Raw genomic sequence first — 45246 nt, forward strand, 5'->3', positions numbered from 1 at the left:
GTGGGGAGTGGGGAATATGAGAATCTTAATCACCTACTCCCTACTCCCTACTCCCTACTCCCTATTTGGGAGTATTAAGAATATAGCGATCGCTACTTCTAACCATACCAAAAAACAATCTCGCGTCAGTCGTAAAGCATTTTGAATACAAGTTGCAGTGATGGGATAAATCGCATCTCCTAGCAGAGGTTTCTGTTTAGCTACCCCGCGATACCAATTTGTACCCCCCAGCTGCACACCCAAAATAGCAGCATAGACGCACTCACTCCAGCCAGAATTAGGACTAGGATCAGTAATTGCATCCCGACCACAAATTTGCCAAACGGATATCGGTTTACCCGATAACAGCGCCAGAGTTATTACCGTTAACCTACAAGGCAGCCAAGTCAAACAATCTTCCAACCGCGCACTGAACCATCCCAAATAAGTATAGGGTGCTTCCCGGTAGCCCACCATTGAATCAAGGGTACTGCTGGCTTTGTATGCTAAAGCTAAGGGAGTAGGCCCGACAACTGGCACAAAGACACCAACAATTGCATAAAAAAGCGGAGCCATTACCCCATCTGTGGCATTTTCTGCGACTGTTTCTAAAATGGCTCGTGAAATTTCTGGTTCTGAGAGATTTTGTGTATCTCGACCAACATAATTACTTAAAATCTTCCGAGCCTCTGCCAAATCTCCTGCTGTTAAAGGTTGTAAAACAGCCACCGCAGCTGCTCGCAAACTTCTGCCAGCAAAACAACTAGCCAAAAGAATGCTATCTATTGCAACTCCCAATAGCGGATGCACCCATCTAGCACTTTGAATTATCAAAAAGCCAACAACGCCGCTACCAATTATTAGGATAATGCCTAATACAATTCCAGCTAGACGTTGTGTTAGTGAATTTTGACACAATTGCAAAGAAAATTTGGTGAAGCGAGAAATTACCCACCCCATAAATTGCACAGGATGAGGCCAACCCCAAGGATCGCCAATTAAGTAATCTAAAAGTGCAGCAATGATTAAAACAACTACTGATGTCATTTGTCCTTTGTAAATAACCAATGACTAATGACTAAACCACAAAATTAGCTTCTTCCCCAAGGGAAGCTTGCCAGCTACGAGCATCGTAATAAAGGTCTGCCAAAGTAATACTGTACAAAGCTTCTTTGAGTTTTTGGTTGAGCCTCTGCCAGAGGGTAAATGTTACCCAATCTTCAGCTTGTGCAGGTGTTGGGGTGTGATGGGGTAAATGGGTAATTGTCTCGCCGACTGCTTCTAAAATTTGCCCTATAGATATTTGTGCAGGTTCTCTAGCCAATTGGTATCCGCCGATGCTACCACGAATTGAATTCACTAACCCAGCACGACGCATTTCTATTAGTAGTTTTTCGAGGTAAGGAGCTGGAATATCTTGGCGTTTGGCGATCGCTCTGACAGATACAGGCCCATGTTTTGGTTGTAAACTTAAATCTAGCAACGCCTTCACACTGTAGTGTCCTCTGGTAGTTAGTTTCATTCTGGTAAGCTTTGTTGTTTAGTCAAGAGTCAAAAAGTCAAGAGTCAAAACATTCACTTTTGAGCTTTAAGCCTTGACCTTTGACCTTTGACTCTTGACTAATGACCAGGGATCAGTTTTGCTTATCATTCTGTGACTCAGTTATCATCCAAAGCTTGTAGACAACATTTTGAGCCTTAGTTTAGAAAACTTAAAACAAATATAGTCTAGCAGTAATTCACAAATTATATATAGTTATCAGCATTGCCAGCATTCTCTAAAATAGATTGTCTTATCAATATTGGTAATTGCATAACAATTCTGCCTATGAGTGTAATATACTTGGCTATGTTGAGATAAAACTAAAGGATTATGTTCCTATTAGCTCAACCTCAGCTAAAATAAAATCGATTCAAACACTTCAAACATTCATTTTCGACCTAAGTTGATGCCTAAACTGAAAAAAATTGAACCCTTACTCGGTGATGAACTGCTCAAAAAAGTCAAAGAGCTAGAGGCCGAGAGCAAGGAAGACAAAGCCAAGAAGTGCGGCTACTATACCATTACCAAAAATGGTATAGAGCGCGTCAATATGATGAAGTTCTTAAATGCCCTAATTGATGCCGAAGGCATTCAGTTGGACAGTACACCCAGTGCTAATGGGCGTGGTGGACGCAGTGCTAGCTATAGAATTAGTGTGCAATCGAATGGTAACTTGCTTATAGGTTCAGCTTATACAAAACAGATGAATCTTAAACCAGGAGATGAGTTTATCATCACTTTAGGTAAAAAGCACATTCGTCTGAGACAGGTAGACCCAGAAGATCAAGAAAATGATGAAGCTATAGAAGCCACGGCTTAAGAAATGAGTCATTAGTCATTTATCCTTTGTTAAATAACTGGTGTCAGGGCGATCTACTTGTGATCGTCCCTACTGACTGGCTAATGACTAATTGCTAATAACTATATCTGTTGTGGGTAAGATTGGTAAATAGTGGCGCAGTGCTTTGCGCGTAACGGCTAAATTGCAGGTTAATGCTATTTGCTCTCTTTCTAGTAAACCTAAAATGCGATCGGGTTTGTCTCGTGCCACCACTGGTAATTGATGCAAACCTCTAAGAGTCATCCGGTCTAAAGCCTCACATAACAGTTCATCCTGCCATGCGTAAAGGATTTCAGTAGTACAAATGTCTATGAGGGTTTGACTGGATAAATTATCCTGAATTTCAGTTAGCGAATTTGGGTAAGTTTGCCGCATGGCAAGGGCGCGGTTAATATCTTCTAGAGAAAGGATACCAACTAATTGCTCTGCTTGATCAATTACTAAAGCACTTCGTGTGCGATCGCGAATCATTTCCACAGCTGCCTCTAACACCCCAAGGGTTGCAGGTAACTTTTTGGGACAAGGCTGCATAGCATCTTCTACCAAAATTTGCTGCAAAATTTCTGCTCGTTCATCTTTCAATTCCGAAAGACCAATTTGTTGTAGGTTATGGTTAGAGTTGAAAGTTGGTTTCATCATTTCCACGAGCCAAACACTTAAACCCACAGCTGCCATCAACGGTAAAACAATCCGATAGTCGCGGGTTAATTCAAACAGCATTAAAATAGCTGTTAACGGCGCTCTGACACTACCAGCCAATACTGCTGCCATTCCGACCATTGCGTAAGCTGGAGGAGCTGCCATCTGATCGCAAATTGTCGGAAATACCACAGCCAAAATTTTGGCGTAAGCTGAACCAAAAGAAGCACCCAAAAACATCGCTGGTGCAAACAAACCGCCGATAAAACCACTACCTGCACTAATTGCAGTCATTAGGAGTTTCATTACCAACAGCACAACCAATAGGTATAGTGGAAACTCCACATCCTGAAGCATTGCTTCTACAGTTTCATAACCGACGCCCAGAATTTGCGGGAAGTGCAAAGCAACTGCGCCAACAATAACACCGCCAATAATTGGATGAATTGGCTGAGGAATTCGTCCCAAAAAGTCCAAACCCGGAACTTTACCAGCAAAGCAAGCTTTGATCAAACGAATTGATTGAGTATAAGTCAAAGAAACTAAGCTGGCCCCTACACCCAAGCCAAGATAAAGAGGTAATTCCAAGGGACTGCGGGCTTGGTAAGCAGGTAAATCAAAAGCAGGTTGTGTCCCCAAACCAATTTGGGCAATCAATGCTGCTACCACCGCCGCTAGCAGTACCACACTCACAGCAGAAGTACCAAAGGCAAAGGATGTAGTTCCCATCACCACCTCTAGGGCAAAAAAGACTCCAGCGATGGGAGCATTAAACCCGGCGGCTAATCCAGCAGCAGCGCCAGCACCTAAAAGCAAACGTCGTCGTTCTTGAGATACATTTAATATTACAGACAACAACATCCCAAAATTGGCGCCAATTTCTACACTCGGCCCCTCTGGTCCCAAAGAAGCACCGCTACCCAAAGAAACAGCTGCGGCCAACATTTTCGTAACTGGTCGTAGTGGTCGCCTGATTTCTGTTCCCTGAGAGGCGGCGATGAGAGATGAAAGTTCCGGGCCAAAGTCTTGAGTGCGCCACCGCATCAAGCCAACAATTAATCCGCCAAGGGTGGGAACGCAAGCTAAAGTCCAAGCACCCCAGACACCGATATAACCCATCAAATTTTCCAGCATCAGCTGGTGAATCAGCTGGATCAAATAATGAAAGGTGACTACACCCATACCAGTGCCACCGCCAATTAGCATGGCTAAAAACAGCACAACTGTTTCTGGGGATGGTTGAAAACGGTTAATTATGTTGGTTAAGCGGGTGAAAGGTGTAGGAAAGGCAGGTTGTGACCTTACCTTCCTCAGTTGAGTAGGAGGCAAGAGAGTCATCGAGAGGCGGGGTAAATGTAAGAAAAAATTTAAGTTTTTATCTGTTACTTCTCATTGTGAGCCATTCTTTAGCAACCAGACAAGTAGACTTTATTTGTTTGATTTATAAAGCTTTAGCAAAAAATGTCACTGTGTAAAATTTTTGTGGACAGAATGGTTAAATGAGAGACAATTATTATCTAGGGGTCAACGATCGCTGCTGGGGTGCGAGTTAGTGCCACCGCCATTTATTTATAGAGACAACAGAGTTTCTGTAGGCTAGATGGACATATAGATAGGCAAGCATTAACGACGAGTCATCTTTGCCTAAATCTAGCTATACTCGTGTTGCGACCATTGAGCAATCCTTAATAGTAATACAATGTATGTATGATTTAGATTTGATGTCAGACCTTATTTTAAAGTCTCCCAAGTGTGATCTCAATTCAATATAGCTATTGTTATAGAGCGAGTAAATGGACTAGGCGGACGAGGTAAATGAATATACACACCTTTGATAATCATTATGTTACTTGCCCAATTTGCCAAAGAAATGCTACACCTAAACCAGTGAAGACATGCATTGGCTTGTTTACCTGTCCGTATTGCCAAGAACGGCTAGTAGTGTGTCAAAGCGGCAATTACGTCCGTGATCCGTTTACTTGGAGACAAATGATGATTTCTTCGTCCCTACGTCGTCAAAGCCGACCTTTAGCTAGGATTGTTAGGGATTTCGTTTTGCTCAAGCGTCCGATGATAGCTCTAGCTGTAGGAAGCGCCATTTTCTTTAGTGCGATCGCCCTGACCCAAGAAAGTACAAGCTTCGATCACCAAATCTTTCCTACAACAGAAAAAGTTAATGAAGCAAAGAACAAATCTCAATAAGTAGATAATTTGGTATAAATCAAATCTTACTTTGATTTTCAGTAATATTATAACGAAATACTCCTCTAAAACCGTGTCTTATTTGGGGCGAATAAGACACGGTTTTACATTATGTCAGCTAATACAGACTTAACCCCCAACCCCTTGTTTACAAGGTAAGGCGAGTAAGATTCAAATCCTCTCTCCTTTTAGGACACATTTACAACCGACTAGTATCTTTTGTGACTAACTTCCAGCCTTCAGCTTGGTCAACTAACTTCATTGAGTCTAGTTGGAGATTGTTGAAAGCAGATGTATGAAGCAGGAAATAGGGTTGCCCGTTGTAGTGCCAATAATATTGCAGTTCACCAGTCGAAGCGGGAATAATGGTGCGATCGCTATAATAATCCAACGAGGGACGAGAGTAGGGAAAAGATGTATAAATCTTCCTCGTAGCTGGATTTGCCCGCACGATCATGGCGGCGACTGGTTTAACTGGATAAGCTTCAGATAATTCCCAAACCCAGTAATTGGATTTCATCAACAGTAGCAGCGAAATATAACTTCCCCAAAACAAAATCTTCAGAAATTGCCCATCGCCCCGCTCTGCCAAAATAGCTGCTAAGGTCATAGTTAAAGCTACTGCTGCCAAAATCAGTTGTAAGTCTGTTTTCGGTGTTGTACCCCAACTGAAATAAATGCTACCAGTAGAAGCTACCACAGCAAGTATCGCCAAACCAGCCACCCAAGCACGGGGATAAGATGACACTAAAGGCGAATTTTCCGTCTCTGCTAACTGGATACCCAAGGCTAAGGCTAAACTAGGGTAAATTGGGAATACATACCAGGGAAGTTTGGTAATCATGAAAGAAATTACCAGCAGATAAACACCACTCCACGCCAGTACTACTTTTGCCCAGCTAAGGTTACGATTTTCCCAAGTTAAACGTACAGTTTGCGGTAAGAATAATAACCAAGGCCATGTGTACTTGAGAAGTTCAATAACATAGTACCAAGGTGGTTGAAAATTTACCTCTACAACTGACCCAATTCGGCTCAAGGATGGATTTACAAGCCCAATCTGGGCAAAAGTGTGACCATAGTGGATCAGTTGGGCACCATACCAACCAGCCACGGGGAGAATGCCAATTACAATTGCTATCCACAGATAGTAACAGGTAAGCAATCGTGGTGTATCCCAAAACAGAAATACGATCGCGATCGCACCTAATAATATGCCTAGCAGTCCTTGAGTGAGGCAAATCAACCCAAAACTAACACCAACACCAAGGCAATAACGTAAATCTCGACGCGATCGTAACACGCACAACATCATCACCATCAAAAAACTTACCACTGCTCCATCTAACATCGCTAAACGCCCATGACGTACTACGGGTAGCATTGTTAGGTAAATCAAGGCGCTATAAATAGCCGCCCAACGTTGGCGAAATATCTCTCGACCAATGCAATATAGTAAAGGTACAGAGGTCGCTGTTAAAATTGCTCCTGGTAGACGCGTTGTGCATTCATTTTCGCCTCCTAGAGAATAAGCCCAAGCAATTAGCCAATGCATCAAAGGCGGCTTGTTATGATATGCTTCGCCTCCTAGCGTTGGGTAAAGCCAGCGCATTGAACCTGCTGGAGCGTGCAGAATTTCACGGGCAACCTGTGCGACAGTGCCTTCATCCCAATCTCGCAGGGGCAATCCTCCCAGATTGATGCTAAATAGTAACACTGCTGCTAATAGCAACACTATTAGCCATACCCAATCAATCCATCTGCCAACGCTGCGATGCTGTTTTTCTAGATGACTCCAAATAAAGCTTCCTTCTTGCATATTCTATGGTAATCATTTTACTTGCTGGTTTGATTACATAGAGATCAGAGCGAATCTCCAATGTTGCCACCCAGTAACAACGTATGTTATTAACAATTGCTAGTTACCAAGATTAGCTCAACTTTCTCTAATTAGTACTAATTTTTTGAGAAATTTATTTTAGTTATTCAATAAATTTTTGTTTAGATAAATTATACAAATTAATCTGTGTAAAAATAGATTCATTATTTATTAAGTAGTTAGTAAATAAACCTACCTTGTATTACATTGCATTTAATTTTTTTGATACTCATATATCGGAAAACTACATATATTGGTAGTAATTAAAAAGTTAACTAAATTAAGAATCAAAAAAAAATAAGCAATTAATAATTAATTAAAATTAAAGAATTATTGAGTAAATTCTAGAATAGACATCTGGTAGCTTGGCGTAAGAAATGTATCTATAGTACTTATATTTGATTTTTGAGCGACTAAGCTGGTAAATCCTAATAAGCGAAAGTATTATTAAAAATCTCAGAGAGATATGAAGCTTATCATGTGTGCATTCTAGCCATTTATGTCTAACCGTCAGGACTCAACCAATTGCGATCGCTATCAGATTACCCGAACAACAAAAACGATTGTTAAAACAAATAACTCATGATGTACTAAATAAATGCGATCGTGTAAGTCTCCTCACTAGCAAAACCCTGGCAGAGCAAAGCAATAGACCTCTTGCAAAAGTCCTTCTTTTCGCTTTCTTCTTTGCGCCAGGTAAAAAATTATTTATGCAAGAGGTATAATGTTCATTTATCGTAAATAAAAGGGTTTATATCCCCATCTGAAAATGTCTTTAATTACGAATTATTTAACTTGCGACAGCGATCGCAAAATGCCCAACTTATTCCAATACGTTTCGGTTAAGGCAAGAGACGCGATAAATCGCCGTCTCTACAAAGGACTAATTATTGTAAAGATAGCCATAGGGTCTGTCATCAAAAAACCTTATCCGAACCGTAGTGCAACTCATTCGGCCGATATTTGCTCTACGCTAATGCCGCTACCTTCTCTAACAATCCCTGAAACAACCTCAATCCATCAGTATTCCCCAGCATCGCGTCAGACGCTCTTTCTGGGTGCGGCATCATCCCCAACACATTGCCCTGACGATCGCAAATCCCGGCAATGTTGTTCAGTGAACCGTTGGGATTCTCTCCTTGATAACGGAACAATACTTGCCCGTTATCCTCAATTTCTGCAAGAGTGGCTTCGTTAGCGTAGAATCGCCCTTCCCCGTGGGCAATGGGCAAAGTGATGATTTCACCAGTGCGATAAGCTTGCGTCCATGAGAAATTGGTACGCTCAACTTTTAAGGGAACGCGATCGCAAATAAAATGCAAATCCCGATTTCTGGTTAACACCCCTGGCAAAAGTCCAGCTTCAGTTAACACCTGAAATCCATTGCAAATACCGAGGACAAACTTACCCTTGCGGGCGTGTTCCACAACCTGCTGCATCACAGGCGAAAAACGCGCGATCGCACCGCAGCGCAAATAATCCCCATAACTAAAGCCGCCAGGGATGATAACGACATCCAAATCAGCAATATCTGTTTCTTGATGCCAAACCATGCGAGTTGGTTGTAAGAGCAAATCTCTAGTTACATAAGCAACATCGCGATCGCAATTAGAACCTGGAAAAACAACAACACCAAATTTTGTCATTTGTCATTTGTCATTAGTTAATGGGAGTAGGGAGTAGGGAATAGGAAAGAAGCAGGGAGCAGGGGAGAAGAGTTTTCCCCTCCGCCCAATGCTCCATGCCCAATCCCTAAAATACCCCCGTCTGTGTTTCGATCTCAATCAAATCAAAACGATAATTTTCAATCACGGGATTTGCTAGCATTTGGTCACAAATGTTAGCAAGGTCTTGACGCGCTTTTTTTTCCTCAGTCGTGGTGATGGTTAGCTCAATGTACTTACCAATCCGCACCTGGTCAACGTTATCGTATCCCAGTTGCTGAAGACCAGATTGTACAGCCACACCAGCAGGGTCTAAGACTGAAGGGCGAAGGGTCACGAAAATTTTGGCTAGATACTTGGTTTGCACGGGCTTTTGCTGAATGCTGCGATCGCTATACTATAACTTTCTGTTCCAACTGAGTGAAAATAAGATTACGAAGCGGTTAAAGTTAATTGATAAATTAGCCCATCTAACAGCTTCAACTACAGTGGTATATTTAAATAATTAGTCTATGAGAGCTATACGCACCCGCAGTCAAGAGCGTATTTTCAGTCTACTGCAAACCATCAAAAAAGGCATTTCTGCCCAGGATATCTACGTAGAACTACGTAATACTAATCAAAGTATGGGTTTAGCGACAGTTTACCGCTCTCTAGAAGCTTTAAAACTGGAAGGTATAGTACAAGTGCGGAATTTGGCTAACGGTGAAGCCCTGTATAGCCTAGCGCAGCAAGACAAACACCATCTTACTTGCTTGCAATGCGGTGTCTCAATTCCGATTAATGAATGCCCTGTTCATGACCTTGAAGACCAATTAGAATCCAGCCATAAGTTTAAAGTTTTTTATCACACCCTAGAGTTTTTTGGATTGTGCAGCCAATGTCAAGGAAATCAAGCTAATGGGATTGGTCAATAACAATTAATTCGTAATTCGTAATGACGCTCGCGGACTCGCTACCGCTACGCTAACGTAATTCGTGATGATGGTAGCGAGTCCGCGTACTCCTACGGGTAAACAAGCAAGCTACGCGCAGCTTCTCGTAGAGAGCATTATTACGATATTTAAACAAAGCTCAACCAACTAAAGAATATAGAAAACTGCTTAATCTAATTACAATAATAGACCTCTTGCAAAAGTCCTTCTTTTCGCTTTCTTCTTTGCGCCTTTGCGCCTTTGCGTGAGACAAAAAATTATTTATGCAAGAGGTCTAATGAAATTAGTTTGAGTCAACTGAGTCAATACACCAGATGCTCTACATTTAACGCCCCCTTAGCATTAAATTAATGTATTTAATTTACGCTTATTGATGCCCTAATTTACTAGAGCACGGAATGTAAAGATGTCTAAATCTAAATGGCGACGTAAGTTACTTACGATACTAAGTGCAGTTGGCGATCTTTTTAAGCGTCAAAAAAAGCGGAAACAACGAGCGATCGCAAGTAGAAATAGCAGAATTAAACCCATAAGAATAAACAAAAGAGGCATATTTTGGGCTGCCCTTTCGCGCACAGGTGGCAGATAATGACCTAGCTGTAGGTCGCATCGTCGATGCTATCAGCCACAGCCCTTGCTGGAAAAAAAGCGCCATATTTATTGTGGAAGACGATTCCCAGAATGGTATTGACCACATAGACGGGCATCGCACAGAAGCACTAGTGATCAGTCCTTATGCTAAACGTAATGTAGTCGATAGCACCTAATACACTCAGGTGGATATGCGACGGACGATCGAACAAATCCTGGGGCTACCGCCGACCAATCAGATGACGCTGATTGCTACACCGATGTACAACGCCTTTACGGACAAGCCCGACTTTACTTCCTTTAATGCAGTACCCAACCAGATTGCCCTTGATGAACTCAATCCGGGGTCTACCACTGCTATGAGTAATATACAAAAAGCTTGGTTAGAGGCATCAACACAAATGTTTAACAAGCAAGGGCTGGTTCCCGATGAACAGGATGAAAACTTACTAAATCGAGCGATTTGGTACAGTACCAGAGGCTTTAATCAGCCCTATCCAGGTGATGCAAAAGTGCTGCTCCCGGAGGAAGTCACTCAGATAGCGGCTAACAAGTAATTGGGATTACACCTTAGTAGACATTGAACTGAGAACCGGATAATTTCCGGCAAGATGCTCTGAAAAACTCCATCCTGAGTCAAAAAAGCCTTTATTAGCAACCAAAAACCAAGCCTTTGGAACGCATCTTGCAGGCTTTTACAAACATCTCAGTGCAATGTCGCTAAGGAATCAATAATCTACTTTCAATTTCCTGGTCAACGATGTAGCGATCGCAGACATTATTACTTACGCCTAATGTTCTGTAAAGCCTGGAGAAATCCCTTTCTACAAACCTTGTATTAATTAACTAACGAGAGGAATAACATCAATGATAAATACCAAGAACTTTACTAAGAAGCTTGCAAAGACTACAACTCTAACAGCTTTCGTTGCCTGTTCCTTAGGAGGAGAAATAGCCAATGCTTCGGTTATTACTTTTAACTCCTTGTCAGGTAATAATTTTGACTCTTTTACTGGAACTACTGAAGGTAATAAGTATGAAATCGGACATGGTATTATTCCTAACTTCTAAAAAAATTCCCACCCAGACAAATGCCTGAGTGGGTAATATGAGGTGGGACAGGATAATCTTCCTAAAACAAGTAAGGTAATTATTTGCTCTCTGTAAAGTCAGCGTCAATCACATCGTCGCCGCTACCAGAGCTAGATGTAGAACCACTATCTTGAGGTTCACCACCTGGCGCAGCACCGCCACCGGCTTGTTGATAGATGTTACTACCAACAGCGAATAGCGCTTGTTGCAATTCTGGGGTGAGCTTCTTGATTTGCTCATCGTCTTCTTTAGCAACTGCTTCCCGCACTTCTTTCACCAAACCTTCAACTTTGGTCTTGTCAGCATCAGGAACTTTATCGCCTAATTCTTGTAGCTGCTTCTCAGCTTGGTATGCCAAGGAGTCAGCTTGATTCTTGCGTTCAATCTTCTCACGCCGTTCTTTGTCAGATGAAGCGTTTTGTTCAGCTTCTCTTACCATCCGGTCAACGTCATTTTTATCCAGGGTAGAAGCGCCGGTTATGCTGATGGACTGTTCTTTACCAGTGCCTTTATCCTTAGCGGTGACGTTAAGGATACCGTTGGCATCAATGTCGAACACCACTTCAATTTGAGGAACGCCGCGTGGTGCGGGAGGAATACCATCGAGGCGGAAGGTTCCCAAGCTCTTGTTATCGTTAGAGAATTCGCGTTCACCTTGGAGGACGTGAATTTCTACGTTGGTTTGACCATCCACGGCGGTAGAGAAGACTTCGGATTTCTTGGTGGGAATTGTCGTGTTGCGGGGGATAATTTTGGTCATCACGCCGCCTAAAGTTTCTACACCCAAAGATAGGGGTGTCACGTCTAAGAGCAAGATGCCAGTTACATCACCAGCCAGTACCCCAGCTTGAATGGCTGCACCAACTGCTACGACTTCATCGGGGTTGACACTTTGGTTGGGGTCTTTACCCAATACCTGCTTCACAATCTGTTGGACTGCGGGTATGCGGGTAGAACCACCAACTAACACAACTTCATCAATATCGCCTTTGGTTAACTTGGCATCTCGGAGGGCGTTTTCCACAGGAATACGACAACGGTCGATTAAGTCAGAGCAAAGTTCTTCAAACTGGGCGCGAGTCAGGGTTGTATCTAGGTGCTTAGGCCCATCCTGGGTAGCGGTGATAAATGGTAGGTTCATTTCTGCTTGACTGACGCTAGAAAGCTCAATTTTGGCTTTTTCTGCGGCTTCAGTCAGACGTTGTAAAGCTTGTTTGTCTTTTCGTAGGTCAATACCTTCGGCTTTCTTGAACTTCTCAGCTAAGAAATCAACTATTTTTTTATCAAAGTCGTCACCGCCAAGGTGGGTATCACCAGATGTAGCTAGTACTTCAAAAACTCCATCTCCTACTTCCAGCACGGATACGTCGAAAGTACCACCACCCAAGTCAAACACAAGAATGGTTTCGTTACTCTTCTTGTCAAACCCATAAGCCAGAGAAGCAGCAGTAGGTTCGTTGATAATCCGTAGAACTTCAATCCCGGCAATTTTACCAGCGTCTTTTGTCGCTTGCCGTTGGGAGTCGTTGAAGTATGCCGGAACGGTGATTACAGCTTGGGTTACGGTTTCGCCAAGATATTTGCTGGCGTCTTCAACTAGTTTGCGAAGAACTTTTGCAGAAATCTCTTCAGGAGCAAATGGTTTACCAGCAATTGGACAATCTACTTTGACATTGCCGTTGCTGCTGAGGACTTTGTAAGAAACTTCTGTAGCTTCGTTACTCACTTCGTCGAAGCGGCGTCCGATAAAGCGTTTGACTGAGTAAAACGTATTTTCGGGATTCATCACCGCTTGGCGTTTGGCGATTTGACCAACCAAGTTGTCGCCATTTTTGGCAAATGCGACTACTGAGGGCGTTGTCCGAAAACCTTCAGCGTTAGCAATTACTGTGGGTTTACCACCTTCCATCACTGCTACGCAGGAGTTCGTTGTTCCTAAGTCAATTCCAACTACTTTTGCCATTTTAGGTGCTGGCTCCTTATAACTACAAATGAATGAATGAGAATATAAAGGACTAAATTTTGAACCAATAGGGTCAATAAATCAGCCAGTTCAGCATGAATACCTTTGGTTTGGTTTTCCTGGGGTTAAAACTCCAGACTATGCTGATATATATACTGAAGCTTAGTGCTAGCCAGTCCATGAAGGGTGGGTGGTTTCCCGAACCTTTTTAGGACGGTTAAACTAACTAAATTGTGTTTTTAGTTGGCTCATGGATTGATTTGCTTCTACTTTGTCTAATGTATGATAATTAATACTTTCACTAATTAGGGTGAACCGTAACATTAGAGTGGTGTTTGCCGTCTTTAGAGGTAACAAACTACAGAATGGGCAAAAACAGTTCCGAGTTCCGAGTTCCGAGTTCTGAGTGAGAGAAGTAAGATTTCCAACTCGATACTCAGCACTCAGCACTCAGCACTCAGTACTCATAGTACGTCACAATGATGCCACTCACGGTCAGCGCTTTTACTCAATTCACTGTAATAACTATTCCCACGCTCTCATTCGCCGACCTATCGACCGCACACACGGCATAGGTTCCCGGTTGTTGGACAGTAGCAAAGGTTGTGCCAGCAGACAAAATGCGCTGGAGTGTCCAAGTCTCGCCACTTTGCCGATACAGTGTCCAGGAACGAATCGGTTGATTATCACCAGGCTGCCAACTCAGTTTGCGGTTGTTGACTTGTAATCCGGTGGGAGGAGGGGGTGGTGTTGTATCCTGCCAAGACAAAGTTGGAGGTAGCGCAGGTTTGTTATAAAGCAGACTTTGGAATTTATCAGCAATGCCTTGACTATTTTCGGTCAAAATATCCAAATTAAAAAAGATATTCCCTAGTGACAACTGTCCAGCTTGGCTACGACTAATTTTCACCTGTTTTTCAATCTCATCACTCTCTCGACTCTTGTTGCTTGGTTCTGTGAGATTATTACCAGCGTAAACGTGTCTTTGCTTTGTGTTTACCTGTGTCCACCACTTTAGCAAAGCAGAGTAACTTTGTTGTGTTTGGTCTGTGCGCCAGTAAAGTTGAGGCGCAATATAATCAATCCAGCCTTGTTCTAGCCATTTTTTCGCGTCGGCATACAGCACGTTATAAGCATCTAAGCCAGTAATACCGGGGGGCTGTCCGGGGCGATAGATACCAAAGGGACTAATACCAAATTTAACGTGGGGTTTGGTTACTTTAATTCCCTGCCAAAGGCGCTGTACCATTTTGTTAACATTGTCTCGCCGCCAGTCGCCAAGGCTGAGTGTACCACCGGCTGCTTTATAGGCAGCGTAGGTTTTATTATCGGGGAAAGGTTGACCCTCAATGGGATATGGATAGAAATAATCATCTAAGTGAATGCCGTCAATATCGTAGCGCTTCACTACGTCGATAATTACGTTGTAAGCTCTGTCCTGAACTAGTTTGATTCCTGGGTCCATCCAGCGTTGAGTTTTCCACAAATAAACGCTTTCTGGATTGGTAGCTGCGATGTGGGGACGGACTGTTTTGGCTGGGTTGGTGGAAGTGCTAGCGCGGTAGGGGTTGAACCAAGCATGAAGTTCAATATTCCGCTTGTGGCATTCAGCGATCGCAAAGGCTAAAGGATCATAAAATGGTTCTGGTGCTTTCCCCTGAGTTCCTGTAATCCAAGCACTCCAAGGCTCTAATTGAGATTCATACAATGCATCTCCCTCTGGTCGCACCTGGAAGATTAGGGCATTGAAGTTTAACGTTTGTAATTTAGTAAGAATCTCGCTAAGTTCAGCTTTTTGTTGGGCAACCGAGAGTCCCGCTTGGGAAGGCCAATCACTATTCCACACAGATGCTACCCAAACTCCCCGGAACTCCCGACGATGATTTATCTTAACGCTACCGATAGGTATGGGTGTTGGTGTCGGTGTTGGCGTTGGTCTTGGTGTCGGTGTTGGTGTTGGTATGGGCGTTATTGTTGGCGGCACCACTAGGTAACTAGAGGTAATTTTTTCTGCCTCACCTAAATAAACCAAAGCTTGATAAATAATCACTGCCACATCTGCACGGGTAGCTGCAACATTGGGATTGAGTAATTTCACATTCGGGAAATTAGCTACCAGTCCCGCACTAGTTGCAATAGCTACCTGATTTTTGCCATACCCAGGAATTTGAACGGCATCTTGATAGATTTGTGGGAGTGCTAATAAAAGGTCAGGTTTTACCTCGGTAGCAAGTTCTAAGCCTGCTACTAAGGAGACTAAAACTTCTACTCTAGTAATTCGGTTAGCGGGACGGAAACTTTTATCAGGAAACCCGCTAATAAATGTTTTTTCGTAAGCTGTTTGAATGGCGGCTGCTGCCCAATAATTACTAGGTACATCAACAAAGGGGAGATACTGCCGCTTCTGGGGAACTGTCCCAAATGCCTTGGCGATGATGGCGGCAAACTCAGCGCGGGTGAGTGAGTTATTGGGGCGATACGTTCCATTAGGTAACCCGCTGACAATACCACGTTGGGCTAAGGCTGTAATAAATAAGCGTGTCCAATGGTTTTGAATATCCGAGAAGGGAGCAGTGATAGATACCATTGTTGATTGCAGCTAGCTGGTCTTGATTTTGATTTCCTTAGTTAATTTAACAATTTTGTTGGCGTAGGCGTAGCCCAATCTAGTCATCGCTGCTGCAATGTCTTATAAACTTTTAATATTAAACCTTTGCCCCTTGTGCCTTGTGTAGGATAAGTGTTATTAACTTTGTCCCATTTTTGTTCTTATACTTAGGTCACTCCAGAAATTATCTACGCTGTAGTGGATTGTTTTACCTCTAATTCTTTAACACGGTTTTGTAGCTGTTCCAGTTCATCAATTAACTGTAATACTGTAACCCCAATCTCTGGTCTAACTTCCGGTTGAGCAGTATTATTAATCTGTGACTGTGCCCATGCTGCTAACTGCTTCAGTGTCATTTTCTTATCCTCCAATTAATCCATCGGTTGGTGTCGGGACGATAAACAGTGATTAATTTTGCGGTTTGGCTAACTTGATTATATGTCCAAACACTATGAATAGGCTCCTCTGTAGTGTTCCATCCAAGTATTAGACAAGCAGGTAAGGGATAGGCTTCGGGATAATTTTCAATAATTTCTCCTCCCTCCACCACTGAAAAGTAAATTTCACCGATTATTAAATTGTCTTGCGCTGCTTCATTTAAACTGTGTCGGGATGTAACAACTCTACTGGCATTAATCGCGTCTATTATATCCTTTACATCTATCATAAGAAATTAATTATTGATTCTCTTACAGATACGTTCTGTAAGTGAAAAATTTATCATAGATAACTCTTTTGTTAATTTAACAATATAAGAGCGTAGGCATCGCTGCTGCAATATCTTATAAACTTTTACTATTGAAGTCTGGGCATGATGCGAAACTGTTCCGTTAGCGGATAACTAGGGTTTAGCACGTTCCCAGTGCTGAGTAAAGAAGTGAGATTCCCCACTCTTTACTCTCCACTTCCATCTACTAAGAAGTTTGCTCAGGAGGATTTAAGGTAGAACGCGCATTCAACGACAGCATTGCGCGGGAAATGCCACTAAAAAGAATGCTGACACCAACAAGTGTGCCCAGAAGCCAGGGTGCATTAAAAGGCCACTGGAACCAAATCATTGCTCCTAAGATCAGCGTAATAATGCCATTAACTAGTGTCCACGTCCAGTTTTGTTGGGGACGTAACTTGAATGCCAGAATTAACTCAAATGTGCCTTCAGTTAGCAAAAAGGTGCCAAGCAGCAGAGTCAGTGTGAGAACACCCGTATAAGGGTAAACAAACAGCATTATGCCGGTTGCAATATACAGTCCGCTCAATATAAGTTTCCAAATAAAACCTCCCCGATCGCGGGTTTGAGTGGCATAAACTAATTTTGTAAATCCAGCAAAGATTAAAATCGCCGCAATCCAAGTTTCGGTGAATAGGGTGGTGAAATTAGGCGCTGCGATCGCAATCACCCCCAAAATAGTCAAGAGAACACCACTTATGAGTGACCCATTAACATCTTTGTTAATTTCTCTAGAAACGTCGGTTGTCATACAAATTTTTTCCTTATTCTTAGACTAAACTCTATATCTTAGATTAGAGAATTTCTAAGTAATAGGGCATGAACCCTAAGATAGACTCATCAGTATTAACTTATAGCAGTAACTAGCCCTCACAAGAGTTCTGCAAGATTGGTTAGGCGCTCATAAACACCGATGAGGCGATCGCCTTCAAGTTCAACAGAATTATTTGGATAATTCTGAATAGCTCCAAGCAGTGTAACTTCACCATTTTGTTTAATAGATGCACTCAAAGCGGTTCGCAAGGCTTGCTGATCTAGTTGTCCTGCGGGAGGATGAACTACTTGACCAATTTGGTTAACTAAAACTGGCCCAGCCCAGCTAGACAGTAAGTTATTTAAAAAAGCAGGATCGGCTTTTATTCCGGCTGTCAGTGCTTTACGAGCTAATGCGGGGTCTTGTTGTGCCGCCTGCAAATAAGCTCTTAACGTCGGGGTAGTCTTGCCAGTTTCTGTAAACTGACTTAATTCTTCAACAGATATTTGTCCCTGAAAAGTACCGTACTTTAAAATAACTTGCTCGGCAGCATTCGCATTAGTAGTTGAGAGTAAAACAACAGCGCCTACGCCTAAAGCTACTGTCTGAGTGAGTAATTTAGTGAAAAGTTGAGAAATCTGCATTTTGTCTAACTTTATAATGGTGCGGAAGTTGAACAGCAGATATACTGCTATTTTGTTTCCTAGTTCTTTATAGTAGGCGCTTAATGGGAAATGACACTCCTACTATAGGTTGAAGCGGCTCATTCAGAGGGTACATAACAACTTATGAATGCACTTCTTGCAGTTTAAACTGTAACAACTGGAGATCAGTACGAATTGAACGATAGCGTTTTGCAAGTTCTCGAAAATACCTTTTGAAACGAGGTGTAAGAGCGATCTGGATTGATGATGGTTCACTCTGCATTGATGCCTGACCACATTTCTGAGAGGGGAATAGTTTGTCCAGTTAAAGCCTCGTGTAAACCTTGATGAATACCTTCAATAACAATTTTAGTAGGTGTTTCGTCTGGATTTATTTCGTCATCTTCGGAAATTAAGACGATAACACGAACGCGCTGTGGTTTGATGAATCCCAGCGATTCATTTAGCATAAGTTGTCCACTCTCATTAATTGTCGCTGTGGTTTCAATTGCTTTCATAAATGCAATACCTTCGCTCAAAAAAGAGTATGAAAAGAGAGGACTGATGTAATAAAGTTGTGGTCTTGCAAAACAACAACTCAAAACCTACAAACATCTGAATATTCGACATCCTAGCACTGTTACAATATTATTGCGAATTCAGAACATGATTAATTCGCTATTCAAGTTATTAGCTGGTTTTATTTATGCCTACCTACTTATGAGAGCGTAGGCGTAGCCAGCACTTCTCTGGGAGAGGCTGCGCCTACGGCTTGGCTCAGTGACCACCGTAGGCATCGCTGCTGCAATGTCTCATAAACTTTTACTTTTAAAGCTTTGCTGCTTATGCCGTGTGTAAGATATATGAATTAGGCGATCGCTAATGCTGCTTATGATTAACATTGTAGGTCAACTCTCTTTAGAAGAATTTCTAGCTCTACCCGAAGGAGATGTATACTATGAGCTTGTCAATGGTCAGGCAATCCCTAAAGTGTCTCCAAAATTTTTTCATTCGACTTTACAGCTAGCTTTAGGATTACTAATTCGTACTTGGTGCAAAGGTAAAGGTAGAGTTCTTCCTGAGTGGGCAATTCTCTTAAAGCGTCGAGGCAAAGATTGGGCACCTTTACCAGATTTGACATACATATCTTACGAACGTTTACCCAAAAGTTGGAAGCGTAATGAAGCTTGTCCGGCGATTCCAGAATTGGTAATTGAGATTATATCTCCAGACCAAACCATGAAGGAATTTGAAGATAAAGCGCAGGATTATTTTGCTGCGGGTGTGTCAAGGGTTTGGGTTGTAGACCCGGAAGCGATAAGTATTAGGGTTTTTCTTCCTGATGGTTCAAGTCAAGTTTACACAGATAATAGGCTGATTGTAGATGAGCTACTTCCAGGTTTGGAATTGACCACAAGGCAAATATTTGAAGAGGCAGAATTGATTTAATTTTATCTTTTAGCATTTAAAAATAGACTTACAAAATATGTCTAATTATCAGTTTATTTAAACCTCTAGGTGGATTCATTAACCTCAAGTTATAGAGACAGTTTTAATTTAGTCCGAAAACTCTAGAATTTTTGTCTAAATAAATAAGGGCAAAAATCACGTTGCTATGGATAGAAGTCGTACACACAGATAGCACAGATGCATTCGCGTAGCGTCTTGTTGTCAAATATCAATATATCTATAGATATAACTAACAAAGCTAGTTTTAGCAAAGTTCCACCTGTAGACTCACGCAATTAAAACTAAAAACGTTAATACTAAAAAATAACTTTACCAGCCTTAAACCTGGTTGTAATCAAAAATTATAGCCCAGAAGAAGCAAATAGACAAAAGAGTACAAACAATGGCAACTTCTACAGAACGAGATCAACAAATTCAAAAGCTGCATGAACTAATCAAAGATATTGATTATGGGATGTTTACCACAGTCGATGATGATGGCAGTTTGCATAGTTATCCTATGTCAAAAAGTGGTGAGATTAACTCTGATAACATACTCTGGTTTTTTACCAATGCTGGTTCCCACAAAGTGACTGAGATTGAACACCATAAGCAGGTAAATGTTAGTTTTTCCTCATCCGAACAGCAGCGATACGTTTCTATCTCAGGTACAGCAAAACTCGTGAAAGACCGCAACAAGATGCAAGAGCTATGGAAGCCGGAACTTCAAACCTGGTTTCCTAAAGGACTGGATGAACCCGATATTGCTTTGCTCCAGGTGAATATTAACCAGGTTAATTATTGGGATAGTGCATCAAGTTTTCAGCCACAAACAATTAGTTTGTAGACGTGTAGGTGAAATTCCTCTGCGTCCACTGGGAAAAACAGGGGTAAAAGCAAAAGAAATGCAGGCGTTACGCGATCGTTGTGCCCAATACGCAACTGATGGCCGTTTTGAACTCTTCAAAACCTCCATGAAGTTTGATGGCGATATAGGCAGAATCCAGCATGGCTTTCCACCCCAAAGCCAAATGCAGACATGAAACTGAGGACAAGGGGTTTAAGCCCCTTGTTCTATGCAACCTGTAATCGGTATTATATTTATCTAAGTACTATAAAATTGTGGCGTTGCTGAATATAGGGATGAATGTTTCGCGCAAAGGCAAGGCAGCGCGTTGCGGGGGTTCCCCCTCGTTGTAGCGACTGCCGCGCAAAGACGCAAAGTCAAAATTGTTATTGTTTTATTGCTGAGAACAAAGAGCGTAGTTTACCGCCGTAGGCATCGCATAAATACCGAAAGCCGCTTAAAAGCTGGTGCAAAAAAATATTCACCAGAAAGCTCAAAGTGCGTAGTATCATCATCAATAGTTGAAAATAAATATAAGGCTTGTTGCGAAACATCCCTTTGCGGAGCGTCTCAAAGACAAGCTGCTTGCCATCACACATCACTTAAGTTTTGAAACATCTTGCAAAAAAGATATGTTGGATTTATTTGTGTCCACTTACTCAATTTTTATAAAACAAGATACATTAACTGGAAGTTTAATAGCAAAGGAACCAAAACCTATGGCCGTTTATAGCCCTCAAATTATCCGTCATATATTGATCGGGCTGGGATATTTAGCTCCTGAGATTGATCCTAACCCGGATCTGACTAAATTTGCTCCCTGGAAGAGGAATGATAACTCCTTGACAGATCAACCTACCGAAGAAGCCATTAAAAGATTTCAGAAACAGTACTCACAAAAACTTGTGGTAAGTGGTAACGCTGATGCTGAAACTCGAAGCGTCATAGAAGATACAGTTAAAGGGCTTCAGAATAGATTGAAATTTCATGGTTTTGCAACGAATGCTGAAATACCTTCAGATAAACCTTTTTATGGGCCAGCAACTTATACAGCAGTCAAGAGATTTCAGAAATCTCAAGGTTTAACTGAAAATGGCATTGCTACTACTCAACAGCGTCAAATTCTACAGCAACCTACTCTGCAAAATAAGCCCCAAACGCAGCCACAGTCACAAGTCAAGCTGATAGATTTGTACTCTCAATTCAAAAAGAATCCTCAAAATCCTTCTTATATTGCAGCACTAAATAACTTACAACAAAATCTACCCAAGGACGTTTTAAACAAAGTTACTAACAAATGGAGGGGAACAAATGATCAAAACCCTGAGATTGTCAAGCTTACAAATCTGTTCACTTATTATGATGATAACAATGCAAATCATCGTGATGCACTAAATCACTTACAAAGTCAGATTACCCCAGCCGTCTCTCAAGCATTTTTAAGTCTCTGGAATAAGAAGTAGTATCAGGTTACATTAATAACTTATAAAACGTTATTGCAACCCAGCGAAGTAATTCTAGTCATTGCGATCGCTTTATTTTCCTCGTTCCCATCTAGAGCATAAGAACGAGAGAATTAATTATGTTTATCTATTTATCATCAACATTACAACATTCATAATTAACATTGCAACATTCCTCATCAACATTGCAACATTCCTTATCAACATTGCAGCATTCATAATTAACATTGCAACACTCCTCATCAACACTGCAAGACTCCTTATCAATATTCCAACACTCCTCATCAACATTGCAACATTCCTCATCAACATTAAAGCAATTGTGAAGAAAACCAGGTGGAATATCTGAATTCCGAAAAATTACTTAAATTCATTTGTATCTTTTTAATAAATACAATTATTCATGAATTTTACTGAGCCAGAAAACAGCTTTAGTAAGGCAAACTAGCTTTAGAAGACTCTCTAAAAAATATATTTATGTCCCGTAAAAAACGTACATCCCGTGTTATGGAAAAAGCTGAATTGAGATCCACGGGGCTGAAAGCAATTGATGCAAATATGGATTTTGGTGATAATTGCAATTTGCAAAATTTGACTCAATCAATTGAGCAATTACGCACTATGCTTAATGCTTATAACACCGAGCTAGCTGTGATTGACGCTTCCAAAACTAAAATTGATGTGATGGAAAAAATCTTGAGTAATCTTACAGACAAGATGGTGAGAGGTGTTGCTTTTAAATATGGCAAAGACAGCAGCGAATATGAAATAGCTGGTGGCGTTCGTGACAGCGAACGTGTCCGCAAAAGTAGATTGAGCCGCATGAAAGCGGGTGCAGTAGAAGTATCAGACTAGAAAGCTAAAATCGTCTAATACAGATATGCAAGTCTAAAGAATTTTGCTTGTGTAAATACTGGTTAGAGATTATAGTTAAAACGAAGTTTTTGTCCACTTTTCAAGCAAGGTTTTACCATGATTTATTCTCACAAATTGCAGAGATATTTTGCAAGTTTCTCTTTATCTCTGGTATTGGTAGCTGATTTAGTAATCACACAAGAAGCTCCTCCAGCTTTTGCCCAAACGATAAATTCATCTATCGGGAGTGCGGTGACATTCAGTTGCAATGATAGTGAAACGACAATCAAAGCTAAAAATGGTGCCAAGGTAAGGAATGGAACTACAGCCATTTACATTGGTTATCAACAAGTTTCATCTATCAATAAAAACCCTATAACTATCCGTTTTAATAATGGGATTAAAGCATGGTGTCGTACTGACTACGAAACAACAAATGATGATGGCACAGGCTATGGATTGTTTTGGGATGGGGGCAGTGTTTTGTATGGCGTTTACTCCTCCACTGGCAGTCAGACTGGTAATGATTTCCGTCGCTATTCCGCTTTGCGTTGGTTGCCTAGCTATGGTAGCGGAGGCGGGCCAAAAGCTGCGGTTATAGCGCGAATTAATCCAGCTAATGGCCAGGTTGACTATGCCACATTTTTATCTGCCAAAAGGCCAAATGATGGAAAAACTAACTCTTTAGTTGTCAGCAGTCTATCATGGAATGGCACAAATTTAACTGTGCAGGCAAAGTCATGGTGGAGTCCTCGTCGCGTTAATACAAATTCCATGACTTGTTCTGGTTCATCACCTTATCAATACACAGCCGTATTCACTGGCGATTTAAAAAAGGTCAACTCGGCTTCAGCAGCTACTTGTAGTTAAAAGAAAAGAATTCAAGTTTTTTCTCGTTGTTTGAGAATTGACAAAAGCGATCGCCTTTGATATTTGTGGGGCGATCGCTTTTTCTCATTTATCTAATCAATACGGTTCGGTTAAGGCAAGAGACGCGATAAATCGCCGTCTCTACAATGCCTCGGGGAATGCCTACTTTGGGGCTGCTGCCTTCCTGACTCGCGGCAGAGCCGCAACGAGGTTCATTTCCAGCCAGAGGCTAGAAACGAGGTTTTAAACAATAGCCAAAACCCTGACTTTTGGGTAGGGGCAATTCATGAATTGCCTCTACAGCGTGTAGTTTTGCGTAAGTTATATCTGACTCCTGAATTCTTCAACTAACTCTAATTTTTCCCACTTGGACGCTGAATAATTGTCTCTACAACCCGCCGCTTGGCTTTCGGATCAATACCTACCAAGCGCACGTATTCACCGCTATATTCTGTTAGAGTTGATTCTAAGTTTGAAATTGCATCAGTCTCGCTATCAATGTGGCTGTTAACACAACTTTGCCATGAACCTGTGCGGAAACGGCGCTCATCTACGTGTTCAATGCTAATTTTGTAACCTTGAGACAATAATTGTCTGATTTGTGCTTGTGTATCTAAAGTCAAATGGGGACTTGATACTTCCTGTTTCTGAAATTGATTAGTTTTTACTTCTTGGGTTGTACCATTGCTTAACGGCTGATTGATTGGTGTCACAGCAGGCGGTGCAGATTGATCAGAATTTCTCCCTCTATTGAGTCGGTTGTAATCATCAACCAAATGGGAATTTTCCACCCGTTTTTGTTCACCAACCAGGAAATTACCAGACTCGATTAAGTGAGACAACCTGAAATCTGGCTTTTTAAATTCTGGTGGGCCTTCAACGCTATTAACCACACTCAACGATACCCGCTCAAAACCAACTTGATGGATGTAGTTGCGGATTTGTTCGTCATAAATGCGCGATCGCAAAGCGCTAAAAAAGTCAATGGACTGATTGACAAAAGTATCAACTAGCTGCTCAACTTCCCGCTCTGATAGTCCATCCAGTTCAAAAATCCCCTTGACAATTCCCACCTTGTCGTCTCGGTTTGGTTCCCAGTAAAATTTATCCATCCGTCCATCCCGAATTAACGGTGCATAGAGGGTAGAAAAATCATTACCTGTGACAATAATCGGTACACGACGTAAAGGCGTGGAATCATAGCTTCCAGGCAACTGTACATCTGTGGGATTATCAGCAATATTCATCAGTGTGGCATTCACCAACTGCGTATTTACAGTATATTGAGTGCCTTCATCAAAGCGTCCAGCCCCCGCATCTAAATCGTTAATCATCAGTACACACATTTTGCCGCGTACTTTGATCAGTTCTGCTGTTTCGCGATAGCGCAGCCGAATCAACCGCGCTGGATCTCCTGCATCTGGACTTTCTAATTCGCCGCCAGATACGTTAGTCACCTCGATACCCATTTTCTCGAAGACTAATTGACATTGAAAGGTTTTGCCTTCTCCTTTGCGTCCATGAATACCCAAAATCACGGGGACTCGCACGCCGGGAAGGTTCAAGAAATTTTTGGTGATGTGGACAGCCAGTTTGTCTAGAAACCGGGGAGCGATGTAGTAACCCATGAGTTTTTATGATGAAAAATTAACACTACTAAGGTTAATGTTAAGTTTTTTTGGGGATAGCGATCGCTTGACTCTGATTGATTATTTTCTCAGGTGCAGTTATATCATGTTTGCTGAATTGCCCATAACAAAAGAACCTCACCCAAGATTACCCAAGGGTAAATCTTTCCCTCTCCTTAGTAAGGCTACGGTGTACACACAAGTTATTGAATCACTACCAGTTCTCGAATTACCCCACCCTAACCCTCCCCTTGCAAAGGGGAGGGAACAAGATTTTCCGGTTTCCCCCCTTTACAAGGGGGGATTAAGGGGGGTAATTAGACTTGTGTATACACCGTAGCCTTAGTAAGGAGAGGGACAGGTTTTGCGTAGCAGAACCAGGGTGAGGTTTCTTTAAGCTTTCCTCCCCTGTCCTCGCGTCCTTGAACTTACCCCTCTAGCTCAAACTAATACCAAAGAGAGCAGAAAGCACCGAATTAAGATCCCTGGGAACGGTATATATATTGATATCTTTGTGAACTATTTTTTCTTGGCGCTGAAAAATGCCAAACTTCCAGGTATCCCCTGTTGTCACAGTACCATAAAGCATTGGAACTGTTGAGTCAGTCCATTGATCCAGAGCAATCAATTCTACTGCAAGCTGGGTAAAACCCCTGGCTAAATCGGCATTTTTAGCTTCAATCACTAATAAACTTTGAGGAGTTGGAATGAAATAATCAAAACTCCCTTTGAGCCAATTGCTTACCCTGACAGGGTATTCAATTTTAAGTGGTGCTTGAATGTACTTGCAAACCGTCTTGAGAATCGGAAAGATCAGTGCTTCGCGTCGAGCCATTTCTGAAGCAGGATCTACTAAGGTGAGATTTTCTTGCAGTTCTATTCTCAGTGGTTCTGGATCAATTGGTAACTGCTGTGGAAGTTGGAGTTCCATGTTGTTGAGGGTGACACCAAATTCAGCTAGGATATCGGCACTATCATAGGCTAATTCGGCATACTTGCTAAAGGTATAGCTCTCAGATGGGTCGAGAATCCTTACTCTGCTCATGAGTTAAGCGATCGCACTTATTACATATATCGTTCTAAAATGACAGCAAAAAGAAAGTGCTGCCATTATCTTATAATAGCTAGCACTAATGTAAAGTTTTTTTGGGAATAGCGATCGCCTGTGCGATTAAAAGTCAATCGAATGAGTAACAGTAATTGTTCAGGTGGTGATTAAAGATTCTGTAGTGCTGCCTGTCTCGTCAGCTTTTGGCTGTAGACTTAAGCGATCCAAAATCTCTAAAACTTCTTGTTCAAAAGCAACTTGGGCGCGATTAGTTTTACCACCAATATACAAGCGATCGCTTGTTTGCAATGCCCAAATTTGCGAGTGGGAAAAGTAACTCATCACCACACCCAGCATCAGTAAGCCAAACCCTGAGTAAACAATTGGTATGCCTGGATCAGCTTTAATTTGGAAACCACTGCTGCCAACTACATCTATAATTTTGAGCTGCACACCATTGACTTGGGTAGACATACCAGTGCGAACAGTATCAAGTAGTTTGCCGTTGACATCGTAAATTAATACCATCCCTTGCAAGTCTTTGGCTAGCAGAGAGACACCCTCACTCAAATCCGGTTTCGTAGGAATCCAGGTTCCCCAAATAGAACCTTGGCCGTTGGTATTCAACTTCGCCATTGGTAGCTGAATAGTTGGGCTGTTGTTAAATTGAACCCGAACAGCTGCAATTCCCCAATCAGTTTGATAGAAAGTTACGCCATGATAGCGCAAAGGCTCGTTGACAAAAATCTTCTTGTGGTCAACTTCCTTTCCCTGATTATTCAAGACAGACAAATCTGAATAAAATTGGTTAATGCTGCCAGATGAAGTGTAGTCAATCCAAAAACGATTGACGCGCACAGACAAATCTTTGGGGACTTGGGCTGCTGCTAAAGGGCCAGCATCTATAATATTTTTCACCTGAAATGTATCGCCACTGGCAACCATTTCTTGGGCAAGAAAACCAGTCATCGCTCCCCAAATTCCCCCAAGCAGAATAGCTATGATGCCAATATGAACAATAATTGGCCCAACGCGTCCGACTATTCCCTTCCGGGCATAAAGGAGATTTGGTTTTTCAAGATCAAGAAAAATTTTATAGCGGCGGCTCTGCAATAGTGGGTTTAGGGAATTTAGGGAACCAGTATCTAGTTCTGCACTCAAAGCTAATTTTTGAAATTGTCGCGGTTCTTCGTAATATTTCCAGCGCTGGGCTGTTTTTAAGGCTGGCAACTGGCGGGTAAAAGAACAAGCCGTTATGCTCGTGCCAAATAAAATGAGTAATGACAAAAACCACCAGGTACGATACACGTGGTCTAAGCCAACTACCTGAATTACCTTCCAAGTTAAGAAACCAAACAAAGCTGGATGTTCGGGGTAGTTAGCCTGGTAGAATAATAACGATTTACCTTGCTCAATTACAGTACCAGTGGAACTAAAGATCGCAATCAATAGCAGTAGTGCGATCGCTAGTCGTAAATTGGTCAGTACAGGTAAAAGTTCCTGCCGGAGAAACTGCCCAGGTAATGCCCACCACTTTAATTCTTTGGACGCTGAATTTTCTATAGTCATTATTCACATCCGTTAATTGGTGTACTATTTAAAAACTGCCAAGGGGAATCCGAGAAATTAATGAAAATACCCCAAATCCTACCAACAGCGCCCCACTGACTGGGTTAATCCAACCAGACCAGCGACGCAACTCCAGCAACTTTTTAATTGAAGCAGTAAAAGTACCTGCCAAAATCAATGGAGCTACGTAACCTGCTGTGTAAGAAAGTAGCAAAACAGCGCCTAAAATTAAGTCTTGTGTATTAGCAATCCAACCTAGTAAACTGGCTAAAACAGGCGTGCTACAAGGAGATGCAACTACACCGAAAGTCAGCCCCAGCAAATAGGAACGTAATCCTGTTGGTAAATCTGGCGAAATCCAATTTGTTTCACCCAAAGATGGAAATTGCAAAGGTAGTGCTTCTAGTAAGTTCAGCCCCATGAGAATGGCAATAATGCTGACGATAATCGGCAAACCAATTCCCACTTGACCGTAGACTTTTCCCACCACAGCTGCTACTATGCCAAGTCCTGCCAGTGTAGTTGCCAATCCCAAAGCAAACCAAGTTGATTGGGCAGCTGCTTGTAAGCGGCTTTTGGCTTCATAACCACCGATGTACCCAATGGTAATTGGTAGCATAGAAAGCATACAGGGTGTAAGACTAGTGAGCAAGCCTGCTGCAAAGATGATACCAATACTCACCACGCTAATGTGCGTCAGTTGGTTAGAAACAAGGGCGTTGGCAAATTGTTCTAGTTCGTAAATTTGGGTTTGCAGGGTTTCAAACATGGGGTGTTTCTAAGCGGGAAATGCTTACTCTGATTGAATTTTAGCTTACTTTGGGTTTGTGAATCAGCAGAACTAATTATCCGAACTTGATATCATCTAAATTTAACCTGCCCAAGAGAATGTATATAAAATACAATTAATCTCTCATTCTCCCTGAAGAAGCAGGGCTATTAGGAGTATTTAGTATGATGATTGCATTACCCGGATTTATAATTGTTACTTCGCTAAAAGCAGGGGTAAAAGCAGTCATCTACCGGGGAGTCAGGGTTGAAGATCAGTGTCCAGTAATTATCAAAGGGCTACGTGCAGAACAGTGTACACCCAAGAATATTGAGCAACTCAAACATGAATATGCGATCGCTCAAAGGTTAAATATCGCAGCAGTTGTCAAAGCCTACGCCTTAGAGATGCACCAGGGAATCCCTTATTTAATTTTAGAGGATTTTAAAGGGCGATCGCTCGACCAGTTGCTAGACCAATTTCAACAGCCTATCTCGTTTCTAAAGATTGCTATTCAAATCACCAGTAGACTCGCACAAATCCACACTCATCACATTGTTCACAAGGATATTAAGCCACAAAATATCTTAGTTAATCTCGAATCAAATGAGGTCAAAATTGCCGATTTTGGAATTGCAGCCTTCATTCCCTACGAGCAGCAAAGGGTTAGCAGTTCCAGTCGTATAGAAGGCAGTCTACCTTATTTGTCACCAGAACAAACCGGGCGGATGAATCAAGGAATTGACCATCGCAGCGATTTGTATTCACTGGGAGTTACCTTTTATGAGATGCTGACAGGTCAGCTACCGTTTCAAGGTAAAGACCCTTTAGAGTGGGTACATTGTCATATTGCTAAATCTCCGTTATCCCTGACAAAATTAAACTCTAATATTCCCCAAATCCTCTCTGACATCATTATTAAATTACTGTCAAAGGTTGCAGAACAAAGATATCAAAGTGCTTTAGGTTTGCAATTTGATTTAGAACAATGCTTAAAGCAATTAGAAACAACCGGACAAATTCAGTCTTTTATCTTAGGTAAGCAAGATATCTCAGAACGCTTTCAAATTCCCCAGAAATTGTATGGACGAGAACAAGAGATTGCCAAGCTTTTGCAAGCATTTGAGCGAGTTGTTAGCCAAGGTAAATTAGAACTTGTATTAGTTTCTGGCTATGCTGGGGTTGGTAAATCTTCTCTAGTAAAAGAGATTCACAAACCCATTGTCAGAGAACGCGGTTTTTTTATCTGTGGTAAGTTTGAGCAGTACAAACGTGATATTCCCTATTTCACTATTGTTCAAGCTTTTCAAACACTCGTTCGACAAATTTTAACGCAGCCTAAAGATCAACTTGCCACTTGGAAAAAGCGAATACAAGCGGCATTAGGAAACAATGGTAGACTAATTGCAGATGTAATTCCAGAAGTTGAATTAATCGTTGGCGAACAGCTTCCTATACCAGAGTTGGGGCCTGCTGAATCTCAAAATCGATCCAATTTGGTGTTTCAGAACTTTATCAGCGTCTTTGCTCAAAAAGAACATCCACTCACTGTTTTTTTAGATGATATGCAGTGGGCAGACAGCGCCACTTTGAATTTAATTCAAACTATCATTACTGGCTCTAATATCCAATATCTTTGCTTCATTTTGGCGTATCGAGATAACGAAGTAGATGTTGTACATCTCTTTAATTTGATGATAGAGAAGGTTCGCCAGCATGGAGCAAAAACGACTGAAATTTTGCTTACACCTTTGAATCTTATTTATGTAAATCAGTTGATTGCTGATACCTTACATACTTCAGCAGAACAAGCAGCACCTCTTGCTAAATTTATTTTCCAAAAAACTGACGGTAATCCTTTTTTTGTCAATGAGTTTCTGAAAACATTGCATCAAGAAAATCTGCTGAATTTTTACCCCCCTCAATCCCCCCTTAGCAAGGGGGGAAGTAAAGGGGGGTGGGAATGGGATCTAGCTCAGATTGAAGCTCAGGGTATTACAGATAATATTGTTAATCTGATGATTGCGCGGATGCAAAAACTGCCAAAAGCAACTCAACAGGTGCTTAAATTAGCCTCCTGCATCGGTAATCGTTTTGATTTAGAAATTTTAGCGATCGTTAGTGAACAATCTATTGAGGAAACGGCAAAAGCACTTGTTGAAGCTATTTTAAGAGGATTAATTATCTGCATTGAGTCAGATGAAAGTGCTGAAAAAAACTATCGGTTCTACCATGACCGAATTCAACAAGCTGCATACTCCTTAATTGCCGATGAATCGAAGCCAGCAGTTCATTTAACAATTGGGCGAATTTTGCTAAAAAATGCTAGTCCTGAACAAGTGAATGAACAAATTTTTGATTTAGTCAATCAACTCAATCTCGCTGGAGATTTAATTATTGAACATAAAGAAAAAGATGAATTAGTGCGATTGAATTTAATCGCTGGCAAGAGGGCAAAAGCTTCTACAGCTTATACTACTGCTAAAAAGTTTTTTAGCGTTGCTATGAATCTTTTGGCTGCAAATGCCTGGATTGAACAATATGGACAAACATTTACTTTATTTAAAGAACGAGCTGAATGTGAATTCTTAATAGGAAATTTAGAGCAAGCGGAAGAGTTATTTGAGAATTTATTGCTCAAAGTAGAATCTCATATCGAAAAAGCCAACATCTATATGCTGCAAATTAGACTTTATCAAGTTGCAGGTAGATATGAAGAGGCACTGACGTTAGGATTAGAAACTTTAAAACTTTTTGGGGTAACATTCCCTGATATAAATGAGCAAATAGAAGCGCTGCTCGCAATTGAAAAAAGCCAGGTATTAGCAAATCTAGGTAATAGACAAGTCTCTGATTTAATTGATGCTCCGATAATCCAAGACCTAAATATTAAAACACTGATTAGTTTGTTGACGACTCTGGGACCACCTACTTATCTCGGTAGACCCCAAATCTTTCCGTTAGTTGTACTCAAAGCAGTTAATTATTCACTAAAGTTTGGTAATACGGAAGATTCCTGTTTTGCTTACAGTATGTATGCCATGTTGTTGGTTTCCATCTTCCATGATATTCCTACAGGCTACGCATTTTCCGAGATGACAATTCAATTGAATGAAAAGTTTAATGATTTAAAACTTAAAGGAACTGTTCTGCACATTCATGGAAGTCATGTTAACGTTTGGTGTAACCATATTGCTACTGATATTTCCTTTTTAGAGCGGGGATTTATCGGCTGTGTGGAAGCAGGTGATGTGACAATGGCAAATTACAATGGCTATCAAAGCTCTTGGCAAATTATCCAGTTAGGCTCTCCACTTTCAGATACATACAAATCTCTGGAAAAATACACTACCTTTGCCAGTCAGTCTAAACATGAGGCTGTCTATCGAACAATCAGATTACAGCAGATGCTACTAATGAATCTGCGGGGACTCACTCAGCATAACCTAACTCTAAGTAATGATGAATTTGATGAAACACAAGCTCTGTCTATTATTACAGATGCAGGTTTTGTCAGTGGAATTATTTTTTATCACATTATTAAATTAATTATATTTTTTACATATCGACAGTATGCAGAAGCCCTGAATTGTGCCTTAGAATTGTCCAGGTTTCCAGTTAGTACATTGGCATTACCGATTGAGACAGATTATGTTTTATATTACTCACTAACTTTAGCGGCTCTTTATCCAACAGTATCTTATCAAGAGCAAGAACAGTTTTTGCAAACCCTAGAATCGCATCAGCATCAATTGCAATACTGGGCTAACAACTGCCCTGCTAACTTCTTACACAAGTCTCAATTAGTAGCTGCTGAAATGGCTCGGATTGAAGGCCGGGAATTAGAAGCAATGCGCCTGTATGAGCAATCAATTGGTTCAGCCCGTGAGCAGGGATTTGTGCAATATGAAGCTTTGGCTAATGAGCTAGGCGCTAAGTTTTACTTGGAGCGAAAGTTTGAATTAATTGCCAAAACTTACTTACAAGAAGCTAAAAATGCCTATCTACGCTGGGAGGCATCTGCCAAAATCAAGCAGCTAGAAGAGTGCTATCCTCAGCTATTACCACAACAACAACTTGTCTCTAACGAAACGTTTTTTAGTACGGGTGAACACCTAGACTTTCTATCAGTCGTTAAAGCGTCTCAAACTATATCTAGTGAAATTGTTCTTCCTCAGTTATTGAAGACATTAATGCAGATTGTTATCGAGCAAGCTGGAGCAGAAATCGGTTATTTATTACTTGCTCACGAGGAAAATCTAGTAATCGAAGTAGAAGCTAAGGTTAATCCCCAATCAGAAAATCTCAATGTTTCTCGACTTGTATTAGAAGCTGAAATTCCACAAGTTATTCCGCAATCAATCTTAAATTATGTTCAGCGAACTCAAGAAATAGTGATTTTGCATAATGCCAGTGAGCAAAATCTGTTTTCGGGAGACGAGTATATAATCCAAAAGCAACCGAAATCTGTGCTTTGTTTAGCGATCGCTCGTCAGTCAAAATTACTTGGTATTTTATACTTAGAAAACAATTTTATCCCCAGTGCTTTTACACAGGATAAACTTTCTATACTGGAAATTTTGACAGTTCAAATTGCGATCTCTCTTGAAAATGCTCGTCTTTATCAAGGTCTAGAAGATAGCAAAGAACAACTTAACCTAGCGTTAGAATCTGGTAAAATTGGGGTTTGGAGTTGGGATATTGCTAATGATCAGTTTTACTGGGATGAGCAGGTTTATCAAGTATTTGGGTTAACACCTGAAACCTTTGTTACCACCTCCGAAGCAATTTTAGCTCGTCTGCATCCAGATGATCAGGCATTGTTGGTTCAATCGTTGAGTCGAGCAATTAACGAAAGCGTCGAGCATAATCTAGAGTATCGAATTATTCGGGATGACGGCAGTATCCGTTACTTAGCCTGCCGGGGAAAAGCCTTTTTTAACCAAGTCGGTAAAGCCACACACATGAGTGGTGTTATGCTTGATACTACAGAACGCAAACAATCTGAAGCCGAACGTATCCAACTGATTCAAGAGCAAACCGCCCGACAGGAAGCAGAAGCCAATCAACAACGAGCAACATTTTTAGCTCAAGTCAGTGCAACACTCGCCTCTTCCCTCGATTACGAAAGCACGCTAACAAGCGTGGCAAATCTAGTTGTGCCTTACTTTGCCGATTGGTGCAGCGTTGATCTCCTGCAAGACAACCAATCAATTAATCGGGTAGCAGTTGCCCACCGTGATCCAGAGAAAGTGAAACTTGGCTGGGAACTTGATCAACGTTATCCCAGCAAGTTGGATGCAGATGAAGCTGTGCCGAAAGTACTGCGTACAGGAATTGCTGAAATGGTAGCTGAAATTTCAGATGCAGCCCTAGCAGCAGGTATCGCAGATCCAGAACATCTGCGGATTGTGCGTGAACTTGGTTTAAAGTCATGTATAATTTTGCCTTTGATGGCACGCGAAAAAATTTTTGGTGCCATTTCCTTTGTGACTGCTGAATCAGAACATCGTTACAGCACAACTGATTTATCACTGGCGGAAGATGTTGCTCATCGAGCTGCGATCGCCATTGATAATGCTCGCCTTTACCAAGAAGCACAGCAAGCCCAAAAAATAGCAGAACGAGCGCTGGAGCGCATTGCTCGTCTCCAATCGATCACGGCTGCCCTTTCAGAATCCTTGACACCAGCCCAAGTTTCTGAAGTCATTGTCGAGCAGAGTATGGCTGCTTTGGGAGCCAGTTCTGCCCTCGTCGCCTTGGTGAATGAAAGTAAAACTGAATTGGAAATTGTCCGGGCGGTTGGCTATAAGCAAGATTTGGTGGAGGCTTGGCGTCATCTTTCCATCGATTCACCTTCTCCCTTAGCGGAAGCCGTGCGGACTGGACAACCTATTTGGGCACAAGCAACAAAAAATCGAGTAGCTCGCTACCCACATTTGGCTGAAATTTATGCCCAATATGACTTTGATACCTGGATTTCTATTCCATTGATGATAGAAGGTGGGGCAGTTGGAGGTATAACTTTAGGATTTGCCGAGCCTCAACTACTTAGTGGAGAAGATCAAGCGTTTATTTTAGCCCTTGCTCAACAATGCGCCCAAGCGATCGCTCGTGCTTACCTCTACGAAGCCGAACGAACGGCACGAAACGCTGCTGAATCAGCAAACCGCGTCAAAGATGAATTTCTAGCCGTCCTCTCCCATGAATTGAGGACACCGCTCAACCCGATTCTGGGTTGGGCAAAACTGATGCGGAGTCGCAAACTTGATCAAGCAACAAGCGATCGCGCTCTAGAAACCATTGAGCGTAATGCCAAGTTACAAACTCAATTAATTGAAGATTTGCTCGATGTCTCCCGTATCCTTCAGGGTAAACTTAACCTCAACTTCAACCGGATTAATTTGATATCAGTCATTGAAGCTGCGATCGAAACAGTGCGTTTATCAGCTGAAGCCAAGTCCATCCCAATTCTGATAATTATTGAATCTTGTGTAGGGCAAGTTTTAGGTGATGCCAATCGATTGCAACAAGTCTTTTGGAATATTCTTTCCAATGCTATTAAGTTTACTCCCAGTGGGGGAGAGGTAAAGATTAAATTAGAGCAACTTGGCCCAGAGATACAAATCTGCGTAACTGATACAGGGAAAGGGATTGCACCTGAGTTTTTACCTTATGTCTTTGATTATTTCCGTCAAGCAGATAGTGCCACAACTCGGAAATTTGGCGGTTTAGGTTTAGGATTAGCGATCGTCCGACATCTTGTAGAGCTTCACGGGGGCACTGTTCAGGTAGAAAGTCTAGGTGAAAATCAAGGAGCAACTTTTACCGTCAGACTGCCATGTTTACAGAATGAAACCAAAGGAATCAAGGATGCAAAAGATAACTCCTTCCTTGTGAAAGATAAATCTTTACCCTTGTTTGGCTTAGAGATTCTCGTAGTAGATGATGATGCAGATATGCGAGAGTTTTTGCCTTTTATGCTAGAGCAGTATGGTGCAACTGTAATCACCGTAGCCTCAGCAATTGAAGCTTTAACTGCGCTGAGTCAATGCCAGCCAAATGTGATCATCAGCGACATCGGGATGCCAGAAATGGATGGCTATATGTTGATGCGACAGGTGAGAAGTCTGGAACCAGAGGAAGGAGGGACAATTCCAGCGATCGCTTTAACTGCTTATGCTGGTGAGATAGATTATCAGCAAGCGATCGCTGTCGGATTTCAACTGCATATTTCCAAGCCTGTAGATCCAGAAGAATTGGTGAAGGCGATCGCGTCATTAAGTAAATGGCAAAAATCTGAATAATATCTAGCCGGGCAAGCTTGAGTTTGCCTTAGACATTCTTTCAAACTAGCACCAGTTTTTGTAACATAACTCATCTGGATTAACAAATGAGCAAAAGTTTAACCTAAACGCTGTTTGAGTTCACGAATTGCGGCACTAGTATTTCGCTCATAGGCAACTTCAAAACACCTAGTAACTATATCCTCAATGTTTATATCTGGAAAATATTGGCTTTGAGTTTGAGCAATATATTCTGTACCCTGCAACTGATAAATCCACAGTTGTTTTTTGCGATACAGCCAAACTTCCGGCACTTGATAAGGCAGGTAATCATTGACATCAGAATAGCTCGTAACATCAATTTCCAGCACTAAATCGGGAGGAGGATCTATTCTCCAATCAATTCGCTCCTTACCAGATACCGCCTCCCAATTGTCAATGTAAAAACAATAGTCTGGTTCGATGCCACTCTCCTCTGGTAATTCTATTGTGACAGGAGTAAAAGCATCATATTCACGTTCAAGATAATCCAGCAAGACTGTGATAATATTTGCAATTAAATGGGCATCACGTCCATGTTTAGGAAGCGGAGACATGAGCAAGACTTCTCCATTTTGGTATTTTATGCGGGGAATTGAATTGTTACCCCGTTGCTGACACAAAACCTGGTAATCTTGCCAAGTTGCAGGCAGCCGGACAACTGCCCCCGCAGGTAGCTGAATTTTTTCAGGTGAGACTAGTGCAAACATAGCTCATACCAATTTTGGATTGTGTTCGCGTAGCGTCTTGTAGAGAAAGAGTTGATTGATAAGCTTTTGGACACTCTATCTGTGGCAATCATTTTTCAAATAGGTATTGGAAATGGAAAATTGAAACCTCACGATTATTGTAATTCTATTTTGGATTTTGAAAACAAGGAGTTGAGTTTTTTTGCATGACCGCTTCAGCACTTACTATGAACTAGGATTTTATTTTATCTTTAATTAAAGGGGTACGTTAGGATTAACACCGTAGGACATTCTACTACTGTCAGTCTACTAGACCTCTTGCAAAAGTCCTTCTTTTCGCTTTCTTCTTTGCGCCTTTGCGCCTTTGCGTGAGACAAAAAATTATTTATGCAAGAGGTCTACTGTATTTGGTATGAATCCTGACTTCTATACAGACGCGATTAATCTCGGTCTGTACTGTTTATTGTTAACAAAATATCTCCAATGATAAATGGTTACAATTCCAGTAATTGATTTAGCTGCCTTCGCCGAAGGTAATACAGCAACTCGGCAAACTGTTGTCAAACAAATCTATCAAGCTTGTCATGAAATTGGCTTCATGTATTTACAAAATTCGAGAATATCAAAAGACTTAGTTGAGCAAGTATTCACTCACAGCAAATCTTTCTTTAATCTACCTTTAGAAGTTAAGCAAAAGCAAGCTTGGAATGATGAATTTAGTAATACGGGTTACGTTGGTCTGGAAAGAGAACGCCTTAATCCCAATCAACCAGGCGACCTCAAAGAGGCGTTGAATTTAGGCAAACAAGAAGCTGTAAGGATAGCTCCTTCTATTCACGCCTTTTATGATAGTTGCACAGAACTTGCTAACATAATGTTACAAACATTTGCTTTGGCGTTAGAATTGCCAGAAAATTTTTTTGTTACAAGGCACAATCAACAAAATCATACCTTGCGATCGCTCCACTATCCCCCATTACAGACACCACCCAAACGGGGACAGATGCGTGCTGGTGAGCATTCTGATTATGGCAGTATTACTTTACTTTTTCAAGATGAAGTTGGAGGGTTGGAAGTGGAGACAGCTTCTGGATATTGGATTGCAGCGCCGATAATTCCTGATACTGTAGTGGTCAATATCGGCGATTTAATGCAACGGTGGACAAATGATATGTTTTGCTCAACCAAGCACCGGGTAATGATTCCCAATGACAACAGGGTGCAGCAATCGCGGTATTCTATTGCTTTTTTCTGTCATCCCAATGATGATACAGAAATAGCTTGTCTGGAGAGTTGCCAGAAAGAGCGATCGCCTATCTATCCTCCTATCTTAGCAGGAGAATATCTTTTACAACGTTTGCAAGCAACTTATTAAAAAGTATGAAAACCTACGACTGGATTGTTGTTGGCGGTGGAATTACGGGTGCTACACTCGCCTATGAATTAGCGAAAACAGGCTTTTCTGTACTTTTGTTGGAGCAATACAAAACACCACAGAATGCAACTTGCTATAGTTACGGTGGACTTGCTTATTGGTCGGGTACTACACCACTAACTCGTCAATTGTGCGAAGAAGCGATCGCACGTTATCATATCTTATCTCAAGAGTTAGACGCTGATATTCAGTTTCGGGAATTAGATTTATTACTTACTATTTCTGTCCACGATGACCTAGAGGCAACGGGAGCATCATATAATCATTTTGCTATTCCACCTCGTTTACTCAGTGTTCAAGAAGCTTGTGAGTTAGAACCACTGCTAAATCGAGAGGCAATATCTGGCGCTTTAACTGTTAAACACGGTCATATTCACCCAGAAAAAACAATAATAGCTTACATCCAAGCTTTTGAGCGGGCTGGGGGTGAAACGCAGATTACCCAAGTTTTGCAAATACTGAAAGATGGTGTCAAAACGACTACTGCAACTTTTCATAGTGCTAATGTTGTTATTTGTGCAGGTGGACTCAGCCGACAGCTACTAAAATCTGTTGGTATTTCCATCAAGTTATATTTTACTCACGCAGAAATTATCGAAACCCCACCCATTGATGTCAGGTTACGCACCTTAGTTATGCCAGCTAATCTGCAACGGTTTCAATTAGAAGCCCAATCGACTCAAGTTGATAAATTGTGGGATGAACCAGGTAAAGAATTAGTACCGCCGATTTTAGATGCAGGTGCGATTCAGTTTCAAGATGGTAGCTTGCGTTTGGGTCAAATTAGCCGTGCGATCGCAGATCCTCATGCCAAGATAAACTCAGAGGCAAGCGAAAAATGGCTGCGAAAAAGTATCGGTCAAGTTTTACCAGCTTTGGAGAATTTACCAGGGACTTGGTATCATTGCTTAGTAGCATTTAGTAGCAACAGACTCCCCTTAATTGGTGCTATCCCTGAATTTAAGGGCGTCCATATTTTCTCTGGGTTTAGCAATCCTTTGGTAATAGTACCACCCTTAGCACAGCGTTTTGCTAAGTTTGCATCTGGTAAAGAAGACGAAATTATTACGGCGTTGCTGAATTAGGGGATAATTTCGCCCAATTTATAACGAATTTTCGCGTTGCTAAATCAAGGGATGAAATTTTATGTATTAAAATTTAAAACTCTTTATCCTCTCTGCGTCTCTGCGCCTCTGCGTGAGATAAATCATCCCGCAAATATGCAAACTTAACAAAGTATAATATTTCAAAGTTAATTTTTTATAACAGAAACAAAATTTTTTGTATAAGAAGTAACTTTTTGCTTAGTAAACTATCACACCAATATCACAGTTTAAAGGTTGATATTGTCAGCATCCTATGAGTTAGCTGATTCATCAAGAGGAAAATTCATCAAGATATGAGTAAACAATTTAATCGACGTAAGTTTTTGATCTACGGCTCTGTAACTTTTGGAAGCAGCATTTTCCTGAAGGCTTGCACGAATAATTCCCCAACTGTTACAGAGGCTCCAACCGCCTCCCCCACTGCTTCTTTATCTGCTGCTAGTAGTGAGACTATTAAAGTAGGTATTTTGCACTCCCTCAGTGGCACAATGGCTATTAGTGAAAAAAGCGTTGTCGATGCTGAAAAATTAGCAATTAAAGAAATTAACGCTACAGGTGGTGTCTTAGGTAAACAAATTGCAGCAATTACCGAAGATGGTGCTTCTAACTGGGATACTTTTAGGGAAAAAGCAACCAAGCTGATAGATCAAGATAAAGTTTCTGTCGTTTTTGGTTGTTGGACTTCTGCTAGCCGCAAGAATGTGAAACCAGTATTTGAGAGCAAAAACCACATGCTCTGGTATCCAGTGCAATATGAAGGTCAAGAGTGTTCTAAAAACATTTTTTACACTGGCGCTGCGCCAAATCAACAAATTGAACCATCTGTTGATTGGCTGTTGAAAAATAAGGGGAAAGAATTTTTCTTAGTTGGCTCAGACTACGTTTTTCCCCGGACTGCTAACACAATTATTAAAGCTCAATTAGAAGCATTAGGTGGGAAAGTAGTTGGTGAGGATTATTTACCTCTTGGCAATGCAGAAGTTACACCTATCATCACTAAAATTAAGCAAAACTTGCCAAACGGTGGTGTGATTTATAACACTCTAAATGGTGATAGTAATGTTGCTTTTTTCAAACAATTGAAAGGGGCTGGATTGACACCAGAAAAATATCCTTCCATGTCTGTAAGTATTGCCGAAGAAGAAGTCCAAGCAATTGGTGTAGAGTATCTCAAAGGTCACTACGCTGCCTGGAATTACTTCCAAACAGTAGACACACCTGCTAATAAAAAGTTTGTGGCAGCTTTTAAGAAAGAGTACGGTGAAAATCGGGTAACAAATGACCCAATGGAAGCAGCCTATATTGCAGTTTATTTGTGGAAGCAAGCAGTAGAAAAAGCTGGCACTATTGAGTTAGATAAAGTGCGTGCTGCGGCATACGGTCAAACCATAGACGCACCTGAAGGTAAAGTGACAATGGACGCCAATCATCACATATCCAAAGTTGTACGCATTGGTCAAGTCAGGCAAGATGGTTTGTTTGATATTGTTTATGCTACTCCTGCCGCAGTTGATCCAGTTCCCTGGAATCAATTTGTAAAAGAGACTAAAGGATTTGCTTGTGATTGGGCTGATCCAGCTAAGGGTGGTAAATACAAGAAAACCTAATTTTTGAAGTTCTCGTTTCCAGGTTCTACCTGGAAATACACCTCATACGGCTTTGCCGCTTTTACGGTAGGCGGAGCCTCCTAATAGGCATTCCCAGTCGGAGACTGGGAACGAGGCACTAACTACTAGCTGATAGCTATTGGGGAAAAATAAGTGTTAACAGGATTTTTAGAAGCTGTATTTAATGGTATTAGTATTGGCGCTGTATTATTAATTGCCGCGTTGGGATTAGCCATAATATTTGGATTAATGGGCGTCATCAATATGGCGCATGGTGAATTGATGATGTTTGGTGCTTATACAACGTTTGTTGTGCAAAGTGTTTGTAAACAATTGGGTGGGATATGGTTTGAAGTTTATATATTTTTGGCTTTGATTATTGCTTTTATTTTCACCGCTATTGTGGGATTAATTCTAGAAAGAAGTGTGATTCGTTATCTCTATGGACGTCCTCTAGAAACTCTACTAGCAACTTGGGGAGTAAGTTTGATTTTCCAGCAATTTGTTCGCAGTGTGAATTGGGTATTGATCATTGCCATAGCTATATTTTCTCTGTTGTTTTTTGGAGGTTTATGGATTTTAAATTCCCGGATGAATTTGGGAAGAGTTCGTAGCTGGGTTGTAGCATTGATGTTGTTGCTATCGCTGGGAGTGACAATAACAACGGGCAATTTATTGAGCCAAACTTATCAGCTTGCAGTGACTAAACCTTGGTTTGGCGCTCAAAATGTGGATGTAACGGCGCCTACATGGTTACAAACAGGGATGTCTTTGGGTGGCGTTCAATTGCCTTTTGCAAGATTATTTATTATTGCTTTAACGACAATCTGTGTTGCCGGAATTTATTTATTTTTACAACGTTCTAACTGGGGGTTAAGGATTCGGGCTGTGACACAAAACCGGAGTATGAGCGCTTGTTTAGGTATCCCAACTCAAAAAGTTGATGCAATTACTTTTGCCCTGGGTTCTGGTTTAGCTGGTGTGGCTGGATGTGCTATTAGCTTACTCGGTTCTGTAGGGCCAAATACAGGGCAAAACTATATTATTGATACTTTTATGGTTGTTGTTGTCGGCGGTGTAGGCAACTTAGCGGGTACGATTGTGGCAGCTTTAGGAATTGGTACAGCTAATTTTTTAATTGGTTCTGGTACTTTGGCTTTGTTGTTGAGTCCTGTTAAACCTTTGGCAGATTTATTCACGTTTTTTGCGACAACAAGTATGGCGAAGGTGATGGTATTTGCACTGATTATTGTGTTTTTACAGTGGAAACCTGGGGGAATTTTTCCGCAAAAGGGACGGATTGTTGATGTTTAAATCGCAGAGGCGCAGAGAATGAGAAAGAAGGGAGGAAGATTAATATTAATTGAAGTTGGGATTGTCGTAGCGATCGCACTCTTCTTCATAATTATCATGCCAGTGCTACTTTCAGAGTTTCGTCTAAATTTGTTGGGACGATTTTTGTCGCTGGCGATTGTAGCTTTGGGTATTGATTTGATTTGGGGTTATACTGGTTTACTGAGTTTGGGACATGGTATTTTCTTTGGTTTGGGTGGATATGCGATCGCTATGTACCTAAAACTGCAAGTTCCCACTGGCGAATTACCTGATTTCATGGGACTTTATGGGGTTACGGAACTTCCCGCGTTTTGGCAACCTTTTTATTCGTTTCCTTGGGCTATAGCTGCTGTGGTACTAATTCCAGGGTTATTGGCAGGATTATTAGGATATTTGGTATTCCGAAATCGCCTCAAGGGAGTTTATTTTTCTATCTTGACTCAAGCCGGAACTATTGTATTTTTCAATTTTTTCAATGGTCAACAACAATTTTTTAATGGTACGAATGGACTCATAGATTTTACAACTTTGTTTGGGGCAACTGTCAGCGATGCGAAAACGCAATTTGTTTTCTACACGCTGACTGTAGTGTTTCTCGCAGCCACCTACGGCATTTGTCGCTGGTTAACAAGTGGACGATTTGGCAGATTGTTGATAGCTATTCGTGATGATGAAAGTCGGGTAAGATTTTCTGGCTACGATCCTACAGATTTTAAGGTGGTAGTGTTTGCAGTTTCAGGTGCGATCGCTGGCATAGCAGGAGCATTTTACACCCTCCAAAGTGGTTCTGTATCGCCTAGAGCAATGGATATTGCTTTTTCCATTGAAATGGTGATTTGGGTGGCAGTAGGGGGACGTGCTACTTTAATTGGTGCGATCGTGGGAACTTTGTTAGTCAATTATGCCCGCGCTTTTTTAAGTGAGCAATTTGCAGAAATCTGGCTGTTTTTCCAAGGCGCACTATTTTTGATAGTCGTCACAGTGCTACCTGATGGCATAGTGGGATGGTTGCGTAGTCAAAATATTTCTCTTTTCAACCGTCGTCAACAAATTGCTACATATCCCACCTTGGAAGAAGACGCCGAAGTGCAACATGAACGCGAAAATATTGGAAACTGAAAATGTAACTGTTAGTTTTGACGGTTTTAAAGCACTAAATCAGCTAAACTTTAGTATGGATGTAGGTGAATTACGAGTAGTAATTGGCCCCAATGGAGCGGGAAAGACAACATTTCTAGATGTGATTACAGGTAGAGTACAACCAACCGTTGGGCGAGTTTTATTCAAAGGGAGAAACCTACGTTCTTTACCTGAATATAAAATTGCGCGGCTGGGAATTGGGCGTAAGTTTCAAACACCCCGAATTTACTTGAATTTAACGCCCCGTGAAAATTTAGAAATTACCAGTAATCGTCATAAAAATGTATTTTCTACTTTGTTTAGGCGTCCTGATGCTGCTGAGAAGAATAATATTAAAGGCTTATTAGAAACTATAGGTTTAACTCCTAAAGCACACATTTCAGCAGCATTACTTTCCCACGGAGAAAAGCAACGTTTAGAAATTGGAATGTTAGTAGCACAGTCACCTGATTTGTTACTCGTTGATGAACCCGTTGCTGGTTTAACAGATGAGGAAACCTACAACATTGGCGAATTACTTTTAGCACTAGCACAAAGTCATTCCATTTTAGTAATTGAACACGATATGGAATTTGTGCGTCAAATTGCCCGAAAAGTAACAGTGTTACATGAAGGTTCGGTGTTGTGCGAAGGTAGTTTTGAAAAAGTTCAAAATGACTCTCGTGTTATTGAGGTGTATTTGGGAAAACAGGAAGAGTAAATTTTTATCTCTAGACGCCGTTTTCGGCTCAACTCTGTTATTAGCCTCACAAGTAGTACGCACAATTGGAGTTCAAACTTCATCTATAAAGTTTTCGGTTAATATAGGGCAAGTAAGCCTAAAGTAAATATTGTTATTGACAGTTAAGCATGAATAAGCTCTTTTTAGGAGATGTATTTAATCATATCTTCAAATCTAATTTCTCAATCAGCGAAGATGAGGTTTTTGAAACATATAATAATCCTGATCTCATCCAAGAATTAAAAATTGGGGTGCAGCTTTTTATCAAGGAACTGAACAACGAAGAGCATAAATCTAATTTATTGCTGTGCGTTCAAGACAAAGGTAATTATAACCTTTTTGCGTTTTCCTACTGGATACCTAAAGAATTAGTTGTCTCTTTTACAGAACCATTGAGTATCCTTCAAGAATTTGTGGTAACGTTTGGTTCTAGGATTAAGGTAGGATATGCTGAAGATTTTTTTGTTTCAGAAACTACAGTTGCACTAGAGTCTAGATTAAAGCATCCATATCAAGTAATTCAGGTTTTAGGTTCTAAGCATATACCTTGTGAATACTATTTATTTTTTGATAAAGAATTTGTTGTCTCAGATACCCTTGTATTTCTTGATGTTTACTATGCTTTTTGCATAAACAATAACAAATATATTAGGTGGCTTCATAAATTGCCAGAAGTAGAAATCAAAGTTCCAAAACAATGGGCTAAACATCTGTCTGAGCTAATTGAAGTATTAGAGCCAAATGGGAAAACCCAATTAAGGGTTTTGAAATCAAGCAATGGCAATTGCGTTGATCAAACCCCTGCACAAGAAGATTTCATTGAAGTTAGCGTACCTGAAAAATACAAACACCAATTCAATCATATATCAAAGATATTAACATCATTAAAATCCAATGAAAAAGTGGTTGTTATTCCAAGTTTTAATGCACCCAAATGCATATTTTGTGGCTCTACAGATGTTTCCAAGGAGCATATATTTCCTAAATGGCTAAAACCCTTCTTTGATAAGAGTATCTTTGATTCAACACTACATATAAGTGCCAATGATACTGAAGATTTACTAGATTTTCTTCGATCAGGTGTTGAAGGGCACAAAGAAAGTTCTCACGGTTATACAACACAAATGGTCTGTAAGCAATGCAATAATACCTGGATGTCTAACCTAGAGAATAAGGCTAAGTCAATTTTAGTTGACAATAATGGAAGATTGACAGACAGCTTAACTCATATAAACAAAAATGATGCCTATATTATATCTATATGGATACTAAAAACCCAGCAATTCTCATTTTGAAATAAATAGGGTATTAATCGCCATTTTGAAATTC

At 41.1% G+C, this 45246-nt stretch carries 41 protein-coding genes; 23 read left to right on the forward strand and 18 right to left on the reverse strand.

Annotated elements, in window-relative coordinates:
• Positions 1-54: 54 nt before the first annotated feature.
• Together cbiB and F8S12_RS30035 are read right to left on the reverse strand one after the other, a co-directional pair.
• On the reverse strand, positions 55-1026 hold the full coding sequence (cbiB, locus tag F8S12_RS30030; RefSeq protein WP_196519913.1) for an adenosylcobinamide-phosphate synthase CbiB: 972 nt from the start codon (positions 1024-1026) through the stop codon (positions 55-57).
• A 31-nt stretch (positions 1027-1057) separates the two neighbouring features.
• Positions 1058-1501: an Rrf2 family transcriptional regulator gene (locus F8S12_RS30035; RefSeq protein WP_196519914.1), complete on the reverse strand. Its 444-nt coding sequence runs from the start codon at positions 1499-1501 to the stop codon at positions 1058-1060.
• 427 nt (positions 1502-1928) lie between these two features.
• Here F8S12_RS30035 and F8S12_RS30040 point away from each other — a divergent pair, with 427 nt between their 5' ends.
• Positions 1929-2342, forward strand: a complete 414-nt coding sequence (locus F8S12_RS30040; protein ID WP_196519915.1) for an AbrB family transcriptional regulator — start codon at positions 1929-1931, stop codon at positions 2340-2342.
• 87 nt (positions 2343-2429) lie between these two features.
• Here F8S12_RS30040 and F8S12_RS30045 read toward each other — a convergent pair whose 3' ends face one another.
• A complete protein-coding gene (locus F8S12_RS30045) occupies positions 2430-4340 on the reverse strand; it encodes a chloride channel protein (protein ID WP_196519916.1) in 1911 nt (636 codons plus the stop codon).
• Between the two features lie 477 nt (positions 4341-4817).
• Between F8S12_RS30045 and F8S12_RS30050 the strand changes: the two genes are divergently transcribed.
• Positions 4818-5204 (forward strand): hypothetical protein, encoded by a 387-nt coding sequence (locus F8S12_RS30050; RefSeq protein ID WP_196519917.1) that lies wholly within the window; start codon positions 4818-4820, stop codon positions 5202-5204.
• Positions 5205-5403: 199 nt separating this feature from the next.
• Here the strand turns inward: F8S12_RS30050 and F8S12_RS30055 are convergent, their stop codons facing one another.
• Complete coding sequence (locus F8S12_RS30055; protein ID WP_196519918.1) at positions 5404-7023, reverse strand: ArnT family glycosyltransferase; 1620 nt, start codon at positions 7021-7023, stop codon at positions 5404-5406.
• 542 nt (positions 7024-7565) lie between these two features.
• Between F8S12_RS30055 and F8S12_RS30060 the strand changes: the two genes are divergently transcribed.
• On the forward strand, positions 7566-7808 hold the full coding sequence (locus F8S12_RS30060; RefSeq protein WP_196519919.1) for a hypothetical protein: 243 nt from the start codon (positions 7566-7568) through the stop codon (positions 7806-7808).
• A gap of 243 nt (positions 7809-8051) precedes the next feature.
• Here F8S12_RS30060 and purQ read toward each other — a convergent pair whose 3' ends face one another.
• Positions 8052-8729 carry a phosphoribosylformylglycinamidine synthase subunit PurQ gene (gene purQ / locus F8S12_RS30065; RefSeq protein WP_196519920.1) on the reverse strand — a complete coding sequence of 226 codons (678 nt, stop codon included), beginning with the start codon at positions 8727-8729 and terminating at the stop codon, positions 8052-8054.
• 106 nt (positions 8730-8835) lie between these two features.
• A complete protein-coding gene (gene purS, locus F8S12_RS30070) occupies positions 8836-9114 on the reverse strand; it encodes a phosphoribosylformylglycinamidine synthase subunit PurS (RefSeq protein WP_196519921.1) in 279 nt (92 codons plus the stop codon).
• A 145-nt stretch (positions 9115-9259) separates the two neighbouring features.
• Between purS and F8S12_RS30075 the strand changes: the two genes are divergently transcribed.
• The 5 genes from F8S12_RS30075 (at position 9260) to F8S12_RS30095 (ending at position 11344) form a co-directional block, all read left to right on the forward strand.
• Complete coding sequence (locus F8S12_RS30075; protein WP_196519922.1) at positions 9260-9664, forward strand: Fur family transcriptional regulator; 405 nt, start codon at positions 9260-9262, stop codon at positions 9662-9664.
• Positions 9665-10088: 424 nt separating this feature from the next.
• Complete coding sequence (locus F8S12_RS30080; RefSeq protein ID WP_196519923.1) at positions 10089-10271, forward strand: hypothetical protein; 183 nt, start codon at positions 10089-10091, stop codon at positions 10269-10271.
• Positions 10261-10449 carry a hypothetical protein gene (locus F8S12_RS30085; RefSeq protein WP_196519924.1) on the forward strand — a complete coding sequence of 63 codons (189 nt, stop codon included), beginning with the start codon at positions 10261-10263 and terminating at the stop codon, positions 10447-10449. The genes F8S12_RS30080 and F8S12_RS30085 overlap by 11 nt, the downstream gene beginning before the upstream one ends.
• Positions 10450-10464: 15 nt before the next feature.
• The gene (locus tag F8S12_RS30090; protein WP_196519925.1) at positions 10465-10830 is read left to right on the forward strand and encodes a hypothetical protein; all 366 of its coding nucleotides are present in this window, start codon (positions 10465-10467) and stop codon (positions 10828-10830) included.
• A 310-nt stretch (positions 10831-11140) separates the two neighbouring features.
• Positions 11141-11344, forward strand: coding sequence for a hypothetical protein (locus F8S12_RS30095; RefSeq protein ID WP_196519926.1), 204 nt, complete (start codon positions 11141-11143; stop codon positions 11342-11344).
• Between the two features lie 79 nt (positions 11345-11423).
• Here F8S12_RS30095 and dnaK read toward each other — a convergent pair whose 3' ends face one another.
• The 7 genes from dnaK to F8S12_RS30130 all read right to left on the reverse strand — a co-directional run bounded on the left by dnaK (position 11424) and on the right by F8S12_RS30130 (position 18579).
• Entirely contained in the window at positions 11424-13328 is a 1905-nt protein-coding gene (gene dnaK / locus F8S12_RS30100; protein ID WP_196519927.1) for a molecular chaperone DnaK, read from the reverse strand.
• A gap of 508 nt (positions 13329-13836) precedes the next feature.
• On the reverse strand, positions 13837-15915 hold the full coding sequence (locus tag F8S12_RS30105; RefSeq protein ID WP_196519928.1) for a glycoside hydrolase family 10 protein: 2079 nt from the start codon (positions 15913-15915) through the stop codon (positions 13837-13839).
• A 209-nt stretch (positions 15916-16124) separates the two neighbouring features.
• Positions 16125-16292: a hypothetical protein gene (locus F8S12_RS30110; protein ID WP_196519929.1), complete on the reverse strand. Its 168-nt coding sequence runs from the start codon at positions 16290-16292 to the stop codon at positions 16125-16127.
• Positions 16289-16603, reverse strand: coding sequence for a DUF4258 domain-containing protein (locus tag F8S12_RS30115; protein ID WP_196519930.1), 315 nt, complete (start codon positions 16601-16603; stop codon positions 16289-16291). The genes F8S12_RS30110 and F8S12_RS30115 overlap by 4 nt, the downstream gene beginning before the upstream one ends.
• A gap of 247 nt (positions 16604-16850) precedes the next feature.
• Complete coding sequence (locus F8S12_RS30120; protein ID WP_196519931.1) at positions 16851-17414, reverse strand: HdeD family acid-resistance protein; 564 nt, start codon at positions 17412-17414, stop codon at positions 16851-16853.
• A 119-nt stretch (positions 17415-17533) separates the two neighbouring features.
• Positions 17534-18061 carry an alpha/beta hydrolase gene (locus F8S12_RS30125; RefSeq protein ID WP_196519932.1) on the reverse strand — a complete coding sequence of 176 codons (528 nt, stop codon included), beginning with the start codon at positions 18059-18061 and terminating at the stop codon, positions 17534-17536.
• 272 nt (positions 18062-18333) lie between these two features.
• The gene (locus F8S12_RS30130) at positions 18334-18579 is read right to left on the reverse strand and encodes a type II toxin-antitoxin system RelN family antitoxin (protein WP_196519953.1); all 246 of its coding nucleotides are present in this window, start codon (positions 18577-18579) and stop codon (positions 18334-18336) included.
• Between the two features lie 373 nt (positions 18580-18952).
• On the opposite strand from F8S12_RS30130, the gene F8S12_RS30135 reads away from it, so the two are divergent.
• From F8S12_RS30135 to F8S12_RS30165, 7 genes are all read left to right on the forward strand, one after another.
• Positions 18953-19510, forward strand: a complete 558-nt coding sequence (locus tag F8S12_RS30135) for a Uma2 family endonuclease (protein WP_196519933.1) — start codon at positions 18953-18955, stop codon at positions 19508-19510.
• Between the two features lie 403 nt (positions 19511-19913).
• Positions 19914-20357: a pyridoxamine 5'-phosphate oxidase family protein gene (locus F8S12_RS30140; protein WP_196519934.1), complete on the forward strand. Its 444-nt coding sequence runs from the start codon at positions 19914-19916 to the stop codon at positions 20355-20357.
• Positions 20320-20553: a hypothetical protein gene (locus F8S12_RS30145; protein ID WP_196519935.1), complete on the forward strand. Its 234-nt coding sequence runs from the start codon at positions 20320-20322 to the stop codon at positions 20551-20553. The genes F8S12_RS30140 and F8S12_RS30145 overlap by 38 nt, the downstream gene beginning before the upstream one ends.
• 325 nt (positions 20554-20878) lie before the next feature.
• Positions 20879-21820: a peptidoglycan-binding domain-containing protein gene (locus tag F8S12_RS30150; protein WP_196519936.1), complete on the forward strand. Its 942-nt coding sequence runs from the start codon at positions 20879-20881 to the stop codon at positions 21818-21820.
• Between the two features lie 477 nt (positions 21821-22297).
• Positions 22298-22675, forward strand: coding sequence for a hypothetical protein (locus F8S12_RS30155; protein WP_196519937.1), 378 nt, complete (start codon positions 22298-22300; stop codon positions 22673-22675).
• 117 nt (positions 22676-22792) lie between these two features.
• On the forward strand, positions 22793-23545 hold the full coding sequence (locus F8S12_RS30160) for a hypothetical protein (protein ID WP_196519938.1): 753 nt from the start codon (positions 22793-22795) through the stop codon (positions 23543-23545).
• A gap of 37 nt (positions 23546-23582) precedes the next feature.
• Positions 23583-23792 (forward strand): hypothetical protein, encoded by a 210-nt coding sequence (locus F8S12_RS30165; RefSeq protein WP_196519939.1) that lies wholly within the window; start codon positions 23583-23585, stop codon positions 23790-23792.
• Positions 23793-23898: 106 nt separating this feature from the next.
• Here F8S12_RS30165 and F8S12_RS30170 read toward each other — a convergent pair whose 3' ends face one another.
• The 4 genes from F8S12_RS30170 to F8S12_RS30185 all read right to left on the reverse strand — a co-directional run bounded on the left by F8S12_RS30170 (position 23899) and on the right by F8S12_RS30185 (position 28559).
• Entirely contained in the window at positions 23899-25173 is a 1275-nt protein-coding gene (locus F8S12_RS30170; RefSeq protein WP_196519940.1) for a ribulose bisphosphate carboxylase small subunit, read from the reverse strand.
• Between the two features lie 436 nt (positions 25174-25609).
• The gene (locus F8S12_RS30175) at positions 25610-26218 is read right to left on the reverse strand and encodes a hypothetical protein (protein ID WP_196519941.1); all 609 of its coding nucleotides are present in this window, start codon (positions 26216-26218) and stop codon (positions 25610-25612) included.
• Positions 26219-26377: 159 nt separating this feature from the next.
• Positions 26378-27790: a cytochrome c biogenesis protein gene (locus F8S12_RS30180; protein ID WP_196519942.1), complete on the reverse strand. Its 1413-nt coding sequence runs from the start codon at positions 27788-27790 to the stop codon at positions 26378-26380.
• 28 nt (positions 27791-27818) lie between these two features.
• The gene (locus F8S12_RS30185; protein ID WP_196519943.1) at positions 27819-28559 is read right to left on the reverse strand and encodes a cytochrome c biogenesis protein CcdA; all 741 of its coding nucleotides are present in this window, start codon (positions 28557-28559) and stop codon (positions 27819-27821) included.
• Positions 28560-28744: 185 nt separating this feature from the next.
• Here F8S12_RS30185 and F8S12_RS30190 point away from each other — a divergent pair, with 185 nt between their 5' ends.
• Positions 28745-35866 (forward strand): AAA family ATPase, encoded by a 7122-nt coding sequence (locus F8S12_RS30190; protein WP_196519944.1) that lies wholly within the window; start codon positions 28745-28747, stop codon positions 35864-35866.
• Positions 35867-35964: 98 nt separating this feature from the next.
• On the opposite strand, the gene F8S12_RS30195 is transcribed toward F8S12_RS30190, so the two are convergent.
• On the reverse strand, positions 35965-36594 hold the full coding sequence (locus F8S12_RS30195; RefSeq protein WP_196519945.1) for a Uma2 family endonuclease: 630 nt from the start codon (positions 36592-36594) through the stop codon (positions 35965-35967).
• 469 nt (positions 36595-37063) lie between these two features.
• Between F8S12_RS30195 and F8S12_RS30200 the strand changes: the two genes are divergently transcribed.
• The 7 genes from F8S12_RS30200 to F8S12_RS30230 all read left to right on the forward strand — a co-directional run bounded on the left by F8S12_RS30200 (position 37064) and on the right by F8S12_RS30230 (position 45212).
• Positions 37064-37948: an isopenicillin N synthase family dioxygenase gene (locus tag F8S12_RS30200; protein WP_196519946.1), complete on the forward strand. Its 885-nt coding sequence runs from the start codon at positions 37064-37066 to the stop codon at positions 37946-37948.
• Between the two features lie 5 nt (positions 37949-37953).
• Positions 37954-39093: an NAD(P)/FAD-dependent oxidoreductase gene (locus F8S12_RS30205; RefSeq protein WP_196519947.1), complete on the forward strand. Its 1140-nt coding sequence runs from the start codon at positions 37954-37956 to the stop codon at positions 39091-39093.
• Between the two features lie 314 nt (positions 39094-39407).
• Positions 39408-40721: an urea ABC transporter substrate-binding protein gene (urtA, locus tag F8S12_RS30210; protein ID WP_196519948.1), complete on the forward strand. Its 1314-nt coding sequence runs from the start codon at positions 39408-39410 to the stop codon at positions 40719-40721.
• Between the two features lie 153 nt (positions 40722-40874).
• On the forward strand, positions 40875-42035 hold the full coding sequence (locus tag F8S12_RS30215) for an ABC transporter permease subunit (protein ID WP_196519949.1): 1161 nt from the start codon (positions 40875-40877) through the stop codon (positions 42033-42035).
• An 18-nt stretch (positions 42036-42053) separates the two neighbouring features.
• Positions 42054-43175 (forward strand): urea ABC transporter permease subunit UrtC, encoded by a 1122-nt coding sequence (gene urtC, locus F8S12_RS30220; protein ID WP_196519950.1) that lies wholly within the window; start codon positions 42054-42056, stop codon positions 43173-43175.
• Entirely contained in the window at positions 43150-43896 is a 747-nt protein-coding gene (gene urtD, locus F8S12_RS30225) for an urea ABC transporter ATP-binding protein UrtD (RefSeq protein WP_196519951.1), read from the forward strand. The genes urtC and urtD overlap by 26 nt, the downstream gene beginning before the upstream one ends.
• A gap of 149 nt (positions 43897-44045) precedes the next feature.
• Entirely contained in the window at positions 44046-45212 is a 1167-nt protein-coding gene (locus tag F8S12_RS30230; protein ID WP_196519952.1) for a hypothetical protein, read from the forward strand.
• Positions 45213-45246: the final 34 nt, after the last annotated feature.

The organism is Nostoc sp. WHI, from assembly GCF_015714725.1.
Classification (GTDB): Bacteria; Cyanobacteriota; Cyanobacteriia; order Cyanobacteriales; family Nostocaceae; genus Nostoc.

Coding starts and splice junctions, on each gene's coding strand:
- F8S12_RS30040 (WP_196519915.1), top strand. CDS start 1,929: ATGCCTAAACTGAAAAAAATTGAACCCTTACTCGGTGATGAACTGCTC.
- F8S12_RS30090 (WP_196519925.1), top strand. CDS start 10,465: ATGCGACGGACGATCGAACAAATCCTGGGGCTACCGCCGACCAATCAG.
- dnaK (WP_196519927.1), bottom strand. CDS start 13,328: ATGGCAAAAGTAGTTGGAATTGACTTAGGAACAACGAACTCCTGCGTA.
- F8S12_RS30205 (WP_196519947.1), top strand. CDS start 37,954: ATGAAAACCTACGACTGGATTGTTGTTGGCGGTGGAATTACGGGTGCT.
- F8S12_RS30105 (WP_196519928.1), bottom strand. CDS start 15,915: ATGGTATCTATCACTGCTCCCTTCTCGGATATTCAAAACCATTGGACA.
- F8S12_RS30190 (WP_196519944.1), top strand. CDS start 28,745: ATGATGATTGCATTACCCGGATTTATAATTGTTACTTCGCTAAAAGCA.
- F8S12_RS30080 (WP_196519923.1), top strand. CDS start 10,089: ATGTCTAAATCTAAATGGCGACGTAAGTTACTTACGATACTAAGTGCA.
- F8S12_RS30135 (WP_196519933.1), top strand. CDS start 18,953: ATGATTAACATTGTAGGTCAACTCTCTTTAGAAGAATTTCTAGCTCTA.
- F8S12_RS30075 (WP_196519922.1), top strand. CDS start 9,260: ATGAGAGCTATACGCACCCGCAGTCAAGAGCGTATTTTCAGTCTACTG.
- F8S12_RS30160 (WP_196519938.1), top strand. CDS start 22,793: ATGATTTATTCTCACAAATTGCAGAGATATTTTGCAAGTTTCTCTTTA.
- F8S12_RS30170 (WP_196519940.1), bottom strand. CDS start 25,173: ATGGGTTACTACATCGCTCCCCGGTTTCTAGACAAACTGGCTGTCCAC.
- F8S12_RS30115 (WP_196519930.1), bottom strand. CDS start 16,603: ATGATAGATGTAAAGGATATAATAGACGCGATTAATGCCAGTAGAGTT.
- F8S12_RS30155 (WP_196519937.1), top strand. CDS start 22,298: ATGTCCCGTAAAAAACGTACATCCCGTGTTATGGAAAAAGCTGAATTG.
- F8S12_RS30230 (WP_196519952.1), top strand. CDS start 44,046: ATGAATAAGCTCTTTTTAGGAGATGTATTTAATCATATCTTCAAATCT.
- F8S12_RS30050 (WP_196519917.1), top strand. CDS start 4,818: ATGAATATACACACCTTTGATAATCATTATGTTACTTGCCCAATTTGC.
- urtA (WP_196519948.1), top strand. CDS start 39,408: ATGAGTAAACAATTTAATCGACGTAAGTTTTTGATCTACGGCTCTGTA.
- urtD (WP_196519951.1), top strand. CDS start 43,150: ATGAACGCGAAAATATTGGAAACTGAAAATGTAACTGTTAGTTTTGAC.
- purQ (WP_196519920.1), bottom strand. CDS start 8,729: ATGACAAAATTTGGTGTTGTTGTTTTTCCAGGTTCTAATTGCGATCGC.
- F8S12_RS30035 (WP_196519914.1), bottom strand. CDS start 1,501: ATGAAACTAACTACCAGAGGACACTACAGTGTGAAGGCGTTGCTAGAT.
- F8S12_RS30195 (WP_196519945.1), bottom strand. CDS start 36,594: ATGTTTGCACTAGTCTCACCTGAAAAAATTCAGCTACCTGCGGGGGCA.
- cbiB (WP_196519913.1), bottom strand. CDS start 1,026: ATGACATCAGTAGTTGTTTTAATCATTGCTGCACTTTTAGATTACTTA.
- F8S12_RS30200 (WP_196519946.1), top strand. CDS start 37,064: ATGGTTACAATTCCAGTAATTGATTTAGCTGCCTTCGCCGAAGGTAAT.
- F8S12_RS30175 (WP_196519941.1), bottom strand. CDS start 26,218: ATGAGCAGAGTAAGGATTCTCGACCCATCTGAGAGCTATACCTTTAGC.
- F8S12_RS30045 (WP_196519916.1), bottom strand. CDS start 4,340: ATGACTCTCTTGCCTCCTACTCAACTGAGGAAGGTAAGGTCACAACCT.
- F8S12_RS30055 (WP_196519918.1), bottom strand. CDS start 7,023: ATGCAAGAAGGAAGCTTTATTTGGAGTCATCTAGAAAAACAGCATCGC.
- F8S12_RS30125 (WP_196519932.1), bottom strand. CDS start 18,061: ATGCAGATTTCTCAACTTTTCACTAAATTACTCACTCAGACAGTAGCT.
- urtC (WP_196519950.1), top strand. CDS start 42,054: ATGAGAAAGAAGGGAGGAAGATTAATATTAATTGAAGTTGGGATTGTC.
- F8S12_RS30180 (WP_196519942.1), bottom strand. CDS start 27,790: ATGACTATAGAAAATTCAGCGTCCAAAGAATTAAAGTGGTGGGCATTA.
- F8S12_RS30130 (WP_196519953.1), bottom strand. CDS start 18,579: ATGAAAGCAATTGAAACCACAGCGACAATTAATGAGAGTGGACAACTT.
- F8S12_RS30140 (WP_196519934.1), top strand. CDS start 19,914: ATGGCAACTTCTACAGAACGAGATCAACAAATTCAAAAGCTGCATGAA.
- F8S12_RS30120 (WP_196519931.1), bottom strand. CDS start 17,414: ATGACAACCGACGTTTCTAGAGAAATTAACAAAGATGTTAATGGGTCA.
- F8S12_RS30110 (WP_196519929.1), bottom strand. CDS start 16,292: ATGACACTGAAGCAGTTAGCAGCATGGGCACAGTCACAGATTAATAAT.
- F8S12_RS30185 (WP_196519943.1), bottom strand. CDS start 28,559: ATGTTTGAAACCCTGCAAACCCAAATTTACGAACTAGAACAATTTGCC.
- F8S12_RS30095 (WP_196519926.1), top strand. CDS start 11,141: ATGATAAATACCAAGAACTTTACTAAGAAGCTTGCAAAGACTACAACT.